This window comes from Aeromonas sp. QDB68 (assembly GCF_027707405.1).
GTDB lineage: Bacteria > Pseudomonadota > Gammaproteobacteria > Enterobacterales > Aeromonadaceae > Aeromonas > Aeromonas caviae.
Genome location: NZ_JAPCIQ010000021.1, coordinates 1 through 54,509 on the forward strand (window position 1 = coordinate 1; position 54,509 = coordinate 54,509).

Annotated in this window: 55 protein-coding genes, 3 pseudogenes and 1 riboswitch (1 of these 59 running past the window's edge); of the genes and pseudogenes, 29 read left to right on the plus strand and 29 right to left on the minus strand. The window is 62.0% G+C overall.

Going from position 1 to position 54,509, the window contains the following annotated elements:
• Nucleotides 1-176 precede the first annotated feature (176 nt).
• Nucleotides 177-449: a late competence development ComFB family protein gene (locus PG892_RS08905; RefSeq protein WP_029314828.1), complete on the plus strand. Its 273-nt coding sequence runs from the start codon at nt 177-179 to the stop codon at nt 447-449.
• Here PG892_RS08905 and PG892_RS08910 read toward each other — a convergent pair.
• Nucleotides 446-655: a hypothetical protein gene (locus PG892_RS08910; protein WP_052814427.1), complete on the minus strand. Its 210-nt coding sequence runs from the start codon at nt 653-655 to the stop codon at nt 446-448. The two genes, PG892_RS08905 and PG892_RS08910, sit on opposite strands and share 4 nt — an antisense overlap.
• Nucleotides 656-954: 299 nt before the next feature.
• On the opposite strand from PG892_RS08910, the gene nhaC reads away from it, so the two are divergent.
• The 7 genes and pseudogenes from nhaC to PG892_RS08945 all read left to right on the plus strand — a co-directional run bounded on the left by nhaC (nt 955) and on the right by PG892_RS08945 (nt 9,066).
• Complete coding sequence (gene nhaC / locus PG892_RS08915) at nt 955-2,364, plus strand: Na+/H+ antiporter NhaC (RefSeq protein WP_210556888.1); 1,410 nt, start codon at nt 955-957, stop codon at nt 2,362-2,364.
• Nucleotides 2,365-2,468: 104 nt separating this feature from the next.
• Nucleotides 2,469-3,391: pseudogene (locus PG892_RS08920) on the plus strand (LysR family transcriptional regulator).
• 196 nt (nt 3,392-3,587) lie between these two features.
• Nucleotides 3,588-4,732 (plus strand): annotated as a pseudogene (locus PG892_RS08925) (ABC transporter substrate-binding protein).
• Between the two features lie 72 nt (nt 4,733-4,804).
• The gene (locus PG892_RS08930; protein WP_103858226.1) at nt 4,805-5,818 is read left to right on the plus strand and encodes an ABC transporter ATP-binding protein; all 1,014 of its coding nucleotides are present in this window, start codon (nt 4,805-4,807) and stop codon (nt 5,816-5,818) included.
• On the plus strand, nt 5,815-6,783 hold the full coding sequence (locus tag PG892_RS08935) for an ABC transporter permease (RefSeq protein ID WP_210556889.1): 969 nt from the start codon (nt 5,815-5,817) through the stop codon (nt 6,781-6,783). The genes PG892_RS08930 and PG892_RS08935 overlap by 4 nt, the downstream gene beginning before the upstream one ends.
• Before the next feature lie 7 nt (nt 6,784-6,790).
• Nucleotides 6,791-7,606, plus strand: coding sequence for an ABC transporter permease (locus PG892_RS08940; protein ID WP_113978209.1), 816 nt, complete (start codon nt 6,791-6,793; stop codon nt 7,604-7,606).
• A gap of 29 nt (nt 7,607-7,635) precedes the next feature.
• Nucleotides 7,636-9,066, plus strand: a complete 1,431-nt coding sequence (locus PG892_RS08945; protein WP_069784282.1) for a gamma-aminobutyraldehyde dehydrogenase — start codon at nt 7,636-7,638, stop codon at nt 9,064-9,066.
• Nucleotides 9,067-9,192: 126 nt separating this feature from the next.
• Here the strand turns inward: PG892_RS08945 and cyoE are convergent, their stop codons facing one another.
• From cyoE to PG892_RS08965, 4 genes are read right to left on the minus strand one after another with little or no spacing between them, the layout of a single operon-like run.
• Nucleotides 9,193-10,098: a heme o synthase gene (cyoE, locus tag PG892_RS08950; protein WP_270825330.1), complete on the minus strand. Its 906-nt coding sequence runs from the start codon at nt 10,096-10,098 to the stop codon at nt 9,193-9,195.
• Nucleotides 10,095-11,105, minus strand: coding sequence for a COX15/CtaA family protein (locus PG892_RS08955; protein ID WP_223933342.1), 1,011 nt, complete (start codon nt 11,103-11,105; stop codon nt 10,095-10,097). Before PG892_RS08955 ends, cyoE begins: the two co-directional genes overlap by 4 nt.
• Nucleotides 11,106-11,164: 59 nt before the next feature.
• Nucleotides 11,165-11,647: a hypothetical protein gene (locus PG892_RS08960; protein WP_201932974.1), complete on the minus strand. Its 483-nt coding sequence runs from the start codon at nt 11,645-11,647 to the stop codon at nt 11,165-11,167.
• 16 nt (nt 11,648-11,663) lie between these two features.
• On the minus strand, nt 11,664-12,368 hold the full coding sequence (locus tag PG892_RS08965; RefSeq protein ID WP_270825331.1) for an SURF1 family protein: 705 nt from the start codon (nt 12,366-12,368) through the stop codon (nt 11,664-11,666).
• A gap of 18 nt (nt 12,369-12,386) precedes the next feature.
• On the opposite strand from PG892_RS08965, the gene PG892_RS08970 reads away from it, so the two are divergent.
• On the plus strand, nt 12,387-12,593 hold the full coding sequence (locus tag PG892_RS08970) for a DUF2909 family protein (RefSeq protein WP_113978217.1): 207 nt from the start codon (nt 12,387-12,389) through the stop codon (nt 12,591-12,593).
• Nucleotides 12,594-12,601: 8 nt separating this feature from the next.
• On the opposite strand, the gene PG892_RS08975 is transcribed toward PG892_RS08970, so the two are convergent.
• From PG892_RS08975 to PG892_RS09000, 6 genes are all read right to left on the minus strand, one after another.
• A complete protein-coding gene (locus PG892_RS08975; RefSeq protein WP_223933338.1) occupies nt 12,602-13,483 on the minus strand; it encodes a cytochrome c oxidase subunit 3 in 882 nt (293 codons plus the stop codon).
• A gap of 2 nt (nt 13,484-13,485) precedes the next feature.
• On the minus strand, nt 13,486-14,040 hold the full coding sequence (locus PG892_RS08980; RefSeq protein ID WP_113978221.1) for a cytochrome c oxidase assembly protein: 555 nt from the start codon (nt 14,038-14,040) through the stop codon (nt 13,486-13,488).
• Nucleotides 14,041-14,049: 9 nt separating this feature from the next.
• Nucleotides 14,050-15,648 carry a cytochrome c oxidase subunit I gene (ctaD, locus tag PG892_RS08985; RefSeq protein WP_069784288.1) on the minus strand — a complete coding sequence of 533 codons (1,599 nt, stop codon included), beginning with the start codon at nt 15,646-15,648 and terminating at the stop codon, nt 14,050-14,052.
• A gap of 9 nt (nt 15,649-15,657) precedes the next feature.
• Nucleotides 15,658-16,788, minus strand: coding sequence for a cytochrome c oxidase subunit II (gene coxB, locus PG892_RS08990; protein WP_223933336.1), 1,131 nt, complete (start codon nt 16,786-16,788; stop codon nt 15,658-15,660).
• Between the two features lie 367 nt (nt 16,789-17,155).
• The gene (locus PG892_RS08995; RefSeq protein WP_113978222.1) at nt 17,156-19,228 is read right to left on the minus strand and encodes a tRNA(Met) cytidine acetyltransferase TmcA; all 2,073 of its coding nucleotides are present in this window, start codon (nt 19,226-19,228) and stop codon (nt 17,156-17,158) included.
• Nucleotides 19,225-19,539 (minus strand): HlyU family transcriptional regulator, encoded by a 315-nt coding sequence (locus PG892_RS09000; protein ID WP_041211748.1) that lies wholly within the window; start codon nt 19,537-19,539, stop codon nt 19,225-19,227. Before PG892_RS09000 ends, PG892_RS08995 begins: the two co-directional genes overlap by 4 nt.
• A gap of 138 nt (nt 19,540-19,677) precedes the next feature.
• Here PG892_RS09000 and PG892_RS09005 point away from each other — a divergent pair, with 138 nt between their 5' ends.
• The 3 genes from PG892_RS09005 to PG892_RS09015 all read left to right on the plus strand — a co-directional run bounded on the left by PG892_RS09005 (nt 19,678) and on the right by PG892_RS09015 (nt 21,204).
• The gene (locus tag PG892_RS09005) at nt 19,678-19,884 is read left to right on the plus strand and encodes a bacterioferritin-associated ferredoxin (RefSeq protein WP_039039715.1); all 207 of its coding nucleotides are present in this window, start codon (nt 19,678-19,680) and stop codon (nt 19,882-19,884) included.
• Between the two features lie 131 nt (nt 19,885-20,015).
• Nucleotides 20,016-20,495: a bacterioferritin gene (gene bfr / locus PG892_RS09010; RefSeq protein WP_010675778.1), complete on the plus strand. Its 480-nt coding sequence runs from the start codon at nt 20,016-20,018 to the stop codon at nt 20,493-20,495.
• Nucleotides 20,496-20,745: 250 nt separating this feature from the next.
• On the plus strand, nt 20,746-21,204 hold the full coding sequence (locus PG892_RS09015; protein WP_041211864.1) for a methylglyoxal synthase: 459 nt from the start codon (nt 20,746-20,748) through the stop codon (nt 21,202-21,204).
• A gap of 64 nt (nt 21,205-21,268) precedes the next feature.
• Here the strand turns inward: PG892_RS09015 and PG892_RS09020 are convergent, their stop codons facing one another.
• The gene (locus tag PG892_RS09020) at nt 21,269-21,856 is read right to left on the minus strand and encodes a superinfection exclusion B family protein (RefSeq protein WP_041213974.1); all 588 of its coding nucleotides are present in this window, start codon (nt 21,854-21,856) and stop codon (nt 21,269-21,271) included.
• Nucleotides 21,857-22,045: 189 nt separating this feature from the next.
• Nucleotides 22,046-22,153: riboswitch (yybP-ykoY riboswitch) on the plus strand.
• 88 nt (nt 22,154-22,241) lie between these two features.
• Here PG892_RS09020 and PG892_RS09025 point away from each other — a divergent pair.
• A complete protein-coding gene (locus tag PG892_RS09025; protein WP_246878069.1) occupies nt 22,242-23,228 on the plus strand; it encodes a sodium:calcium antiporter in 987 nt (328 codons plus the stop codon).
• 94 nt (nt 23,229-23,322) lie between these two features.
• Here PG892_RS09025 and ansB read toward each other — a convergent pair whose 3' ends face one another.
• The 3 genes from ansB to PG892_RS09040 all read right to left on the minus strand — a co-directional run bounded on the left by ansB (nt 23,323) and on the right by PG892_RS09040 (nt 25,767).
• A complete protein-coding gene (ansB, locus tag PG892_RS09030) occupies nt 23,323-24,381 on the minus strand; it encodes an L-asparaginase 2 (protein WP_223933334.1) in 1,059 nt (352 codons plus the stop codon).
• 129 nt (nt 24,382-24,510) lie between these two features.
• A complete protein-coding gene (locus PG892_RS09035; protein ID WP_042864882.1) occupies nt 24,511-24,705 on the minus strand; it encodes a heavy-metal-associated domain-containing protein in 195 nt (64 codons plus the stop codon).
• A gap of 111 nt (nt 24,706-24,816) precedes the next feature.
• Nucleotides 24,817-25,767: an AEC family transporter gene (locus PG892_RS09040; protein ID WP_113978225.1), complete on the minus strand. Its 951-nt coding sequence runs from the start codon at nt 25,765-25,767 to the stop codon at nt 24,817-24,819.
• Nucleotides 25,768-25,901: 134 nt separating this feature from the next.
• Between PG892_RS09040 and treR the strand changes: the two genes are divergently transcribed.
• The 4 genes from treR (at nt 25,902) to PG892_RS09060 (ending at nt 30,839) form a co-directional block, all read left to right on the plus strand.
• Nucleotides 25,902-26,849 (plus strand): trehalose operon repressor TreR, encoded by a 948-nt coding sequence (gene treR / locus PG892_RS09045; protein ID WP_041211765.1) that lies wholly within the window; start codon nt 25,902-25,904, stop codon nt 26,847-26,849.
• A gap of 186 nt (nt 26,850-27,035) precedes the next feature.
• Nucleotides 27,036-28,466, plus strand: a complete 1,431-nt coding sequence (gene treB, locus PG892_RS09050; RefSeq protein WP_113978228.1) for a PTS trehalose transporter subunit IIBC — start codon at nt 27,036-27,038, stop codon at nt 28,464-28,466.
• 88 nt (nt 28,467-28,554) lie between these two features.
• Nucleotides 28,555-30,219 carry an alpha,alpha-phosphotrehalase gene (gene treC, locus PG892_RS09055; RefSeq protein ID WP_103858513.1) on the plus strand — a complete coding sequence of 555 codons (1,665 nt, stop codon included), beginning with the start codon at nt 28,555-28,557 and terminating at the stop codon, nt 30,217-30,219.
• Entirely contained in the window at nt 30,219-30,839 is a 621-nt protein-coding gene (locus PG892_RS09060; RefSeq protein WP_043152895.1) for a sugar O-acetyltransferase, read from the plus strand. The genes treC and PG892_RS09060 overlap by 1 nt, the downstream gene beginning before the upstream one ends.
• A gap of 81 nt (nt 30,840-30,920) precedes the next feature.
• On the opposite strand, the gene PG892_RS09065 is transcribed toward PG892_RS09060, so the two are convergent.
• Nucleotides 30,921-31,379 (minus strand): Lrp/AsnC family transcriptional regulator, encoded by a 459-nt coding sequence (locus PG892_RS09065; RefSeq protein ID WP_103858512.1) that lies wholly within the window; start codon nt 31,377-31,379, stop codon nt 30,921-30,923.
• A gap of 96 nt (nt 31,380-31,475) precedes the next feature.
• On the opposite strand from PG892_RS09065, the gene PG892_RS09070 reads away from it, so the two are divergent.
• A complete protein-coding gene (locus PG892_RS09070) occupies nt 31,476-32,351 on the plus strand; it encodes an EamA family transporter (protein WP_103858511.1) in 876 nt (291 codons plus the stop codon).
• A gap of 52 nt (nt 32,352-32,403) precedes the next feature.
• Here the strand turns inward: PG892_RS09070 and PG892_RS09075 are convergent, their stop codons facing one another.
• Nucleotides 32,404-33,897, minus strand: coding sequence for a histidine-type phosphatase (locus tag PG892_RS09075; RefSeq protein ID WP_103858510.1), 1,494 nt, complete (start codon nt 33,895-33,897; stop codon nt 32,404-32,406).
• 383 nt (nt 33,898-34,280) lie between these two features.
• Between PG892_RS09075 and PG892_RS09080 the strand changes: the two genes are divergently transcribed.
• Entirely contained in the window at nt 34,281-34,613 is a 333-nt protein-coding gene (locus tag PG892_RS09080; protein WP_039039727.1) for a hypothetical protein, read from the plus strand.
• A gap of 114 nt (nt 34,614-34,727) precedes the next feature.
• Here PG892_RS09080 and PG892_RS09085 read toward each other — a convergent pair whose 3' ends face one another.
• The 3 genes and pseudogenes from PG892_RS09085 to PG892_RS09095 all read right to left on the minus strand — a co-directional run bounded on the left by PG892_RS09085 (nt 34,728) and on the right by PG892_RS09095 (nt 37,715).
• Entirely contained in the window at nt 34,728-35,327 is a 600-nt protein-coding gene (locus PG892_RS09085; protein WP_029314835.1) for a Yip1 family protein, read from the minus strand.
• A 237-nt stretch (nt 35,328-35,564) separates the two neighbouring features.
• Nucleotides 35,565-36,908: pseudogene (locus PG892_RS09090) on the minus strand (potassium channel family protein).
• A 225-nt stretch (nt 36,909-37,133) separates the two neighbouring features.
• Nucleotides 37,134-37,715, minus strand: a complete 582-nt coding sequence (locus PG892_RS09095) for a YjaG family protein (RefSeq protein WP_042864483.1) — start codon at nt 37,713-37,715, stop codon at nt 37,134-37,136.
• A gap of 161 nt (nt 37,716-37,876) precedes the next feature.
• On the opposite strand from PG892_RS09095, the gene PG892_RS09100 reads away from it, so the two are divergent.
• Complete coding sequence (locus PG892_RS09100; RefSeq protein WP_043152907.1) at nt 37,877-38,821, plus strand: D-2-hydroxyacid dehydrogenase; 945 nt, start codon at nt 37,877-37,879, stop codon at nt 38,819-38,821.
• A gap of 63 nt (nt 38,822-38,884) precedes the next feature.
• On the opposite strand, the gene mepM is transcribed toward PG892_RS09100, so the two are convergent.
• Nucleotides 38,885-40,222 (minus strand): murein DD-endopeptidase MepM, encoded by a 1,338-nt coding sequence (gene mepM, locus PG892_RS09105; protein ID WP_041212320.1) that lies wholly within the window; start codon nt 40,220-40,222, stop codon nt 38,885-38,887.
• A gap of 270 nt (nt 40,223-40,492) precedes the next feature.
• On the opposite strand from mepM, the gene PG892_RS09110 reads away from it, so the two are divergent.
• Both PG892_RS09110 and PG892_RS09115 read left to right on the plus strand, forming a co-directional pair.
• Nucleotides 40,493-41,794, plus strand: coding sequence for a LapD/MoxY N-terminal periplasmic domain-containing protein (locus tag PG892_RS09110; protein WP_223933330.1), 1,302 nt, complete (start codon nt 40,493-40,495; stop codon nt 41,792-41,794).
• The gene (locus tag PG892_RS09115) at nt 41,791-42,732 is read left to right on the plus strand and encodes a TAXI family TRAP transporter solute-binding subunit (protein WP_042014953.1); all 942 of its coding nucleotides are present in this window, start codon (nt 41,791-41,793) and stop codon (nt 42,730-42,732) included. The genes PG892_RS09110 and PG892_RS09115 overlap by 4 nt, the downstream gene beginning before the upstream one ends.
• Here the strand turns inward: PG892_RS09115 and PG892_RS09120 are convergent.
• The gene (locus PG892_RS09120) at nt 42,727-43,401 is read right to left on the minus strand and encodes a transglutaminase-like cysteine peptidase (RefSeq protein ID WP_041212317.1); all 675 of its coding nucleotides are present in this window, start codon (nt 43,399-43,401) and stop codon (nt 42,727-42,729) included. The genes PG892_RS09115 and PG892_RS09120 overlap by 6 nt on opposite strands.
• Nucleotides 43,402-43,477: 76 nt before the next feature.
• Entirely contained in the window at nt 43,478-44,416 is a 939-nt protein-coding gene (znuA, locus tag PG892_RS09125) for a zinc ABC transporter substrate-binding protein ZnuA (protein WP_103858507.1), read from the minus strand.
• A gap of 94 nt (nt 44,417-44,510) precedes the next feature.
• On the opposite strand from znuA, the gene znuC reads away from it, so the two are divergent.
• Nucleotides 44,511-45,275: a zinc ABC transporter ATP-binding protein ZnuC gene (gene znuC / locus PG892_RS09130; protein WP_201984846.1), complete on the plus strand. Its 765-nt coding sequence runs from the start codon at nt 44,511-44,513 to the stop codon at nt 45,273-45,275.
• Between the two features lie 9 nt (nt 45,276-45,284).
• Entirely contained in the window at nt 45,285-46,064 is a 780-nt protein-coding gene (gene znuB, locus PG892_RS09135; RefSeq protein ID WP_182935189.1) for a zinc ABC transporter permease subunit ZnuB, read from the plus strand.
• A gap of 104 nt (nt 46,065-46,168) precedes the next feature.
• Here the strand turns inward: znuB and PG892_RS09140 are convergent, their stop codons facing one another.
• The gene (locus PG892_RS09140) at nt 46,169-47,086 is read right to left on the minus strand and encodes a LysR substrate-binding domain-containing protein (protein WP_201984847.1); all 918 of its coding nucleotides are present in this window, start codon (nt 47,084-47,086) and stop codon (nt 46,169-46,171) included.
• Between the two features lie 91 nt (nt 47,087-47,177).
• Between PG892_RS09140 and PG892_RS09145 the strand changes: the two genes are divergently transcribed.
• A complete protein-coding gene (locus PG892_RS09145) occupies nt 47,178-48,029 on the plus strand; it encodes a DMT family transporter (RefSeq protein ID WP_104455200.1) in 852 nt (283 codons plus the stop codon).
• Here PG892_RS09145 and PG892_RS09150 read toward each other — a convergent pair.
• Nucleotides 48,026-48,616 (minus strand): uracil-DNA glycosylase family protein, encoded by a 591-nt coding sequence (locus tag PG892_RS09150; protein WP_223933328.1) that lies wholly within the window; start codon nt 48,614-48,616, stop codon nt 48,026-48,028. The genes PG892_RS09145 and PG892_RS09150 overlap by 4 nt on opposite strands.
• A gap of 102 nt (nt 48,617-48,718) precedes the next feature.
• On the opposite strand from PG892_RS09150, the gene rarD reads away from it, so the two are divergent.
• Nucleotides 48,719-49,612 (plus strand): EamA family transporter RarD, encoded by an 894-nt coding sequence (gene rarD, locus PG892_RS09155; protein WP_201984854.1) that lies wholly within the window; start codon nt 48,719-48,721, stop codon nt 49,610-49,612.
• On the plus strand, nt 49,609-49,944 hold the full coding sequence (locus PG892_RS09160) for a GIY-YIG nuclease family protein (protein ID WP_223933326.1): 336 nt from the start codon (nt 49,609-49,611) through the stop codon (nt 49,942-49,944). The genes rarD and PG892_RS09160 overlap by 4 nt, the downstream gene beginning before the upstream one ends.
• 50 nt (nt 49,945-49,994) lie before the next feature.
• Here PG892_RS09160 and pspG read toward each other — a convergent pair whose 3' ends face one another.
• From pspG to PG892_RS09180, 4 genes are all read right to left on the minus strand, one after another.
• Nucleotides 49,995-50,213, minus strand: a complete 219-nt coding sequence (pspG, locus tag PG892_RS09165) for an envelope stress response protein PspG (RefSeq protein ID WP_010672797.1) — start codon at nt 50,211-50,213, stop codon at nt 49,995-49,997.
• Nucleotides 50,214-50,260: 47 nt separating this feature from the next.
• The gene (locus PG892_RS09170; RefSeq protein WP_010672796.1) at nt 50,261-50,467 is read right to left on the minus strand and encodes a PspC domain-containing protein; all 207 of its coding nucleotides are present in this window, start codon (nt 50,465-50,467) and stop codon (nt 50,261-50,263) included.
• A 2-nt stretch (nt 50,468-50,469) separates the two neighbouring features.
• Nucleotides 50,470-51,132, minus strand: coding sequence for a phage shock protein PspA (gene pspA / locus PG892_RS09175; RefSeq protein WP_223933324.1), 663 nt, complete (start codon nt 51,130-51,132; stop codon nt 50,470-50,472).
• 207 nt (nt 51,133-51,339) lie between these two features.
• The gene (locus tag PG892_RS09180; RefSeq protein ID WP_039039739.1) at nt 51,340-52,068 is read right to left on the minus strand and encodes a 1-acylglycerol-3-phosphate O-acyltransferase; all 729 of its coding nucleotides are present in this window, start codon (nt 52,066-52,068) and stop codon (nt 51,340-51,342) included.
• A gap of 163 nt (nt 52,069-52,231) precedes the next feature.
• On the opposite strand from PG892_RS09180, the gene PG892_RS09185 reads away from it, so the two are divergent.
• Both PG892_RS09185 and PG892_RS09190 read left to right on the plus strand, forming a co-directional pair.
• The gene (locus tag PG892_RS09185; RefSeq protein WP_039039817.1) at nt 52,232-52,612 is read left to right on the plus strand and encodes a hypothetical protein; all 381 of its coding nucleotides are present in this window, start codon (nt 52,232-52,234) and stop codon (nt 52,610-52,612) included.
• A 54-nt stretch (nt 52,613-52,666) separates the two neighbouring features.
• Nucleotides 52,667-54,509, plus strand: partial view of a protein-disulfide reductase DsbD family protein gene (locus PG892_RS09190; RefSeq protein WP_270825334.1) — the 5' portion only. The gene runs 200 nt beyond the window's last position; 1,843 of the gene's 2,043 nt are visible here — the first part of the coding sequence; the start codon lies at nt 52,667-52,669; the stop codon falls past the right edge of the window.

Genomic DNA, 54,509 nt, shown 5'->3' on the forward strand with positions numbered 1-54,509 from the left:
CGGAATTGGTAGACGCGCTAGCTTCAGGTGTTAGTGTCCCACGGATGTGAGGGTTCGAGTCCCTCTCTTCGCACCATTATTCTGCAAAGGCCCGTTACGAGAGTAACGGGCCTTTTGTGTTTTCATGCCCCATGGCTATGCTGTTGAAGATGCTGCGCCACCACGGGGGTTTTCCCATGATCCTGGATACCGATATTCACAACTTCTATGAGCATCTGGTGCTCAAGGAGATAGAAAAACAGGGGTTGGCTCGAACATTGACCCCCTATCAGCTGGCAGACCTCTGCTGCCTGACACTCAACCAGCTTCCTTCCCACTATATCCGCCACGATGTCGACATGATCTACTTCACGACAGACGCCGAACGCAGCGAGATGGAGAAGAAGGTCATCGCCTCCCTGCGCCAGGCCTACGACAAGATCCAGGCCGTCCCCACTCGCCAGGCTTAATGCCAACCCTGCTGCCAGAGCAGAGTGACGACCCCTGTTATTCCCGCAACCGGCAGCAGGATCAACACCGGTCTCAGCCTGGGTTCCAGCATGACCCAGGCAGCCAGCAAGAACCCCAGGCTCCAGAACCCGTATTCCTTCTCCTGACCCCAGACCAGCACCGCCAGAAGGGCGGCCAAGAGCAGAGCGCGTGCTATCCAGTTCATTGGCATTGGTCCGAAAAAGATTAATGATAACTATTATCATCTTTGGTGTTGCCATCTGCAATCGAACTTGCCTATGGATCTCCGGCTATCAAACGGTGTCGATTGAACAGTGAAAAATGCCGATTAGATCAACTATTTTGTGGGATTTTAAAATTTTAAAGCTGTTTTGCCGAATGAGCAGGGATTTTACACCTCCGCTTTATGGTAGATTGCGCCCTCTTTTGGTAAGCCTCTCGGGATCGACGCATCCGCAGGACGAGAGGGGCTGACCTTGGCGAGCAAGAGTTTAGGGAGCGTCTATGCAAAACCAACAACACCACATCCGATTGCCGGGCATGTCGCAAGTATTTGCCTGCCTGGCCATTTTCCTGGCCCTGGCCTTCTCCTTCACCAGCGTGCTGGATCTGCCAATCCAGCTGGCACTGTTCATCGCCTGGTTCGTCATCATGGGACTCGGCATCAAGCTCGGCCATGATTACAAATCCCTGGAACAGGCGGCAGTCGACGGCGTCGCCAAGGGGATGGGGGCCATCCTGATACTGATCTCCGTCGGTGCCCTGGTGGGCACCTGGATTGCCGGCGGCATCGTCCCCAGCATCATCTACTTCGGCCTCAAGGTTATACACCCCTCCATCTTCCTGCTGGCGACCCTGATCATCTGCTCTCTCACCTCGCTGGCCACCGGCACCTCCTGGGGCTCGGCGGCCACCGCCGGCATCGCCATGATGGGTATAGGCCACAGCCTGGGGGTACCCGCGCCGCTGGTAGCCGGTGCCGTGCTCTCCGGCGTCTACTTCGGTGACAAGCTCTCCCCGCTCTCCGACTCCGTGGTGCTGGCCTCGACCATGTCCAACGTCGACGTGATGGAACACATCAAGGGGATGCTGCCCATCAGCCTGTTCTCCTACGTCATCACCGCCGCCCTGTTCACCGTGGTCGGCATGCAGTATTCCGGCAACGTCAGCCTGGAGCAGGTCAATCTGGTGATGGACGCCCTCGACAAGCAGTTCAACATCACCCCCATGGCCATAGTGCCCGTGGTGCTGGTGCTGGGCCTGTTGGCCAACCGCAAGCCCGCCTTCCCGGTGATCAGCTTCGGCGCCTTGCTGGGTCTTGTCTGGGCCATCGTCTTCCAGGACATGGATCCGGTGAAGGCAATGCACTCCGCCTACAGCCCGTTTGCCATTACCTTCGGCGTCGACTTCATCGACAACATCCTCGGCCGCGGCGGCATGGAGTCCATGCTGGGTTCCGTGGCCGTCATCATCTTCGGCTTGGGCTTCGGCGGTCTGCTGGAGAAGGTCGGCATCCTCTCCGTCATCGCCAGTGCCTTCGAGAAGCGCATCAACAGCGCCGGCAGCCTGACCAGCCACACCATCGGCACCGCCTTCTTGGCCAACGTGTTCGGTTCCGCTATGTATGTATCGCTGATCCTGACCCCCAAGATCATGGCCAAGAACTACGACAGACTGGGGCTGGCGCGCAAGAACCTCTCCCGCAACGCCGAGTTTGGCGGCACCCTCACCTGCGGCATGGTGCCCTGGAGCGACAACGGCATCTTCATGGCCGGGGTCCTCGGGGTAGCGACCCTCGACTACCTACCCTACATGTGGCTCAGCTTCACCTGCATCATTGTGACCATCACCCTCGCCTATCTGGGCAAGGGAGTGAACCGTGTACCGGTCACAGAGGCGGTGACAGCCCGCTAATTTCCGTAAAAACAACGACAAAGGCGCCATCACGGCGCCTTTGTCTGGGCGCGATTCGAGGTTAAGCTGGCACTCACCTTGATCGCACGTGGCAGGACGCCCAGATGAACTTCACCTTTCGCCAGATCCGCTATTTCGTGGCGGTGGCCGACAGCTTCTCGGTGAGCCGGGCAGCCGCCGAGCTGCACATCTCCCAGTCGGCGGTCACCAGCGCCATCCGCGAGCTGGAGACCGAGCTCGGCGCCGCCCTGTTCGAGCGCAACCCGCGCGGCGTCAGCCTCACCACCCAGGGCCACCAGTTTCTGCTGCACGCCCGTCGCATCCTAAGCGCCATGACCGAAGCCAGCCACTCCCTCAAGGCGGTGGCCCAGCAGGATCAGGGGCGGCTTACCATAGGCGTAACCACCCTGGTTGCTGGCTACTACCTGTCGGAAGCGCTCGGCCGCTTTCGCCGCGCCTTCCCGGCGGTACAGATCGAGGTGAAGGAGGATGAGCAGCCCTATCTCGAACACCAGATCGTCAACGGCGAGGTGGATGTGGGGATCCTGATGACCAACCGCACCATCCGCCAGGAGGCGTTCGATACCGAGCTGCTGACCCGCTCGCCGCTGCGGGTCTGGCTCGCCGCCAACCCCCCCTCTGCGCCGAGTCGACCCTCTCCCTCAAGGCGCTCGGCGAGGAGCCCATGATCTCGCTGACCGCCGACCAGCTGGACCAGATCATCGGCGGCGGCCTGCGCCGCTACGGCATCTCGCCGCGCATCGTGCTGCGTACCGCCTCGGTGGAAGCGGTGCGCAGCCTGGTGGCGAGCCAGCTCGGGCTCGCCCTGCTGCCGGACTTTGCCTACCGCCCCTGGTCGCTGGAGCAGGAGCGGGTCGAGGCCCGCGCCATCAAGGAGCCCATCCCCGCCATCGACATCGGTCTGGTGTGGCGGCGCGGCTCGCGCCTTGACTGGGCCGCACGCGAGTTCATCGACATCGCCAGAGATCAGAGCCGGCTGCGGGCCCGCCAGCACCTCCCCCGCTAGGACTGAGCCTGAACAGCCGTGACTCCGGCAAAAAAATCAGATTCATCTGCACTCGATATCGATTTTACAGATACCAAAGCCGCTAAAAATTGAAATTCTCATTGCTCACGGCTTCTCCTACGCTCATGACTGGTTAACAGGATGTTAATTGTCAGCGTGGCATCACAACCGTGCCCGCCCCAGCAAGGAGAGCAAGATGAAACTGACCCCCCTCACCCTGGCCCTGATCCCCGCCCTGCTGGCAGGCCAGGTCCAGGCTGCCCCCACCACCCTCGGCAAGGGTGAAGGCCAGCTCAACATCGTGGCCTGGGCCGGCTACGTGGAGCGCGGCGAGACCGACAAGAACTACGACTGGGTGACCGGCTTCGAGAAAGAGACCGGCTGCAAGGTCAACGTCAAGACGGCCGCCACCTCGGACGAGATGGTGGCGCTGATGAACGAGGGGGGCTTCGATCTGGTGACCGCCTCCGGTGACGCCAGCCTGCGCCTCATCGCCGGCGGCAAGGTGCAGGCGCTCAACCTGGCGCTCATCCCGAGCTACAGCAAAATTGATCCCCGCCTGCAGAATGCCCCCTGGCACACGGTGGACGGCAAGCACTACGGCGTGCCCTACCAGTGGGGCGGCAACATCTTGATGTACAACACCAAAGTGTTCCCCAAGGCGCCCGACTCCTGGAGCGTGGTGTTCGAGGAGCAGACCCTGCCGGACGGCAAGTCCAACAAGGGGCGGGTACAGGCGTTCGACGGCCCCATCCACATCGCCGATGCCGCCCTCTATCTGATGAGCCACCAGCCGGCGCTCGGCATCAAGGATCCTTACGAGCTCAACGAAGATCAGTACAAGGCCGCCCTCGACCTCCTGCGCCAGCAGCGCAAGCTGGTGGGACGCTACTGGCACGATGCCTTCGTCCAGATCGACGACTTCAAGAACGAGGGGTGGTGGCCTCCGGCTCCTGGCCGTTCCAGGCCAATACCCTGATCGCCGACAAGCAGCCTATCGCCACGACGGTGCCCAAGGAGGGCGTCACCGGCTGGGCCGATACCAGCATGGTGCACAGCGAGGCGAAGAACCTCACCTGTGCCTATCAGTGGCTGGAGCACTCCCTCAACAACAAGCTGCAGGGGGATCTCGCCTCCTGGTTCGGCTCCGTGCCCGTGGTACCGGCCGCCTGCGAGGGCAATGCCCTGCTCGGGAAAGAGGGGTGCAAGACCAACGGCATCGACAACTTCGATCGGGTTCACTTCTGGCGTACCCCTGACTCCCAGTGCAAGAGCCAGGGAACCTGCGTGCCCTACTACCGCTGGGTCTCGGACTATATCGCCATCCTGGGTGGCCGCTGAGGTGCCTCAGTAAATGCCGATATGGGGCCGGACAGGAGTCCGGCCCGCTTCCCACACAGACAAGGACGTCCCATGAATGCCGTACAATTTGACCGGGTCAGCCGCCACTATGGCGAGGTGAAGGCGGTCGACGACATCTCCTTCCAGATCCCGGCCGGCGAGTTTTTCACCCTGCTGGGGCCGAGCGGTTCCGGCAAGACTACCTGCCTGCGGATGATCGCGGGCTTCGAATACCCGAGCGAGGGGGAGATCCAGCTGTTTGGCGAGCCCTGCTCCACCGTGCCCCCCTACGATCGCAACCTTAATACCGTGTTTCAGGACTACGCCCTGTTTCCCAACATGGATGTGCGCGACAACATCGGCTACGGCCTGATGCTCAAGGGCGTCGCCAAGGCGGAGCGTTACCGCAAGGTGGACGAGATGCTGGAACTGGTGCGCCTGCCCGGCGTCGGCAACCGCAAGCCGGGCCAGCTCTCCGGCGGCCAGCGCCAGCGCATCGCCATCGCCCGAGCGCTGATCAACCAGCCGCGCATCCTGCTGCTGGACGAACCGCTCGGGGCCCTCGACCTCAAGCTGCGCGAGCAGATGCAGCTCGAGCTGAAAGCCTTGCAGCGCCAGCTCGGCATCACCTTCATCTTCGTCACCCACGATCAGCAGGAGGCGCTCTCCATGAGCGACCGGATCTGCATCTTCAATCAGGGCAAGATCGAGCAGATCGCCGCGCCGGATACCATCTACGACGCCCCCGCCACCCCCTTCGTCGCCCGCTTCGTCGGCACAGTCAACCTGTTCGAGGGGGAGCAGGCCCGCCGTCTGTGCGGCGATGCTCAGCAGATGATGGTGCGCCCGGAGCGGATCCGCCTCGCCGAGGCCGGCACACCGGGCTGGTCCGGGGTGGTGCGCGAAGTGGAGTATCTCGGCCCCTTCGTGCGCTACCGGGTCGATCTCGGCGAGCAGCTCGAGCTTATCGTCAACCACCCCAACGAGGGCCAGGCCCGTCTGCCCCGTGGCGCCCGGGTCAGCCTCAGCTGGCCGGAGCAGGCGATCCATCGCCTGCACACCGCCCCTCAGGGAGCTCAACCATGAGCGCCCCCCACAGTGCGAGCCTTGCCATGAGCCAACCCACTGCCCCCCTCTCCTATCGGCCGCTGCGGCGCCTCTCCACCCTGCTCTACGGGCGGCCGGGTCTGTTGCTGGCCATCCTGCTGGGGCCCCCCCTGCTCTGGCTTGGCATCATCTATGTCGGCTCCCTGCTGATGCTGCTCTCCAACGCCTTCTTCGGACTGGACGAGTTCAGCGGCCAGATCCGCCACGAGCTGGGGCTGCAGAACTTCGTTGCCCTGCTGCGGGCTGAGAACCTGGACGTGATCCTGCGCACCGTCGGCATGTCGCTGCTGGTGACCCTGGCCTGCGCCCTGCTCGGCTTTCCGGTGGCCTACTACATGGCGCGCTACACCAGCGGCAAGACCCGGGCTCTGTTCTACGTCGGCATCATGCTGCCGCTCTGGTCCAGCTATCTGGTACGGGTCTACGCCTGGAAGCTGATCCTGGCCAAGGAGGGGGTCATCAGCTGGCTGGCAGATACTCTGGGACTGGACTGGCTGCTGGACGCCATCCTCTCGCTGCCGGTGATAGGGGGGCCGTCGCTCTCGTTCTCGCGCATCGGCACCTTCATCGTGTTCGTCTACGTCTGGCTGCCTTTCATGATCCTGCCCATCCAGGCGGCGGTGGAGCAGATCCCGCGCTCCTTGCTGGAGGCGAGCGGCGATCTCGGCGCCACCCCTACCCAGACCTTTCGCACCCTGATCCTGCCGCTGGCCCTGCCCGGCGTGGTGGCGGGCTCCATCTTCACCTTCTCCCTGACGCTGGGGGACTACATCATCCCCAGCATCATAGGCAACTCCACCATGTACATAGGTCAGGTGGTCTACATGCAGCAGGGCACGGCGGGCAACCTGCCCTTCGCCGCCGCCTTCTCGCTGGTGCCGATCCTCATCATCGCCATCTACCTGACCATCGCGAAACGCCTGGGGGCCTTCGATGCGCTCTAATACTTCCATGAAGCGGGACCATGGCAGCCAGCCCTCCGGCCTGCTCAAGTACGCGGCCATCGGCGGTCTCCTGTTCCTGCACTTTCCGATCCTGTTCATCTTCCTCTACGCCTTCACCAGCGAGAGCAAGAGCTACCAGTTCCCGCCCCCCGGCATCACCCTCAAGTGGTTCGAGGTGACCCTCAACCGCCCCGACGTGTGGCGCGCGATCCAGCTGTCGCTGGAGGTAGCGGGACTGGCGACGCTGGCCGCCATGGTGCTCGGCACCCTGGCGGCGGGGGCCATCGCCCGCAGCCGCTTCTTCGGCCAGGAGGTGGTATCGCTGTTGCTGGTGCTGCCCATCGCCCTGCCCGGCATCGTCACCGGCATCGCGCTGCGCTCCGCCTACGGGGTGATGGAGATCCCTTTCAGCTTCTGGACCATCGTCATCGGTCACGCCACCTTCTGCGTGGTGGTGGTCTACAACAATGCCCTGGCGCGCTTTCGCCGCACCAACCAGAGCCTCATAGAGGCGTCGATGGATCTTGGTGCCGACAGCTTCCAGACCCTGCGCTACGTGATCCTGCCCAATCTGGCCACGGCACTGCTGGCGGGGGGCATGCTGGCGTTTGCCCTGAGCTTTGACGAGGTGATCGTCACCACCTTCACCGCGGGCCAGCAGACCACGCTGCCGATCTGGATGTATCAGGAGCTGATCCGGCCACGGGACAGGCCGGTCACTAACGTGGTGGCGCTCATCATAGTGGCCTTCACCACCATTCCCATTCTGCTTGCCTACTACCTCACCCGCGACGGCCAGGACGTTTCCGGCAGCGGCAAATAACGACTCAACGCGTGCGCAAGGATGCAACCATGAAACTCTCTACCCAACTTTTGATCGACGGTCAGTTCGTCACCGGTGACGGCCAGGCCGAGCCCATCCTCAACCCGGCCACCGGGGAGCTCATAGCCTCCGTGCCTGAAGCCTCGTTCGAGCAGGTGAACCGGGCGGTGAACGGCGCCCAGCGCGCCTTCGCCCAGTGGAGCCGCACCACCCCGGCGAGCCGCAGTACCCTGCTGCTGCGCCTGGCCGATGCCATCGAGCGCCACGCCGAGGAGTTCGCGGCCCTCGAATCCCTCAACTGCGGCAAACCCTATCTGGCGGTGCTCAATGACGAGCTGCCGGCGGTAGTGGACTGCTTCCGCTTCTTCGCCGGCGCTGCCCGCTGCCTGCAGGGGCCGCTGGCGGGGGAGTACATCGAGGGGCACACCAGCATGATCCGCCGCGACCCCATCGGTGTGGTGGGCAGTATCGCCCCCTGGAACTATCCGCTGATGATGGCGGCTTGGAAGATGGCCCCGGTGCTCGCCGCCGGCAATACGGTGGTGCTCAAGCCCTCCGAGCAGACCCCGCTCACCGCCCTGCGCCTGGCGGAGCTCGCCAGCGAGCTGTTCCCCCGCGGCGTCATCAACATCGTCTGCGGCCGGGGCGAGAGCGTGGGGGCGCCGCTGGTGGAGCACCCGCTGGTGCGCATGGTGTCCCTCACCGGTGACATCGCCACTGGCCAGAAGATCCTGCAGAGCGCCGCCCGCACCATGAAGCGCACCCATCTGGAGCTTGGCGGCAAGGCGCCGGTCATCATCTTTGACGATGCAGACTTGGAGGCCGTGGTGGCCGGCATTCGCACCTTCGGCTTCTACAACGCCGGCCAGGATTGCACAGCCGCTTGCCGCATCTATGCCCAGGGCAAGATCTACGACAAGTTCGTCGCCGCCATGACCGAGGCGGTTGCCTCCATCAAGGTGGGCGGTCCGCGCGAGGAGGGGGTGGAGATGGGGCCGCTCATCTCGGACCGGCAGCGCAACCGGGTGGCCAGCTTCGTGGAGCGGGCCCAGAGCAGCGGTCACGTCGAGGTGACGGCGGGAGGCAAGATCCGCCCCGGCAACGGCTTCTTCTTCGAACCGACCCTGATCGCCCATGCCCGTCAGGAGGATGAAATTGTGCGCCGGGAGGTATTTGGCCCGGTGGTGTCGGTGACCCGCTTTGGCGACGCCGAGCAGGTGGTGCAGTGGGCCAACGACTCGGACTACGGCCTCGCCAGCTCGGTCTGGACCCGGGATCTCGGCCTTGCCAGCAAGGTAGCCAGCCACCTGCAGTACGGCTGCACCTGGATCAACACCCACTTCATGCTCACCTCCGAGATGCCCCACGGCGGCATGAAGATGTCCGGCTACGGCAAGGATCTCTCCCTCTACGCGCTGGAGGACTACACGGTGCCGCGCCACATCATGGTCAAGCTCTAGGCTCCACTCCGTCCCCCTGAAAACAAGATGGCCCCTTGGGGCCATCTTGTTTTGCATCAGGTCTGTGCATCCCTGCAGTGCACCGACGCAGCGTCACCATTCACCCGACCGCGACCCGCATCAACGTCATGACAACCGCCACAACCAGTGGTGATCCAGAATCAGCAGACCAAACAGCAGCATCAGGTGATAGATGGAGAAACGGAAGGTGCGCATCGCCTGGCCGGGCCGATCCCCGTACTTCAACAGCCAACCATGCCAGCAGAATCCGAGGTTCAACCCAAGGCTGCCGACCAGGTAGACAAGCCCCGACATGCCGATCAGATAGGGCAGCAGACAGACGAGCGTCAGGATCAGCAGATAGAGCAGGATGGCTGTCTTGGTGAAATCGGTGCCGTGGGTGACCGGCAGCATGGGAATGTCGGCACCGGCATAGTCATCGCGCCGGTGGATGGCCAAACACCAGAAATGGGGCGGCGTCCAGGTAAAGATGATCATCACCCGCAGCCAGGGCTCGGCCGAAAGCTGCCCCGTGATGCTGGTCCAGCCCAAGAGCGGCGGCATGGCTCCCGCCAATCCGCCGATGACGATATTCTGCGGCGTGGCCCGCTTCAGCAGCAGGGTATAGACGACCGCATAGCCGAACAGGCTGGCCAGGGTTAGCCAGGCAGTCAGGGGATTTACGCCCCAATGGAGCAGAACAAACCCCGACAGTGCCAGACAGATCGCGAAACTCATCGCCTGCCCCGGCGTGATCCGTCCCATGGCGACCGGGCGCCAGCGCGTTCTGCGCATCCGGGCATCGATGCCGCTATCCAGAGAATGGTTCATGGCCGCCGCCCCGGCAGCGAGCAGTCCAATCCCCGCCAGGCCCAGTATCATCTCGTCCAGAGAGGCGCGTGTCGGCTCGGCCAGCAGCATGCCCACCCAGGCGGTCAGGAGCAGCAGGGCGACCACCTTTGGTTTGGTCAACTGACAATAATCGCGCACCCGGCGGAGGGCAAAGCGCTGTGCCCGCCCTCTCCCATTCATGTCCGGCTCCTGACCATCCCAGGGGATGGCAAGGGGTCGTGATGATGCAAAGAGAGGCTCCCGCGCGCCAGCACACAACAGGCCAGCAGGTGGGCGGCCACCAGATTGTGTGCAAGGGCGTTGGCCAGCGGCAGGGCCAGATGGACGTTCGCCAATCCCAAGGCAATCTGCACGGTCAGCAGACCCAGCAACAGCCAGCCAAACCCTCTCAGGGGGGTCCGCTGGCAGAGCAGCGCGAGGGCGAAAGCACCCACCAGCAAGGCCGTGGTCAGCGCTCCCAGGCGATGGGCGATGTGAATGGTCTGGCGCGCCTCCTTGCCCAGCACGCCGAACTCATAGCTGGCGTGCCCCAGAGGGAGATGAAAGGCTTGCGCCCAATTCAGCTCTGCCTGCCAGTTGCCCTGGCACAAGGGAAACTCCACACACGCCATGGCCGCATAGTTCGCCGACGTCCAGCCCCCCAGCGCGATATGCAGCAGCAACACGCCACAGGCCATGCTGCCAAGCCAGGAAACGCCCTGGTGTACGGGCGGGGGTGAAGGGAAACCTGCCAATTCGGCCCGATAGAGCCATAGCAAGGTCAGGATGGCGAAGCCGCCCAGCAGATGAGTGGTCACCACCAGGGGATGCAGGGCCAGGGTCACCGTCCACATACCCAGTGCCGCCTGACCCGCAACCAGCACCAGCAAGATGAGCGAGAGGTGACGCAGTCGGCCGCCTGTACGCCAGCCCAAGCCGGACAGGAGCACAATCACGCCTCCCAGCACCCCGGCGCAGTAGCGATGCACCATCTCGCTGCGCGCTTTGTGAGGAACAAGCGGGCTGGCCGGATAGCGCTGTGCCGCCAGTTCCGCATGCTCAGCGCGGGGAATGGCCAGGGAACCATAGCAACCTGGCCAATCGGGGCAAGCCAGCCCGGCATCCGTCAACCGGGTATAAGCACCGAGCGCGATGACAAGAACTGCCAGCGCAATGGCCACGGAGGCCAGCCTCTTGTGCATCTTCATATGACGCCTCGTTGACCGTGCAGTCACCAGAAGATGCGAGTCCCATGTCGGCTGCATCGTCACTGCACCCCACGCTGATATTTGAGCAGTTGCTGCAGATCCGACAGTACCGCCTTGCCAAGCAACGGCCAGGTCGTCGTGCTGCCGGGCACCTCGTAACGCAAGATGGCCAAGCCGCGGGCGTCCACCAGCAGTATATCCCCCTCCCTCATTTCACTGTTTGCCTCGTGAGGTGGCGTCAACTGGACCAGCTCCAGCTTGTCCAGGTTGCGGCCAAGTGCCGCCTGGATGCGCGCCATCAGCACAGGGACCTGCCGGCATTGCCCCTCGCAGCGAGGGGCCACCAGATAGACCAGTCGCCATTGGTGCTGATGGGCAGGAAGCGGTTGCAACAGATAGATATCCTGGTGCAGCCAGTGCCCCTTGCTGCGCGTGCCGGGTTCATACCAGCCCTGGTGAAGAGTCAGAGCCGCCAGCACCACAGGCAGCAGGATCACCGCAGCAAAGAGCGCTGGCACCCGCCAGCGTCGCCATCCGCTCATGGGGAGCACCTCCTTGTCAGCATGACCCCCCTGACAGAACCACCAGCGCCAAGCCGAGCCATTGCACCGCATAGGCCCGGTGTTTTTCGGGCGGCATGACATTGTGCTGGTAGTGATAGAGGAATGGGGTTCGTCTTTGATACAACACGGCGTCTGCAAGCGGGACTCCGATTGCCTGTCGCAGGGTCTCGACCCTGATGGATTGCAGCCGGTTCGGGTAGGGGCCTGGTTCTATGTTCTGTCCCAGCAGGAAGCCGCCGGGAGCCATGCGCAGAACACCTTCAAGGGTCATTGCGGCGGGAATGGCGGGATTGGGCAATTGCGACCTGTCGGATGGCGCAGGCACCCATCCCAGGTTGACCAGCAACTGTGAGGATCCCCCCTCTGTGCGTACCGGGATGAGCACGTCATAGCCAACCTCCCCGTTGACGATCTGGTTGTCCAGCAACCAGACATAAGGGCTGATCCACTCGGCTTTCCCTTGCAGAGGCTGGCCATCCAGTGACTCCGGGTGTTGCCAGTCGATCTGGGCCAATGTCCTTGGCCCGGCCTGCTGCATCTTTGCCATCTGCGCCAGCCAGGCCGTTTTTTCCATTCCGCGCTGCCACTGCCAGAACGCCAGCTTGCACAAACCGGCCGTCACCACCAGAGTGAACAACAAGACGAACCAGCGTCTGTGATGCCATGGTCGTCGCTTGTCTCGTGCAGCCGAATCGCGCATATCGAGGAGGATCCCAAGATGTTGATCAAGGTCGTTCTGATACTCATGCTGCTGCTCATCATCGGCCAGCTGTTTCACGCCCTCTGGCTGATGCTCAGTGAAGGCAATACGCAAAAGATGTCGGTACCTCTGGGCCGGCGCGTCTTCTTCTCCCTGCTGGTGGTCATCATACTGCTGCTCTCTCTCGCGATGGGCTGGCTGGAGCCCAACCCTCGCCCCTACTGAGCACGGCATCAAAGCAGGTAGACAAAGACGAACAGACAGAGCCAGATCACATCGACGAAGTGCCAGTACCAGGCCGCAGCCTGGAAAGTGAAATGACGCTGTGGGGTGAAATGATCCCTCAACATGATTCGCAGCCAGATGATGGTCAGGAAAAGGGTGCCCAGCAGCACGTGCAGTCCATGGAACCCGGTCAGAATGAAGAAGGTATTGCCATAGATGCCGGAATCCAGCCGCAACCCGAGATCCCGATAGGCATGCAGATACTCATAGCCTTGAAACCACAGGAATGTCAGCCCGAGCACCACAGTTGCCAGCAACATCCCCTTGAGCCGCATGCGTCTGCCGTTTTCCAGACTCATGTGTGCAAACAGCAGGGTCACGGAGGAGCCGAGCAGGATCAAGGTATTGATGAGGGGGATCCCCTGCCAGGGCATGGCCTGGGTCGTGGCCCCGCCGGGCGTCTTGAGCAGGGGCCAGTGAGCGGTGAAATCCGGCCACAGCAGCTGGCCCGTCATCACCCTGTGGCCCGCACCATCCAGCCAGGGCACCGCAAGCTGGCGTGCATAGAACAGCACTCCGAAAAAAGCCAGAAAGAACATCACTTCAGAGAAGATGAACCAGACCATGCCCTGCCTGAAGGATCTGTCCATCTGGGCGCTGTAGAGCCCGGTCATGGACTCCCGGATGATGTGACGGAACCAGCCAAACAACATGAATGCCAGCAGGGCGACACCGGCCATCATCAGATACCGGCCGAAACCGGTCTGCCCACTCGTCACTTCATTGACCAGATGTCCCGCCCCCAACGCCAGGAAAAACAGTGCAATGGCACCAATGATGGGCCAGCGACTCTGGTCCGGGACATAATAGGTCTGGTTCACCTTGGCCATGGTCATTTCCTCTGTGCGAGTGCCGGTGCAGGTACGGACTCCGTGATGTCATAGAGCGAGTAGGAAAGCGTGATGGTATTGATGCTGTCCGGTAGTGCCGGATCGATATAGAACTTGAGCGGCATCAGCTTGCTCTGCCCTGCCCTCAGCTCCTGGTGATCGAAGCAGAAACACTCCACTTTCTTCAGATAGGCTGCGGCGGGACCGGGAGAGACCGACGGGACCGCCTGACCCACCATGGTCCGCTCCGTGGGATTGAACACCCGAAAGTTGACCATCTTCACCTCCCCCGGCCGCACCGACAGCCGAGTCGTCTCACCGCTGAACTCCCACGGCATCCGGGTATCCGCATGAGCAAGAAACTCGATCTGGATGCTCCGCTTGCTGTCGATCACCGCCCGCTCCGTACTGGCCGCTTGATCAGACGTCTTGCCATTGAGGCCGGTGATCCGGCAGAAGACGTCATAAAGCGGCACCAGCGCAAAGGCAAAACCAAACATGACGAGCACGACCAGAGCCAGTTTTCTGAGCAAGGGGGCATGACTGACCTTGGTCATATGACCCCCCTAACGCTCTTCCGACCGGATATCCGGTGGAGTCTGGAAACTGTGATAGGGAGGGGGAGAAGAGAGCGTCCATTCCAGCCCCTCGGCCCCCTCCCATACCCGATCGCTCGCCTTGGCTCCGCCTCTGATGCATTTGATCACCCCCCAGACAAACAGCAGCTGGGACAGGCCGAAGGCAAAGCCCCCCAGGCTGATCAGCATGTTGAAGTCGGCAAATTGCAGGGCGTAATCGGGAATGCGGCGAGGCATGCCCGCCAGCCCGACAAAATGCATGGGGAAAAACAGCACATTGACCGAGACGAGCGAACACCAGAAGTGCCATTGGCCGAGCCGCTCGTCATACATGTGCCCCGTCCATTTCGGCAACCAGTAGTAGGCCGCAGCCAGGATCGAGAAGACGGCACCGGTCACCAGCACATAATGGAAATGGGCCACTACGAAATAGGTGTCGTGATACTGAAAATCAGCTGGCGTCATGGCCAGCATCAGCCCGGAGAAACCGCCAATGGTGAACAGGGTGATGAAGGCGATGGCAAACAGCATGGGGGTCTCGAATGTCAGAGAACCACGCCACATGGTAGCAAGCCAGTTGAATACCTTTACCCCTGTCGGCACCGCGATCAACATGGTGGTGTACATGAAGAACAGCTCCGCCACCACGGGCAATCCGGTAGTGAACATGTGGTGAGCCCAGACCATGAAGGAGAGCAAGGCGATGCTGCTGGTGGCATAAACCATGGAGCGATAACCGAACAGCTTCTTGCGGGAGAAGGTCGGAATGATGCTGGAGACGATGCCGAAAGCCGGCAATATCATGATGTAGACTTCCGGGTGCCCGAAGAACCAGAAAATGTGCTGAAACAGGACAGGATCCCCCCCACCGGCCGCATCGAAGAAACTGGTCCCGAAATACTTGTCCGTCAGCACCATGGTCACCGCAGCCGCCAGCACCGGCATGACAGCGATGAGCAGAAACGCCGTGATGAGCCAGGTCCAGACAAACAGCGGCATCTGCATCCAACCCATGCCCGGCGCCCGCAGGTTGAAGATGGTCACGATGACGTTGATGGCCCCCATGATGGAGGAGATCCCCATGATGTGAATGGCAAAGACGAACAGGGCCGTGCTGTTGCCGCTGTACTGGGTGGACAGGGGGGCATAGAAGGTCCAGCCAGAACTGGGGCCGCCTCCCTCCATAAACAGGCTCGACAGGAGGATGAGGAAAGCAAACGGCAGGATCCAGAAGCTCCAGTTGTTCATGCGGGGCAACGCCATGTCAGGGGCCCCAATCATGATGGGGATCAGCCAGTTGGCGAGGCCGGTGAAGGCGGGCATAACGGCACCAAAGACCATGATAAGGCCGTGTACCGTGGTCATCTGGTTGAAAAACAGGGGTTCCACCAGTTGCAGTCCGGGCTGGAACAGTTCTGCCCGGATCACCATGGCCATGGCGCCACCGGTAAAGAACATGGTGAGAGCAAAGCACAGATACAGGGTACCGATGTCCTTGTGATTGGTGGTGTAGAGCCAGCGCCTCAGACCGGCCGCTGGCTGGTGGACATGTTCGCTGTGCGGGGTATCCGTGATTCCATCACTCATGCCGACGCCTCACTTGTCCTTGTCCGGATTGGCCGGGTTGAGAAGGGACTGCACCTCGGCTGGCTGCACAAGGTCGCCGGTCTTGTTATCCCAGGCATTGCGTTCATAGGTGATGACGGCGGCCAGTTCCTGCGCCGTCAACTGTTTGCCAAAAGGCTGCATCGCCGTGCCGCTCTTGCCATGCAGGACGATGTCCAGATGCTGGGCCCGATGTTCCGCCTGTGTGGTCACCTTGCTGCCATTGAGCGCCGGGAAGATGCCGGGCAATCCGGTACCCGCGGGCTGATGACAGGCAGCGCAGTGCCCCAGATAGACTTTCTCCCCCTGTGCCATGGCTTGTGGCAACGTCATGGTCTCCGCTGCCTGCGCCTGTTGCTGTGCCTTGGCAGTTGCCTGCTCGTCTCCCTTTCTGGCAATCCACTTCTCGAACTCCTCTGCGGATTTGGCCACCACAACCACAGGCATGAAACCGTGATCCTTGCCGCACAGCTCGGCGCACTGCCCACGATAGGTGCCCGGCTTGTCGATCCGGGTCCAGGACTCGTTGATGTAGCCAGGATTGGCGTCTTTTTTCACGGCGAAGGCGGGAACCCACCAGGAGTGAATGACATCGTCCGAGGTCATCAGGAAACGGATCTTCTTGCCGACCGGCAATACCAGAGGGTTATCCACCTCCAGCAGATAATTGCCGCCCTTGGGGACATCACCGGAGATCTGCTGTTTGCTGGTCGCCAGCAGGGAATAAAACGCCACTGGATACTCTAGGTATTTGTAATGCCATTTCCATTGCGAGCCCGTGACGAGGACGGTGAGATCGGCCTTGGAGGTATCCTCCATCTTCAACAGGGTCGAGGTTGCCGGTGCCGCCATCGCGATCAGTATCAACACGGGGATGACCGTCCACAGCAACTCGATGCGGGTGCTTTCGTGAAACTGGGCGGCTTTGGCACCGCGCGATTTTCGATGGTGCACGATGGACCAGAACATGATGCCGAAGACGAGCAGACCGATGACGCAACAGATATAGAAAATCGTCATGTGCAGGTCATAGACCTGCTGGCTGATGGCGGTCGCCCCGCGCGTCATGTTGAACCGGATCTCATTGGCAAAGGCGCTGCTGCTGATGAACCACATCATCATTCCGGCACCTGCCTGAGCTGCATCGTTTCTCACATTGCACTCCCTGTGCACGTTGGAGAAGATGGCCTGCATTCCATACACCCAACGCTAACCATCTGAAAATAATGCATTTATTAAAATTCATTTCACATTCAAGTATTAGTCCATATTCAGAAAAAACCAAAATGCAGACAGCCCTGACCAGGCTCATCAGAGCAGTGGCAATGGGCAAAACGCGAGCAGGGAAGAGGGAGAAACGGGTCCCGGGGTGGCCGCGCCTTGAACGGAGAGAGCTTCAGCCATGGTGAGTCGAATCGATGTGCAGAACCCGGGAGGGGCCATTGGTTCCTCCCGGGCTCCGTGGTTTTCTGCCGTGCCAGAGGCGGGGTCAGCCCGCTGGGGCTTGCTGAGCCAGTAGTCTGGCCAGCAGGGAGCGCAATGCTTTTATCAGGGCGGGTTTGCCCGCGACACCCTGTCGGGCAGCCAGCTCGGACCAGGACGCATATTGCCAGATGGTGGCGATCAGCAACCGTCGTTCATCCTGACTCAACCCGTCCAGCATCATCACTCGCCGGAGCAGCCAGCGTTGCAGTGTCGCCTGGCACAATTCGAATGGCTTGTGATGGTGGGCAAAACAATCGAGTTCCCGATGCTCGAATTCATCCAGATCCGGCACATGAGTGACAGGTCCGCCTCTGAGGGATAGCCAGACCAGTTCGGTATCCAGCCTCTTGAGTTCACCCGCCAGCAGGGCCGGCAACTGGCTCATGAAACGCTGTCGCCATTGCGCCAGCTCGGCGTGATATTCCGATTGCAACGGCATCAGCAGCAAAGCTGCATGACTGCCGCTGGCCGCATCGCGCTGCAGACCAAGACGCAGCACCTTCAATCCCGCCTTGAGCCAGAATGGCAGCAGATCTGGACTGGCGGAGAAGGCAGATCCCAGATAATCGACCCCTAATACCCGATAATGTGATACCAGCTTGTCCAGCAACCAAGACCCCAGCCCGAGACGATGAAGGGCAGGATGGATGGCGATGCGCATCACCCTGGCATAAGAGCGCTCCCCCGCCGTCACGAAACCGGCGTGGGCCAGCAGCGACTGGGGCAGCAGATGTCCACGAGGGCGCCTTCGTCCGGCCCAGATTGCGTGCGCCAGATCAGGGGGGATATTGCCCTCCCGCGCGACCAGCGCCACCCCGAGCAACTCCTGTCCCTGCTCCATCAGATGAATGTCGAGATCCGGCCCCTCCAGTAAATACCGCAGATCACTGGGGCTGGTCTGGTAGTGAGCCAGCACGAGCAGGCCGAACACCCGATTGAGCAGCGCGTCATCACGGGCCAGCTCATCTTGTCCGACCAGGCGCCAGGTCGGTGATGTCGGGGGATGAGGTGCCGATATGTCGGCATTCAGACCAAGGAGCCGGAAGATCAGAGGCTCCAGCGGATCGCTCAGGCTCCAGCGAATGGGCTCCACCAGGTGCAGCTCCTGCCAATCCGGGGTTTGCTCATCGAGTACCCTCTTGAAGCGCAGATGAAAGCCGCGCCCCGTCCCCTCATAGCCGTGCTCCGTTGTAGCGAAGACAATGCGACTGTGACGGGCCAGCATGGCTTCCAGCAGTGGGGTCGGGATGGCGGCGGCTTCATCTACCAGCAGCAGATCCGCCAGCACGTCTCCTTGAGCCACCCGATCAGGGGACACATAGCTCAGACCGGCCAGCCGCTCAGGCATCTCTGCCAGCGCGCGCTCTGCATGGGCAAAAAGTGTCGCCACTGTAGCGTGGGAAGGGGCAGTCACCGCTATCGTCAAGGCCGGATCCCGACTCAGCAAGTCGGCGCTCGCCAGCCCCAGCACGGCGCTCTTGCCACGACCGCGATCGGCGCTCAGCACCAGGGGGCGACGGCGATGGCCGTGCAACACGTTGTGGATGGCGGGCAGCGCACGGGCCTGATCCGCGCTTAGCGGCCGGTCCCCGTCGAGAGGCTGCCAGGTAATATCACAAGAGGCAGGCGTCAGATCTCGCGCCGGATCTTCTTCCAGCAACCGTACCAGACGGGAGATGAACCCCTGCCCGGCACGATCGACCTCCTCTGGCTGGGCGACCAGCCTCTGACGATCAGGGTCTGGGTAGGTCGGCCATGCCTCCCGCGGCGGGGTCAGCAGAAGCAAGAGCCCCCCAGCCCTCAATGTCCCCGCCAAGGCACCGAATGCATCGGGGTGAAAACCACTGAAGGCATTGAATACCAGGGTGTCGCACTCCTGACCGAGCCGTTGAAGCGCCTTGGCGGCAGGCTGCGGAACATGACGCTCAGGACCCTGCCCCAGCCAGAACACCGCCCCCCACAGCAAGGATTCGGCACGAACGATGCAGTCATCCTGCTCCCCTTCCAGCCAGATCAGACGTCGCTCGCCGGCATGAGCGATAGCGTGGCGCAAGGCGAGCAGCTCGGCTGACATCATGGAGCTGGGCTGGCGTCTGGCTTCACACGGGGTTCAAACATGCGCTCCCCCATCTGGTCGATGAAGGTATGGGCCTTTTGCACCATGAAGCGCTCGGCATCCGCCGGGTTGGCAAAGAGATCGGAGCGGATGAAGCGATGGGTCTGTAATTGCCCGTCTATCTCCCTGGTGATGCGACCTGCCAGCCTGTATTGCCCCCCTTCCGCCATGGGCTCGGGATAGATGAGATAGCCCATGTATTCGATGGGCTCAACCTCGGGGCTCTGGGCGATCTCTCCCTTGAACAGGGCATTGAATAGTTTTTTGAACATGTTCGCATCCTCTCTGATGAAGGCATTCTCCCCAAGGGTGGAATCACTGGCAAGCACGGGATCTTATTACCATTCGTTCTTTGCACTACGAACCATTCTCATTTAGATTTCATCTCATTCCAGCATGAGGTCCAGATTATGTACGTGTGTTTGTGCCGCGGCATCACAGATAACCAGATCCGCAAGGCGGTACAGGCAGGCAAGACTGAATTCCGACAGTTGAAACAGTCGCTGGAAGTCGGTACTCAATGTGGTAAATGTGTGCGCATGGCGATGGAGATCATCGCTACCGAAATCGACAAGATGGAGTCAGAGCAGGCACCGCTCTATTACGAAGTGGCGTAAAACCGCCGACTTCTCGTCTTCATCTCTCCTTCTGCCCTCCAGGGGACGACTTTCCCCATCACGTTATGGTCATGTTTCTGGACTAAGCTCTAGTGATCGTTGCCTAGGCTCGAACACGAGGAGTAATGTCGATGAAAGGAGATCCCAAAATCATTGCCCACCTCAACAAGGTGCTGGCCAATGAGCTGGTTGCCATCAACCAATACTTCCTGCATGCCCGCATCTATGATGACTGGGGCCTCAAGGGGCTGGGGCACAAGGAGTATCACGAATCCATCGATGAGATGAAACATGCCGACGAGCTGGTCAAGCGGGTGCTGTTTCTGGAAGGGCTGCCCAACTTGCAGGATCTGGGCAAGCTGCGCATCGGTGAGACGGTGGAAGAGATGCTGCGCTGTGACTTGTCTCTGGAGATGGACGCCATCCCCGACCTGAAAGTCGCCATCACCTATGCCGAGTCCGTGCAGGACTACGTCAGCCGTGACCTGTTCCAGGAGATCCTGGAGGATGAAGAGGAGCATGTGGACTGGCTGGAAACCCAGCTCGATCTCATCGCCCGCATCGGTCTGGAAAACTACCAGCAATCCCAGCTCCATGCCGAGTCATCCTGAATCTAGATGACATCAAGAGACAATCCCAACCCGCCCTGGCGGGTTTTTTCATGGCACCAGCGGCAGAGATCTTGCCCAACGATACGGTAGCCAACCTGGTTGCTGACAAGGCAGGCCAGAGGCTGTCAGGATGGCAGGCGCCGGATTGAACCGCCTCCGGGATCACAGTTACGATGCATGGGGCAGCGGCAGGCGCCGCTTTCGATTAGGATACGACCCCATTCCCATCATTTTGCTACGGATGACCTCCATGGAACTGATTGCACGCGAGATGGCGCCCCACAAACGGGTTGCCCTGGTGGCTCACGACAACATGAAAGCCCCTCTGCTGAACTGGGTGCTGCGCCGCAAGGAGGAGCTCAAGCTCCACCATCTCTATGCGACCGGCACCACGGGCACCCTGCTCGGCAAGAAGGCGCAGCTGCCCATTACCTGCCTCTTCTCCGGCCCCATGGGAGGGGATCAGCAGCTCGGCGCCCTCATCGCCGAAGGGAAGATAGACGTGATGATCTTCTTCTGGGATCCCCTCAATCCCGCCGCCCACGATCCTGACGTCAAGGCCCTGCTGCGCCTCGCGGCCGTCTGGAACATCCCGGTCGCCACCAACGAGGCGACGGCGGACTTCATCATGGACAGCCCGCACATGCAGCAGGCATTCAGCGTCCAGGTGCCCGACTACGCCGGCTACCTCAAGGCCAGAACCGAATAAGCAACGCCAGACAGCAAAGAGCCGGAACAGATGTCCGGCTCTTTTCTTTCATGGGGGGAGAAGGTCAGCGCTGGAGGCTTTTCTGCGCGAATTTGGGCCTGGCATTCATGATCTGCTCCACCTGCTCGTCGCTCATCTTGCCCCGCGACAGTCCCAGAACCTTGTAGGTCAGCAGAGGGCGAGCCGGCAGGGCGATCATCAGGGCGCGGATCTGGTTCTCGTCCTCCTTCTCTCGCGCCGGCTTGCCGTAGGCGTAGGTGAGCACGCCGGCATCCATCAGGTTTTTGACGGCGGGTTCGGTGATCGGCAGGTTTATGACGCTTTTCCGTTGCAGTACGAACTCCCGCAGCACCGCCTTCTCGTTGAAGTCGAGGAAGCCAATCATCTGGGCCAGCTGATCCTGCTGGCGGCGGGACTGCCACTCGTCACAGGCCCACTCCCAGGCGATCAGGAAGCCCTGACTGCAGAAATAGGAGATGGCGATCAACATGCCGACTCCAAGCCAGGCCGCATGAGCCGTGGCCCACTGGCTCACGGCACCTTTCATCAATCCGGCCGGAAACAGCAGGATGATGCTGCAGCAGAGCAGCAGCCAGACCATCAGCCAGTTGAGGCGATTAAGCTGGTAAAAATGTTGGATCCACCGTTTCATCGTTCACCCTTCCCAAGTCAATGTGGACAGTAGCCAACTCATAGCAATCGCTGTGCCAGCACAAGGATCCCCGTAAAAAGATCAGGATCCCGGACGGGAGAGTCGAGGGTTGTCACATCCTTTTACAACTTGTCGCGCGGATCATCCCCTGTTGGTCTTGCGCCTCACCGAGCCACTTGGTAAAAAGCCCGCACTGTCACTGGGGAGTAGCAACCCGCCCGAAATCCGGGCAGGGCCCATGTCAACACTCTTGGATCCGCAGATCCATGGCATGGGCGGCGATAGCACCTATCGTCCTGCAAGACCTTTGGCCCCGATATGCACGCCAGCCGGGCGAGCCGTATCGGGTCCATCGGTTGTTCTGCTCGCCTGGCGGTTACTCATCATGCTGATCACCCTGCTGTTATTTCTGATCTCTGCCGTCACCATCTATCTGGCCTGCGAATACTTCGTCAACGGCATCGAATGGACCGGCCATCATTTCAAACTGTCCCAAAGTGCCACCGGTTCTCTGCTGGCGGCCCTCGGCACGGCCCTGCCCGAATGTATCGTCACCCTGACCGCCCTGCTGATGGGGGATGCCCCCGCCCAGCAGCAGATAGGCATAGGTGCGGCCCTCGGCGGTCCCCTGGTGCTCTCCACCCTTGGCTATGCAGCCGTTGGCGTGACCCTGCTGCTGTGCCTGGACCATGGGCACAGGGTCATTCATGGTGAGGTGCAGCGCGAGATAGGCCGCGATCAGGCCTGGTTTGCCGGTATCTTCCTGCTGGCCGTGCTGCTTGGCATGATGGCCTTCACCGATAAAACCTGGCTGGCCCCCCTGTTCGTGCTGATGTACCTCCTCTATGTGCGACGTGAGCTGAAACAGACCGACAGCCACGATGCCGAATTGCCCTCCCCCCTCAAGCTGGATCCGCACACCAGGATCCCGGCGCTCGGCAAGGTGCTGCTGCAAACCCTGGTGGCGCTCGGTGTGGTGGCGCTGGCGGCCCAGCTGTTCGTTCACCAGCTGGAGAACATGGGCGAGCTGTTCGGTCTCTCTCCGGTAGTGGCCGCCCTGCTGCTGAGCCCGGTGGCCACCGAAATGCCCGAGCTGATGAACGTGCTCATCTGGGTGCGGCAGGGCAAGCACCGGCTGGCACTGGCGAATATCTCCGGCGCCATGATGATCCAGGGCACCATTCCCAAGGCGTTCTGCCTGCTGTTCACCCCCTGGCTGCTGGACAGCACCATGATGGCCTCCTCCCTGGTGACGCTGCTGGCGGTCGCGCTGCTGTGGAGGGGGTTCAGTCGGGAGCGGATGACGGCGGGCAGGCTCGCCCTGGTGGGGCTGGTTTACCTGGGTTTCTGCGGCTGGCTGATGATGAGCTGAGGGCCGGCCTCTGCCTCTGGCGCAACAAGAAAGGGCAGGATCCCATCCTGCCCTTCATCTCACGGGGTAGTGTCAATCAGACCGATCCGAGGTCTCAGAACTGCTGGAACCAGCGCTGGATCTGGGCCGGATCCTTGCTCTGGGTCAGGGCGAGCATCAGCAGCACCCGCGCTTTCTGCGGGTTGAGGGTCTCGGCGGCGACGAAGCCGTACTTGGCATCATCGATCTCCGCATCCAGGGTGGTAGAGCCGGTCGGCACGCGGGCGGAACGCACCACGCGAATGCCGTCCTTGCTCGCCTTGGCCAGGGTGTCGAACAGGGTGTGGTAGAGGTTGCCGTTGCCCACCCCGGCGCTGACGATGCCGTCGAACTTGGCATCCACCAGGGCCTTGGCCGGCAGATCCGAGGCGTTGGCGTAGCTGTAGACGATGCCGACCTGGGGCAACTTGTCGAGCTTGCTCACATCGAACGGGGTCTTGCTGGTGTGCTGGCGGGCCGGGCTGCGCTGGTAGTCGATCTTGCCGTTGTGGAGGTAGCCGAGCGGGCCGAAGTTGGGGGAAGCAAAGGTCTGCACTCCTGTGGTGTTTGTCTTGGTGACGTCCCGGGCATCCAGCACGGTGTCGTTCATCGCCACCATGACGCCACGTCCCTTTGAGGCGGGGTCGGAGGCAGTCACCACGGCGTTGTAGAGGTTCATGGGGCCGTCGGCGCTCATGGCGGTGGAGGGGCGCATGGCGCCCACCAGCACCACCGGCTTGTCGCTCTTGACGGTCAGATTGAGGAAGTAGGCGGTCTCCTCCATGGTGTCGGTGCCGTGGGTGATGACGATGCCGTCCACGTCATCCCTGGCCAGCAGCGCGTTGACGCGCTTGGCGAGCGTGAGCCACACCTCGTCGTTCATGTCCTGGGAGCCGATCTTGACCACCTGCTCACCCTGCACGTCGGCCACGTTTTTCATCTCGGGCACGGCGGCGATCAGCGTCTCGATGGCCACCTTGCCTGCCTCGTAGTTGGACTGGGTGGCGGACTGGCCCGCCCCGGCGATGGTGCCGCCGGTGGCCAGAATGTGCACGCTGGGCAGCGCCATGGCCATGGGGGAGAGGGTCAGGCCGAGTACGGCGGCGATCAGGGTCTTGCGAATGGGAAGGGTCATGCTGCAATCCTTTTGGATGAGGGAATTGCAGCATTTTTATTCTTTTCAAACGGGATTTAAGTGATCACTCTCACCAATAAAAAGAAGTAAACAGAATATTAGTCTGATTTATACCAATTAAGTGATAATTCACTCTACCTGAAAGCCTCTCGCCTCGATCAGGGCGATCAACTCGGCTTTGCTCAGCTCACTCTCGATGACGGCCTGGCGGCTGGCAAAGTCGACCGTGGCGGTGCGGACTGACGGCTGAGCCAGCAAGGCCTTTTGCAGGCTGGCAGCGCAGCCGCCGCAGGACATGCCGGTAACGGTGAGTTCGATGGTCATGGGCTCTCTCCTCTGTCGATGTGACCTCAACCTAAAGCTGCCGCCTCCGGCAAGGTCAAGGGCGAATGCCGATCCCGTCAACCCCGGGTCGTGCATCATGGCGGCGCCCCATCACCCCATCAGTCCCAGGTAGTTCATCAGGGTGGCCCCCAGGCTGGTGGTGACGAGCGAGCCCAGGGTGGTGGTGGCGATGATGTTGGCCGCGAGGGCACTGTCACCCCCCATGGCACGGGTCATCACATAGCTGGCGGCGGCGGTGGGGGTAGAGCTGATGAGGAACAGGATGCCGAGGGCCTGAGGGCTGAAGCCGAGCGCCCAGGCCCCCAGCACCAGCAGCACGGGGATGCAGCACAACCGGTTGACCGTGGCCCAGCCAGTCAGCATGGCGCCGCCGCGCAGGGCCTTGAGGTTGAGGCTGGCGCCGGTGCAAAGCAGGGCCAGCGGCAGGGTCATGTTGGCGAAATAGTTGCCCGTGCTGATGACCAGCTGGGGCAGTTCGATGCCGAGCAGACCGAAGGGCAGGGCCGCCAGAATGGCGATGATGAGGGGGTTTTTGACGATCCCCTTGAGTATGGGGGCGAGCCCCTTTCCGCCCCCCAGGCTGCGGGTCAGGGTGATCACCGCGAGGATGTTGTAGAGCACTGTGATGGAGCCCACCAGCAGGGCGGCGGCCCCTATCCCCTCCGGGCCGTAGGCGTTTTGCACATAGGCCAGCCCCATGATCCCCATGTTGCCGCGAAAACTGCCCTGCACGAAGATGCCCCGCAGTTTCTGCTCGCTGATGAAACGGGCCGCCAGCACCTCCAGCACCAGGAAACCGGCGAGGGTGCCGAGCAGGCCGTAGAGGATGAGCCAGGGGCTCGGCATGGTGGAAAAATCGGTGCGCACCATGCTCAGAAACAACAGAGCTGGCAGGGTGACCTGGAACACCAGACGGGAGGCGGACTCGACGAAGCTGTCGGGCAAGAGACCCAGCCGCTTGAGCCAGATGCCGAGTACCAGCACCAGACAGATGGGGCCCGTGATGGAGAGAGAGAAGTGCAGACTTGCCAACAGATCCATGATGCGCGTCCTGTGCAACGGCGAAGAAAGTCGCCTGGGAAAGGGCATTCTAACGCCATGGGCTTGTATTCACAGGAGTTAATCACAACAATGTCTGCATCCCGGTTGTCGCCCTCCCCTGTCACGGATCCCCCATGGAAAAGAAACTGACCATCCTCGATATCGCTCGCCTCAGCGGGGTCGGCAAGTCGACCGTCTCCCGGGTGCTCAATCAGGATCCCAAGGTCAATGCCCAGACCAGGGCCAGGGTCGAATCGGTGATCGCCCAGCACGGTTTCGTGCCGAGCAAATCGGCGCGGGCCATGCGCAGCCAGAGCCAGCAGGTGGTCGGCATCGTGGTGTCGCGCCTCGACTCCAGCTCCGAGAACCAGGCGGTGCGAGGCATGCTGGAGACCCTCTACCAGCGTGGCTACGACGCCGTGCTGATGGAGAGCAAGTTCTCCCCCGCCAAGGTGAGCGAGCACCTGGCGGTGCTGGAACGGCGCGGGGTGGACGGCATCATCCTGTTTGCCTTCAACGATCTGGACTATGCCGCCATGGCGCCGCTCAGGGAGAAACTGGTGCTGATGGCCCGCGAGCGCCCCGGCTTCTCGTCGGTCTGCTTCGACGATGACGGGGCGGTGCGCGCCGTGCTTGCCCACCTCGGGGAGCGTGGCCTGACCGAGGTCGCCTATCTCGGGGTGGAACGCAGCGATCTCACCACCGGGTTGCGTCGGCATCAGGCTTACCTCGACTACTGTCGGGAACAGGGGCGCACGCCCCGCAGCGCCCTCGGGGATCTCGGTCTGCAAAGCGGCTATCGGCTCGCGGCCGAGCTGCTCACCCCCACCACTCAGGCCATGGTCTGTGCCAGCGACACCCTGGCCATCGGCGCCGCCAAATACCTGCAGGAGCAGGGTCGCACCGACATCCTGGTGAGCGGCCTTGGCAGCAATCCCATGCTGACTTTCCTCTTTGCCAACACCCTCAGCCTGGATTTCGGCTACAAGGATGCCGGTATACTGGCCGCCAGACAGCTGCTCGATCAGATTGAAGAGGGGCAGCCCCCCAGAGCGACCATCGCCCCCTGTCAGCCCCTGTAGTCTATCTTTTCCTCCATTCCCGGCGTTTTGCGCTTTTTGTGACCAGCGCCACGAATTGGGAACGTTCCCATTGCCGATGCCAGCCACTGGCTTCATGCTGATTCGGAACGATACCAATAAACGGGCGGTCCTTGGCCAGCCGGTAAAGACACGACCATTATTCATGGAGTCACAGAGGGAAGGCTCATGTCAAAAGTCAACACACAGCATCTGGCGCAGCTGATCGAGCGGATCGGCGGCAAAGAGAACATCACCACTGTCAGCCACTGCCTGACCCGGCTCAGGTTCGTGCTGGCCGATCCGGCCAAGGCCGACCCCAAGGCCATCGAGACCATCCCTTCGGTGAAGGGGAGCTTCACCCAGGGCGGCCAGTTCCAGGTGGTGATCGGCAACGAGGTGGATCAGTGGTACAAGGCGCTCACCCAGGAGATCGGCGTGAGCGGTGGCAGCAAGGAGGCCGCCAAGCAGGCCGCCCGCCACAACATGAACCCGTTGGAGCGCGGCATCTCCCACCTGGCGGAGATCTTCGTCCCCCTGCTGCCCGCCATCATCACCGGTGGTCTGATCCTGGGCTTTCGCAACGTCATCGGCGACATCAAGATGTTCGACGACGGCACCCACACCCTCACCGAGATCAGCCAGTTCTGGGCCCAGGTGCACGCCTTCCTCTGGCTGCTGGGTGAAGCCATCTTCCACTTCCTGCCGGTGGGTGTCTGCTGGTCTGCGGTGAAGAAGATGGGCGGCTCCGAGATCCTCGGCATCGTGCTGGGTATCACGCTGGTGTCGCCGCAACTGATGAACGCCTATGGCATCGGCCAGCAGACCCCGGAAGTGTGGGACTTCGGCCTCTTCGTCATCCAGAAGGTAGGGTATCAGGCCCAGGTCATTCCGGCCCTGCTGGCGGGTGTCTTCCTCGCCTGGGTGGAGACCAGCCTCAAGCGCATCATCCCGGCCTATCTCTACCTGGTGATTGTGCCCTTCATCTCCCTGCTGCTGGCGGTGATCGTGGCCCACGCCCTGATCGGTCCGTTCGGCCGCTGGATTGGTGACGGCGTCGGCTTTGCCGCCAAGGCGGCCATGACGGGTTCGTTTGCCCCCATCGGCGCCGCCCTGTTCGGCTTCCTCTATGCGCCCCTGGTCATCACCGGCATCCACCACACCACCAACGCGGTGGACCTGCAACTGATGCAGAGCATGGGCGGCACCCCCATCTGGCCGCTGATCGCCCTCTCCAACATCGCCCAGGCGTCTGCGGTCGTCGGCATCATCCTGATCAGCCGCAAGGAGAACGAGCGGGAGATCTCGGTCCCGGCCGCCATCTCCGCCTATCTCGGGGTGACCGAGCCGGCCATGTACGGCATCAACCTCAAGTACAAGTTCCCCATGCTGTGCGCCATGGTGGGCTCAAGCTGTGCGGCTCTCATCTGCGGCTTCACCGGTGTGATGGCCAACGGCATCGGGGTGGGCGGCCTGCCGGGCATCCTCTCCATCCAGCCGCAATACTGGGGCATCTACGCCGTCGCCATGCTGGTGGCCATCGTGGTCCCCGCCCTGCTGACCCTGCTGGTCTACAAGCGCCAGCAGGCTGCCGGCAAGCTGGATCTGGCCACGGCCTGATCCACACAACCTCGGCGGAGCCCTGGCTCCGCCCTTTATCGTTGCCCTGTTCCAACTAATCCGGTTTCAACCAATGAGCGAACCAACCATGACACAGACACCCTGGTGGCAAAGCGCCGTGATTTACCAGATCTACCCCAAAAGCTTTCAGGATTCCGGCGCCCGTGGCACCGGTGATCTCAAGGGGATCATGGCCCGCCTCGACTATCTCAAGACGCTGGGGGTCGATGCCCTCTGGCTGACCCCGGTCTACGTCTCCCCCCAGGTGGACAACGGCTACGACATCGCCGATTACCTCAACATAGATCCCGCCTACGGCACCATGAGCGATTTCGAGGCCCTGCTGGGCGCCGCCCATGCGCGCGGCATCCGCATCGTGATGGATATCGTGGTGAATCACACCTCCACCGAGCACGCCTGGTTCAAGTCGGCGCTGGGGGACAAGCACAGCCCCTATCGCGACTACTACATCTGGAAAGATCCGGTGGACGGCGGCGTGCCCAACAACTGGCAATCCAAGTTTGGCGGCAGCGCCTGGGAGCTGGATCCGGCCACCGGCCAGTACTACCTGCACCTCTTTGCCCGCGAGCAGGCGGATCTCAACTGGGAGAACCCGGCCGTGCGCGCCGAGGTGAAGAAGATCATCCATTTCTGGGCGAAGAAAGGGGTCGACGGTTTCCGCCTCGACGTCATCAACCTCATCTCCAAGGATCAGGCATTCCCTGACGACGAGGTGGGGGATGGCCGCCGCTTCTACACCGACGGGCCGCGCATCCACGAATTTTTGCAGGATGTGAGCCGCGACGTCTTCGCCCCCGTGGGGGCCATGACGGTGGGCGAGATGTCTTCCACCAGCCTGGAACACTGCCAGCGCTATGGCGCGCTGGATGGTTCCGAGCTCTCCATGGTGTTCAACTTCCATCACCTCAAGGTGGATTACCCGGGCGGCGACAAGTGGACCAAGGCCCCGTTCGATTTCCTCGAACTCAAGCGCATCTTCAACCACTGGCAGAGCGGTATGCATGGCAAGGGGTGGTCGGCGCTGTTCTGGTGCAACCACGATCAGCCGCGCATCGCCTCCCGTTTCGGCGATGAGGGCGAGCATAGGGTGGTCGCCGCCAAAATGCTGGCCAGCACGCTGCACGGCCTGCAAGGCACCCCCTACATCTATCAGGGGGAGGAGATCGGCATGACCAACCCCGGCTATCAGCACATCGACGACTATCAGGATGTGGAGAGCCGCAACATCTTCGCCATCAAGCAGGCGGAAGGGATGAGCGAGGCCGAGATCCTCGCCATTCTCGGCGCCAAGTCCCGGGACAACTCGCGCACCCCGATGCAGTGGAGTGCCGCCCCCAACGCCGGTTTCACCAGCGGGACGCCCTGGCTCAAGCCAGCCGCCAACTACCCCGAGATCAACGCCGAGGCGGCGCTCGCCGACCAGCACTCGGTGTTCTGGCACTATCGGGATCTCATCGCCCTTCGCAAGGCGCACCCCATCTTCACTCAGGGGGATTATCAGGAGCTGCTGACCGGGCACCCGCAGATCTGGGCCTATGCCCGCCGCGCCCACGGTCAGACCCTGCTGGTGGTGAGCAACTTCTACGGCGAGCCGGTGGAGTTTGCCTTGCCTGCCGAGCTGCAAAGCGGGGAGGCGCGGCTGCTGCTTGGCAACTACCCGGATAGCCCGGCCCGCCCGCAATCCTGCAAGCTGCGCCCTTACGAATCCCTGATCTGGCTGATGGAGCAATGATGACTGACGCAACAACAGTGCAGCGGCCCGCCGTGCGTGGCCCCGAGTGGCAGAAGATGGTGGCGGGAGCGCCCTATGATGCAGGGGACCCCGAACTGCGGGCTGCGCGGGAGCAGTGCCGCGCCCTGCTGGGAGAACTGAACCGGGAGCGAACCGATGCCCCTGACTGGGATGAGCGCCTCACCCGCCTGCTGGGTGGCCGCGCAGAACGCTGTTTCATCACGCCCCCCTTCTTCTGCGACTATGGCGCCAACATCTTTGTCGGCGAGAATTTCTACGCCAATTTCAACTGCACCATCCTGGATGTGTGCGAGGTACACATAGGCGACAACGTGCTGCTGGCCCCTGGAGTGCAGATCTACACCGCTACCCACCCGGTGGCGGTAGCGCCGCGCATCAAGGGGGTGGAGTTCGGCAAACCGGTGCGTATCGGCAACAACGTCTGGATTGGGGGCAGCGTCGTCATCTGCCCGGGCGTCACCATAGGGGACAACAGCGTCATCGGGGCGGGGTCCGTTGTCACCAGAGACATTCCGGCAGGCGTAGTGGCGGTCGGCAATCCCTGCCGGGTCTTGCGCCCCATGACGGCAGAGGAGCTGGCGCCCGGGGAACCAGGCTGACACAGAGGGGGCAGGCCGTACCTGCCCCTGTTCCTTTCCCTGACGGCGCTCTGCCGGCAAGGCTTCGGCGCAACCCCCTCTTTACCCGGGCAGCAAGGCGCCGCAACGCTTGTGCTGTCCCATGGCCACCAGAGTCTTGAAACTGCGTACCTGATCCCTGGCATGGAGCACCCGACGGGTGAACTGCTCGTAACTTTGCATGTCCCTGGCGGCCACTTGCAGCACGAAGTCCTGCTCCCCCGTCACATACCAGAGATCCATCACCTCGGGTTCCCGCTGCAGGCTGGCGATCATCTCATCGACGATGCGGCCATGATCCCGCTCCAGGGTCACCAGCACCAGCATGGTGATGGGCCAGCCCATGGTGGACGGTGCCACCAGCGCCACTTCCCGCTCGATGAGACCGGACTCCCGCAAGGCGCGGACGCGGCGGTAGCAAGCTGGGGCGGAAAGACCGACCCTGTGGGCCAGCTCCGTCGTGGGCAGACGGGCATCCTGTTGCAGCTCGGCGAGGATGAGCAGATCAAATTTGTCGGTCATGGGGTTCATTAGATAAAAATTATCGCACAAGGCCAGTATTAGACCGGTTTTACCCAAGTCTCCAGATATATTTTACTGCCCATCGTCCTGCTCGGTATGAACACCATGCAACCCAATCCCAATGCCCTCTCCTCTCTTCTGGCCGTCCTGCTCGCCATGTTGTCGATCACCCTCGGCGCCTCCCTAGCCAAATCCCTGTTTCCCCTGCTCGGAGCCGCAGGCACGACCCTGTTCCGGCTGGGGTGCGCCGCCCTCCTTCTCTCCCTGGTGTTTCGCATCTGGCGTGCCCCCCTCGACCGACGCACCCTGCTGGGCGCCATCCCCTACGGCCTGTCGCTTGGGGCCATGAACCTGCTCTTCTATCTCGCCATCGCACGCATTCCCCTCGGCGTTGCCCTGGCCATCGAGTTCATCGGCCCCCTGACGGTGGCCCTGCTCTCCTCACGCCACCGGGCAGACTTCATCTGGCTGATACTGGCCATCGCCGGGCTGCTGCTGCTCTTGCCCCTGCGGGCAACACAGCAGGCCATCGATCCCCTGGGTGCAGCACTGGCTCTCGGGGCTGGCCTCTTCTGGGGGCTCTATATGCTCACCGGAAAGCGGGCAGGAGCCTTGCTGGGCTCACAGGCTCCGGCGCTGGGCATGTGGGTGGGCACCCTGCTGGTATTGCCCTTCGGGCTGGAGGGTGCGATCGAGGCGTCATTCACCGTCCCCGTGATCCTCACCATCATCGGGGTGGGGCTGCTCTCGAGCGCCATCCCCTACTCTCTCGAGATGTTTGCCCTGCGCCGCCTTCCCCTCAAGAGCTACGGCATTCTCACCAGCGGTGAACCGGCCATGGGAGCCTTGATGGGACTGGTATGGCTGGGCGAACAATTGCCCCCGTCCCAATGGCTCGGGATAACCGCCATCATCGCCGCCTCCATGGGCACCACCTGGCAGGCGGGTCGTCGACAAGCCGGCTCCGCCTGAACCAAAAAAATCGGGGCCGGCGATGACCGGCCCCGGGGATGGTACGAGCGCGTCAGGACGAGTAGTCGTAACAGCGTTTGAGCTCGCCGAAGTCATAGAAGAAGCTGCCCACAGCAATGGGGGCGCAACCTGCCTTGAAGGCGAGCTCCTTCTCGTTGTAAAGCATCTTCACCAGCACCCGGCCGGCCTCGTTGCGGTAGACATCCCACTGGATGTTGGCCGCATAGGGAGAGACCCAGCCGCCACGCCATTCGTTGTTTTCCTGGCTCATCAGCACGCCGGGCTGGGCGCTCTGGCGGCTCCCTTCCAGCTTCATCAGGGCCGCCAGCGGGATCAGGGTCTCCGCATGGGCGAAGCGCAGCTTGGCGACATGCTCACCCGCCTCTTCCACCACCTGGGTCTGAACCTCGTTGAAGAGGCCGTCAAGCAGGGGCTGGGCCACGGCGTAGGTGGCGCTCTGGCTGGCAAGACTCGGCCCCTTCTCATAGAAGTCCTCGGCATCGGAAAGGTAGGAGAACCAGGCAGACTCCTCTGGCGTGATGAACTGCTCGAGATCCCAGGACCCGCCTTGTGCCTGCGCCTCCCGGATCATCCCCGGGCCGATGATGAAGAGGTTGTAGAGCATGAGGGCGGCGTCCACCTCGTCGCGCACATGGGTCTTGCCGCCGTCTTCCGGATTCACCGCCACGTAATCCACCCCGGCGGCCAGCTCGTCGACGAAGGCCTTGCTGTAGAGACGCTCGAGCATCTCGCGGGCCATCACCCGGGTCCTGGGCAGGGCCTTGAGCGCATCGAGGGCCTCGGTCAGCTCGGGAGCGGGAGCCACCCCGTTGTCTTCGTCCCCGACAAAGGCCTGATAGGCCTGGAAGGTGGGCAGATACCGGGTGTACTCCCCCTGCGGCTCGGTCTTGTGGAAGTAGAGCTCGAACTTGTTGCGCAGCCCCTTGTCGATCTCGGAAGGGTTCTCCTGGCTTACGTAACAGTCGGGGCTGTCTGTCACCAGAGAGACCCGTTTGGCCAGGCTCTGCATGAAGAAGTAGGCGCTTTCGTTGGCGCGATCCTTGCCCGATGTCTCGACCTTGAGGCAGAGGGGAGTCGATTCAGCGGTCAGCAGGATGGGCAGCCGTTCGGCGAGCCGGGTCGCCAGGTTGGCGTGCTCCTCCTTGCCGAGCGCACTCAGCAGGCCATAGCCGAGGGTCTGGTTGGCGGCCGTGACGGCGTCCACCTTGGCGCCGAGCCGTTGGCCCAGCTCGGTCAAGGCCCCCTGTCTCGCGGCCTCCTCCCACACCAGCTTGGTCAGCACGTCGTATTTGGGGCTGGACAGCGAGCGGGAGCCGTGGCGTGCCACCAGTTCGGTGAAGACGGGACTAAAGCCTTCAGGGGCAACCTCATAGCTGTTCATTGCCTGACGGGCGGCATAGACCGCCTTGGTGCTGTATTGATAGTCGCCGACGGCGGGCGAGGAGGAGTCATTGCCCGAATGGCAGCCGCTCAGCAGGGTGGCCGCCACGCAGGCGGCAAGGGAGGAAACGCGAAACATAGTCATCCTTGAACAAGTGTGAAAATGAAGCCGCACAGTACGCACCGGATGTGACAATCCGGTGTCAGGTCTGGGACATGCACCTCTCTCCGGAAGGGTGACCCCCCTCCAACCTGCCTGCTTCCTCCCCACAAAACATCATTCACATTTTTTGAACGTGTAGGCCAGTTTATCTCGCTAACAATGACCGGGTGAGGCGCTTAATATTCACACATCGCTTAGGCAGGAGCGCCAAGCCGCAAAACAACTGGTCGTTCATGGCAGTCCCCCATACACATGGGTGACAAACATCCGTGACAAAACAACACACCATTTGAATGACCTCTTGCAAGGATGCATTGATGCAGGCCTGTCAGGCCTTGCCAATGACATAAAAACCAAGAGAGTGAATGAACATGAAAAACGTGATCAAGATGCTGGCCGTTGCAGGCCTGATGAGCGCCGGTGTTGCCCAGGCTTCCGTCCCCGCCGACTTCAACGCCACCCCGGGTGTGCTGTTCGTGAACTGGCATGCCAGCGCCGCCATGGCCGGCAAGGCCAACCCCATGCTGGAGGTGCGCGATGAATCCGGTGATCTGGTGGCCTCCGTCCACGCCAACCTGATGGGTACCCAACAGGTACAGATCCCGAGCCGCGCCCAGGGCAACCTGACCGTCAGCCTCGGCGATCAGAGCAGCGATTACCGCATCCCGTTCGGCATCGGCAGCGGCAATCCCCGCTGATCAACGCAGACGACGTCCCTCCCGGGTCTGGCAAAGACACGCCGACCAGGTGAGAGATCAACGACAAGGGCGCCATCAAGGCGCCCTTGTCGTCGTTGCCGTCGGCATACACGGCTACTGGGTGAAGACGGGACCGAAGCCGGATCCCCACAGGATGGCCGTGGCAGCCAGCACGCAGACCAGCAGCACCAAACCGACCGTCACCACTGAGCTGGCGTAGATGAATCCCTGCTCCTTGGTGATGTGCATCAGGATGGGCACGCCGATATAGAGCAGGTAGACGGAATAGGTCAGCCCGACCAAACCGATGAGCATCACGAACCAGAGATGCGGGAAGAAAGCGGAGAAGCCCACCATGAAGAGTGGCGTGGAGGTGTAGGCCGCCAGCTCCAGCGAGGTCGTGTAGCTGGGATCCGAGCCGAAGGTATGCCCCATCCAGTGCACCAGATAGGAGAGTGCCAGCACGCCGATGATGAGGGTCACGTACATGGCGACCGACAGCTTGAATGCACTGTTGGCGGTCAGGGTGATGGGATCGCCGACCCCGATGCTCCAGCCGATGTGAACGGCGGAATAGTAGGCGCAGATGGGAGGGATAAGGGCCACGAGCAGGATGTGGGTCAGACTGTTTCTGAAGCTGTCGTGCCGCTCGTCTATGGTATGCCATTCGGTGTGGGGATGGGCATACAATCCCCATAAGTGATTCAATATCATAGCGTTATTCCTTCTCTACATCGGTGGTTGGCGGATCGATACCGGGCTTTCTCCTCTGATTGCGTCATGTCCGGGCGCTGGTGGCGCCATCGCTTGTCATGGCATGCGATGACTTTAAATAAAGTCGCTCCACCGCCGCTGCGTCAAGCAAGGTCGCCGGGACAGCCGGGAGGGATGGGAAGACAGCAGGAGGGCACCGGAGGCGGGCACTGATGGCACCCGCCGTCGGCGCTCCCGTCAATACTGCTTGGTTTTAGAGGCAAAACCCGCGAGGAAGAGACCGGTCAGGAACATGCCGCAGAAGGCTTCGATGGCCGACAGCAGTTGCAGCGGCGAGGAGGTCTGGGAGATGTCCCCATAACCCAGGGTCACGAAGGTGACGATGCTGAAATAGAGGGAGCGCCCCAGATGGCCGTGGGTTGCAGACTCCGGTGCCAGGAAATAGGTCAGGGTCGCCAGCAGGATCACCCCCATCGACATCAGCAGGCTTCTGATGGGACGCTCCCCAAACCCCCAGGTGATGAAGCTGATGAACTTGCCCGCGTACTTGAGATAGCACAACAGGGAGAGCCAGCACTTCGTCATCGGACCGCTGCGCAACCAGCGCTCCCGGAACAGCTCCCGCGGGCTCGCCAGGGACTTCATCTCGTGCAGCTTCTCCTTGTAGTAGCACTCGCCGGCGTCGACGGTGTCACCCACGCTGGAGAAGAGACGCTTGGCATTGCGATAGAGTTTGCTCGCCTCGTTGTGGTCGATCCGCCCATTGTCGTTGTAGACCACCTCCACCTTGTCCAGGTTGGTGTGCTCCATGGTGGCATCGAAGTTCTTGGCGCTGACGCTGAAGTTTTTCAGCACCGCCCGGGAGGAGTGGAAGCGGATCTCCTCGCACTCTATGGTGAAGTCCTGAAAGACCCCGTCCTCCAGCGCCAGCTCCCGCTTCTTGGCCCAGGCCCTGTGGTCCCACAGCAGGGAGTCGAACAGATCGAGCCCGATCACCCCGCCATTGACCCTGACCCCCTTGGCCGAGCAGTGCCACAGATAAACCTTGGAGTTGTTGACGGCCCCATCGAGAGAGAGCTCGTCGAGACAGGTAAAATCGAGCAACCGGCCGGAGATGATGGGGCTTTTGAGGGTAACACCGCCGATGTTGAGCAAACGATGCTTGCCCAGCACCTGGGCCTCCCCCTTGTTGTTCTCCGAGACCGAAAGCAGGCTTTGCACCCGTTTCACCTCGTCATTGCCATGTTTTCCCGCCAGCCACATGCTGTAAGGCTCGAAACGGGTCTCCGAGCGGATGAGGCCGCTCTTGCGCAGGGATTCCAGTGCACTCGAGGCGCTCTCATACAGGCGGACCTTGTCGTCGCTCATGTAGACACAAAGGCTCAGCACGCAGCGGGAGCTGATGAAGCGGGCGATGCCGATCTGGAAGATCACGCTTTTTTCTATCTTCTGCTCCGCCATCCAGTCGTCGAAATGGGGCAGCGACGCCACCAGCAGCGCCCAGATACGGGGATAATCGTTCTCACGCCGTCACTCGTTGAATTGCTCGGGGGAAAGCAGCCAAAGCTCTGTTGCATTCATAGATGACCTCAGTAATGGAGTTGTTCTCGTCGGTGATTCTCTGTCAAGTGCAACCAATAGAAGCGAGCTTACAACAGCAACGAATGGCCCCTAAGAATCAGGAGAAAAAAAGTTAACCATTTGAAAAAAATGCATAAATGCTTTCTCACACACCAAAAAATGAACGCTCAGAGATAAAAAAAACTCCCGACCGGGAGCTTTTTCTATGGGCAGTACGCGATGGCGTTACGCCTCCAGGCTGATGCCGATGTTGGAGACGCCGTCCTGGGCCGCGAAGGCGCGGATGGCAAGGATGCGATCGCTGTCCCGTTCATGGGCCACCCGTTTGAGCAGTTCGACCTGGAACTCCAGCTCGGCCTCCATGTACTCGTGCTCATAGAGCTCCTCATCGCTGAGATCCCGCTCTTCCAGCATCTCTATGAAGCCGGCGACCGTGCCGACAGACGCATGGCTGGCGTCGTTGGCCTCTTCCCCCACCCGGCAGATCACCGAGTTGTAGGCACAACCCAGCGCCACGCAGGCGTCCAGTGCCGGATAGGCGCCGTAGGATTCAAACTTGCGGGGATCGGGAATGTAGACTTCAAACGCTTCCAGAATGGCACCAAGATTGACGCGGGATCCCTTGACCGTCAGGTAGTTCCACATCTGATCCAGCGCGTGACGGAATGCCCTCGCATCCCCGAAACCGGAGGCCTGGGTAAAGAGCACATAGTTGGGGTACATGCGCTCTGCCAGCGCCAGGGTATAGACGGTTTGCTGCCAGGGCTGCAGCTCGGCCAGTCGCTTATAAAACTTGTCACCAAACACTGGAGTCGGATCCTTTGCAAAATGTGGGGCAGATTGTAGCCCACGAGGGCCCCGTCTAAAAATGAAAAAGCGCCCTGCTCGACTATCTTGCCCGATCAACTGGGGTAAGATGGAGACAGCATCCCTCTCGCCTTGCCATAAACACGATAAGGAACAAGAGTATGAGCCAACGTACCCTGCTGCTGTTGAGTCAGGACAACAGCCACTATGAACGCCTGCTCAAGGCGGCCCATCTTCCCCATCTGCACATTCTTCGGGCCGACAATCAGGCCGAGGCCGAACAGCTTATCGGTGACGCTCATATCCTGATGGCCGAGCCTGCCCGGGCCAAGCCGCTGCTGGCCAAGGCCGGCAAGCTCAGCTGGCTCCAGTCCACTTATGCCGGGGTCGACGTGCTGCTGGACGCCAGTTGCCGCCGCGACTACCTGCTCACCAATGTCCGCGGCATCTTCGGCCCCTTGATGAGCGAGTATGTGTTCGGCCATCTGCTCAGCCTGACCCGCCAGTTGCCACTCTATCGCGAGCAGCAGCAACAGGGCGTCTGGCAGAGCCATCCCTATCAGGGCTTGAAGGGAAAGACGCTGCTGCTGCTCGGCACCGGCAGCATAGGGCAGCATATCGCCCACACCGGCAAACATTTTGGCATGAGGGTGCTCGGCATCAGCCACAGTGGCCGTGAGCGTGCCGGGTTCGATCAGGTGTACCAATTGCCGGCACTCAACAAGATGCTGGCCCAGGCCGATGTCATCGTCAGCGTGCTGCCCGCCACCCGCGAGACACGCCATCTCTTCACCGCCGAACGCTTCGGCCACTGCAAACCGGGCGCCATCTTCTTCAACGTCGGCAGGGGCAATGCCGTCCATGAGGGGGATCTGCTGGCGGCACTGCAAGCCGGCAAGCCCGCCATGGCGGTGCTCGATGTGTTCGAGCAGGAACCCCTGCCCGCTGACAGCCCGCTCTGGCACCAGCCCAATCTCATCGTGACGCCCCACAACAGCGCCTACAGCTTCCCGGAAGATGTGGCCCAGATCTTCATCCGCAACTACATCCGCTTCATCGATGGTCAGCAGCTGGACGGCAGGATCGACTTTGACAAGGGTTATTGAAGCCGTTCTGCAATGAAAAGGCCCCGCCAGTTTGCGGGGCCTTTTTCGTCAGGAGGGAGCCGTTCAGCCCGCCTCCATCTCTTTGCGGTAGCTCTTCACCTTGGCGAGGAACTGACGCTTGTCCTTACCGGAGAGCGGCTCCGCCATCGGCAGCTTGATCTTCATGGGATCCACCGGGCGGTTGTTGATGCGCACCTCGTAGTGCAGGTGAGCACCGGTGGAGCGGCCCGTGTTGCCGGAGAGGGCAATTTTGTCACCCATCTTCACCTTCTGACCCGGCTTGACCAGCAGCTTGCTCAGGTGCAGATAACGGGTCATCAGGGTACGGCCGTGCTTGATCACAACATAGGTGCCTGCCAGCGGGTGGCTGGTTGCCTTGAGGACCACACCATCACCGGTCGCCATGATGGGCGTGCCTACCGGCAGGGCAAAGTCGGTCCCCTCATGGGGCCGGACCTGCCCGGTAATGGGATGACGGCGATTCGGGTTGAAACTGGAGCTGACCCGGTAACGGCTGTGAGTCGGATAACGGCGGAAGCCGCGCTCCAGGCTGTTTGCCTGACCGTCATAATAGTTGCCATCTTCCGACAACCAGGCTGACACGGCCTTGCCCTGGCTGAACACCTCGACCCCCAGCAACTGGGTATTGCCCGTACTCTTACCGTCGACCGTCTCCTGACGGACCAGCACCTTGAACTTGTCACCTTTTTTCAAATCCTTGGCGAAGTTGAGGCGCCACTGGAACAGGTTGGCAATCTTCTGGATGTGGTTGGCCGGGATACCGGCATTGCGGGCGCTGACGTAGAAGCTGCCGTTGATGACACCGTCATAGCTCTTCTGCTGCCACTCTACCTCTTCATTGAGCATGTTGGCGCTATAGGTGTCGTCGGTACGCTCCAGCACCAGGGTCTGCTTGATGTTCAGGCGGATCTTCAACTGCTGCAGAATGTTGTCCTGATCGATCAGCAACTCGATGGTCTGACCGGGTTTGAGACGCGCCAGGTTGTTCTTGGCATCCGCATCCAGCACCTTGTAGAGGGTGGTGGTGGACAGCCCCAGGTTGTTGAAGATGGTGGTCAGGTTCTCGCCATTGCGAACCCGGTAATCTTGCCATTGAGGCGTGGCATCCGCCGGGATGTCGTCTTCGGGAGCGGCTGACTCGACCAGCTCGTGATCCGGAATGTCGTTGAAGTCGGTGTTGTCTTCGTTGGTTGCGGTGCCCGTGGTGGCGATCGGCAACTCCAGACGCAGTGGCCGCTCCAGGATGTCACCGGGAGCTGGCAATACGGCTACCGCTGACAGCGTCATGGCCGTGAGCAATAGCATGGCATAGAAATGCTTGCGGGGAACCGGGGGTTCCCAATTGGCAGCCTGGGCTACCAAGGGACGGAGACGTTTCATCCGCTATCCTGTTATTAGATCTAAGGGTGGTGGTTGTGGGTCTGTTTTTATGAGTTTTTATTATGAAAACCGAATATCTGACTTTTAGACCTAAATACTTACAAAAAGTTCATAGCTCCATGCACGAAACTCACATTTTATGCATAACCTTCCAGCATGGGCAGAAATGATCGTCATTTTCAGCCATTTTTTTCTATTTTTAAGAACCAAGTCCGGTTGTGGTGCTCTCCGGCCCAGAAAATGTTGCAAAAACATCTCCATGGAGTGGGTATGTCATTGGCAAAATTGTTAAATGTAATCATCCTAATCCTCTTCACCATCGGCGCCGCGCTGCTGCTCGTGCTGGAGATCACGACGGTACGACAGTCTATTCTCGACCAGATGTCGGCCAACCTTGAAACCGCCATCACCGCACTGGGGCTGGTGCTGCAGGGCACTCTGCTCAAAGATGACAAGGTCCTTGCCGAGACCATAGTGAACGCCATGTTCGACGGAGGCTTCGTCAACTCCGTCGTTCTGCTGGATCCGGATGGCCAGGTGCTGTTCCAGAAGGTGTTCCACACCGCACAGCAAAATGTTCCAGGCTGGCTCCCCTCAGTTATCGACATGCCACCGGTCAAGATTGAGCAGGAGTTGACCGACGGCTGGCGCATTCTCGGTACCCTCACGCTCGAGGGACACAAGGGTTACGCCTACCAGCATCTGTGGAACGCCATCAGTCGTACCGGACTTGCGCTGCTCGCCGGCCTGCTGGTGTTCAGCCTGGTGATCACCTCGGTGTGCCGCCGCCTGCTGCGCCCCCTCGAACAGATCAGTCTGCAACTGGCCCGGATCCGCAAACGCCAGTTCAGCGGCAACCTGCCAACCCCGTGGCTTCGCGAATTGCAGGAAGTCGTTGTCTCCATCAACCAGCTGGTCTCTGAACGCAAGCGGGACCTGCTGCAACAGCGGCTCAAGATCACCCAGCTTGGCAAGCACGACGCTCTCCCGACCCACCAGAAGCTCGTTGGGCTGGTCGACACCGATGGCAACACCTATCAGCAGCATTTCTTCTCCACTCAGGGGAGTATCAGGCTCTACAGCCGCCTGCTACCCAAGCACCCCCCCACCACGGACAGTTCGCCGGATGAAATTCGGGGGCTGCTCAACAACTGGCTGACCCAGAAGGCGGAAGGGCTCCAGCTGCCTCTCAGCCTGCTCGGCCACCCAGACTGGGCGCAGTTTGCCCCCGTGCTGACCAGCGCTCGTGGCAAGACGCTGGACTGGCGCTGGGATCTGGCGATCTTCCCCCCCCTGGCCGAGGAACGACTGACCGCACTCCAGTCCCAGGGGATTGAGCTGGCATTCAGCAACATCCCGATGAACAACGACAATCTGGCCAGGCTCGACCCCATCAGACCCGTCTTCATCAGTTGCCAGCTCACCCAGTCCCCCCTTTATTGGAACCTGCTCTCCCAATGCCTCCATGCTTCCGGCTACACCTTGCTGGCGGAAGCCGGCGACGTAAGCGATGTGGACATGCTGCGCAGTTGGGGCATCGATGGTTATGCCACTCAGGAGAATGCATCATGAGGATCCCGCTGCTGCTGCTCGCCCTGCTGTGGCAACCGACCCTGCACGCGACCACCATGACCATAGGCACAGGGGGGGAGCAAGGCATCTATTACCAGGTCATCAAGGAGTTCTGCAGACTGGCCAAAAAAAGTGACCCCACGATGCCCTGCAAACTACAGGCCAGCTCCGGGTCCATCGAAAATCTCCGCCAGCTGAAAACGGGAGAGGTACCCTATGCGCTCGTCCAGTCCGACTGGCTCTATCAGGCCAGCCAGGGCACCGGGCCTTTCGCTGCCCAGCCACAACCCGAGCTGAGGGCGCTCTTTGCCACCCACGCCGAACCTTTCACCATAGTGGTGCGAGCCGATGGGGATATCACCACCCTGGAGCAGCTCAAGCTGGCCCCCATCGACATGGGCCTGAAGAGTTCAGGGACTCGTCAAACGGCATTGGCCCTGTTCAATGTTCTGGGCGCAAAGGAGCAGGATCTCGATTTGAAGAGCGTCGCCAATCTCTCCGAAGCGTTGTGCAATAAACAGATCGATGCCTATGGCCTTGTCATGGGTCATCCCAACCGCATCGTGCTGGACACCGCCAAGCGCTGCGCCGTGCGCTTCCTGGCGATCGAGGGGCCCGTAAGGGACCAGCTGCTCAAAGGGGTCAGGTATTACCAGCGCAGCCAGGTGCCGGCACGCATCTACCCGGGCAACCTCAAGGCAACCCCCACCTTCGCCATCGCCGCCACCCTGGTGACCAATGCCGCCACTCCCGATGACGAGGTCTATCGGCTGACCCGGGCCATGCTGAGCCAGCAAACCAGTTTCAACGAACAGACCTATGGCTATGCGAACCTGTTTCACAAGGCGCGCAACAAAATAGGCCCGGTGCTGAGTGTCGAACAGCATCCGGGCGCGGGAAAATATTTCGAGGAGTTGAAGGCGGCGGGCAAGTTATAGCTGGCGACGGGGGGAGCGCAGATGCTCGCTGGAGAACCGGCTCTGCATCGAGGTCCACTGGGCCAGGCGATCGGCACTCCCCGCCAGGGTTCCCTCGCGGCGGGATTTCATGATCCAGATGCTTTTGGCATCGAAACTGTAAACCGGCTGCAGATCATTGCGCTTGCTCCCCGGCAGGATGCGGCCATTGATGTTGTCCAGCACCAGGGGATCTGACTTGATGGTCGGGAAGTACAACGTCACCATGTGGAACTGGTTGTAACGAATTGCCTTCACATAGGCCAGCCGCAGCTTCTTCTCGTCGACCCCCAGCTCCATCAGGGTGTAGTACTTGGCGATGCTGTAGTCCTCGCAATCCCCACCTCTCGCCCCGATGAACTCCAGCGGATTGGCCCAATAATCATCATCCCCCCACAGTCTGGGATCCTCGCTGTAGGTCAGGTTGTTGAAGTAGTTGTTCACCAGCTCCAGCTTCTGCTGGTCCGTCGTTCCGGCCCTTGGCGTCAGCAGACGAGAGAAGGCCTCGGACCGCTGGATCGCTCTCGCGCCATAGACCGCCTGCATTTTTGCCCTGAGTTCCGGGCTGGCGATGTGTTCGGAAAGACCGGATGCCTGTATGCCGGATCCCAGCAGGGTCAGCGTGCAGGCAGAGACGAGCAACCATTTCATGACTGACACTCCATATCAGATGCTGGAGGTCAGTATAGTTGGCCGCGTCGCCTCTATCGTCAATGTTGGGCAAGGCTTAGCGGCACTGGGCGAAGGCGTCCGCCAACTGCTGCATGAATTGCGGATAACCGTCCGGACCGAGCGGCACCTGCTCGCCGACTTCGTCCAGCAGCAGCACCTTGGCCCCGGTATTGCGGGCGACCGACTCGATCACTGCCGGGGAGAACTGCGGCTCGGCGTAGATGCAGCTCGCCTTTTTCTCTTCCAGCGCCTTGCGGATGTCAATCAGCGTCTTGGCTCCCGGGCGACGCTCCGGGCTCACGGTGAAGTGTCCCTTGGAGCTCATGCCGTAGTGGCGCTCCCAGTATCCATAGGCTTCGTGGAACACGAAGTAGCCCTTCTGATCCACCGCCTTCATCTGCACGGCGATCACCTTGTCCAGGGCGTCAACCTTGCCCTCGAAGGCCGCGAGATTGGCGGCATAGCGCGCCTGGTTGGCAGGATCCAGCTTGCCCAGTTCGGTCGCGATCGCCTTGGCAATCACCTTGGCCTGGGTTGGACCCAGCCAGATGTGGGGATCCACCCCTTCGTGGTGGTGCCCTTCATGGCTCTCGTCGTGCGCGCCGTGGTCGTGGGCGGCATGGTCATGATCCTTGTCATCATGGTGATGCTCGTCATGCTCGCCCTGGGTCGCATAGTTGTACAGCGGCATGCCGGGAACCTGGGTCAGGGTCAATACATGAGGATGCCGGGCAAGGGGTTTGGCCATGAAGCCTTCCAGCTCGGGACCGACCCACACAACCAGATCGGCCTCGTTGATGCTGCGAATATCGGAAGGGCGCAGGGAAAAATCGTGGGGCGACGCGCCGGTGGGCAGCAGCACCCCGGGCTCGCTCACGCCATCGGTGATCGCCGCCGCGATGAAGCCCAGGGGTTTGATGGTGGTCAGCACCTCGAGGGCACGGACAGGCAGACTCACCGCCATCAGGGCAGTGATCAGAGCAAGAATTCGCATAGAGGTCTCGTCAGGGTGTGTGTGTGTGATAATATAACAAACCAACGTCGCTGTTATATTATAACTCTCACAGGCTGTAAACCCCGGAGCTGTCATGACCCAACTGGTGGAGCTGAAAGAGGTCTGTCTCTCATTTGACGGACGACTCGTGCTCGACAAGGTCTCCTTTACCCTGAACAAAGGCAAAATCACCACCCTCGTCGGCCCCAACGGGGCGGGCAAGAGCACCCTGAGCAAGCTGGTGCTGGGCTTGCTCCGCCCAGATTCGGGGGACATCGTCCGCCGCCGCGATCTGCGAGTCGGCTATGTACCCCAGCGCCTCTATCTGGACCCCACCCTCCCCCTGACGGTGCGCCGCTTCCTGCAACTTGGCAAGAACAGCCGCCTCTCCATCGAGGAGGCCCTCAATCGGGTCGGTGCCCAGGATCAGCTGGACAACCGGATGCAGAAGCTCTCCGGTGGCGAGATGCAGCGGGTACTGCTGGCCCGCGCCCTGCTGGTCAAGCCCGAGCTGCTGGTGCTGGACGAACCGGTGCAAGGGGTAGATATCACGGGACAGATCGAGCTCTATGCCCTCATCAGCCAGCTGGCCGCCGAGTTCCACTGCGCCGTGCTGATGGTCTCCCACGATCTGCACCTGGTGATGGCCAGCACTCACGAGGTGATCTGCCTCAATCGCCACGTCTGCTGCCACGGCGAGCCACAGAGCGTGGCCCGCCACCCGGAATTTGCCCGCCTGTTCGGGCGACCGGAGCGGGAGGTGCTGGCGGTCTATACCCACCATCACCACTGCGATGGCGAACACCATCATCATGAACCGCAGGCTCCCGTCATCCGCCTGCCCTCTCGCAACAACTAGGATCTTCACGTGGACAGCTTTCTGTTATACGCCCTCGCGGCCGGACTCGGCATCGCCCTGCTGGCCGGGCCCCTGGGCAGCTTCGTGGTGTGGCGCAAGATGGCCTATTTTGGCGACACCCTCTCCCATGCCTGCCTCTTCGGCATCGCCCTCGGCATCCTGCTGCAGGTGGACCTCACCCTGGCGGTCGTGGTCTGCTGCCTCGCCATGGCCATGCTGCTGGTCATCATGAGCCGCAACCAGCAGGTGGCCACCGACACCCTGCTCGGCATTCTGGCCCACAGCGCCCTGTCGCTGGGTCTGGTCACCCTGAGCTTCATGGACAACGTGCGGGTGGATCTGATGGCCTACCTGTTTGGCGACCTGCTCTCGGTGCAGCCCATGGACCTGCTCTGGATCTACGGCGGCGGCGCCCTGGTGCTGCTCACCCTGTGGCGGCTCTGGGATCCCCTGCTCTCCATGACCATCTCGGAAGAGCTGGCCCGGGTGGAAGGGGTGCGGGTGGATGTGCTGCGCTGCGTGCTGATGCTGCTGATAGGCCTGGTCATCGCCGTGGCCATGAAGTTCGTTGGGGCGCTCATCATCACCTCCTTGCTGATCATTCCCGCCGCCACCGCCCGCCGCTTCAGTCAGACCCCGGAGCAGATGGCCGGCTTTGCCGCCCTGGCAGGCTGTCTCGCCGTGCTGGGGGGCCTTGCCCTCTCCTGGTATCAGGACACCCCGGCCGGTCCCTCGGTCGTAGTCTGCGCCACCACCCTCTTTGTACTGAGCCAGTTCAAGCGCACCTGACCCGCTCCTGATGGCCCTGGTCTCGCCAGTGCCATCAGGCCTCCCGAATCAGACTCCTGCGTCGTGGGCTGTGCCGTCCATTCTGCATAGGGCCCCCAGCACGTTCAGACGCGCCTGAGAGGCTCGTTTTCCCCGGGTCTCAGGCTCACCTGCGACTCCTGCCACAGCCACTGACGCAACCGGCTGATGGCGGGTTCATGGGCGCGCGAGCGCTTGAAGACGAAATAGAAGTTGTCGCCGGTCTCGAGGGCGTGCAGGGGCAGTCGCACCAGACGCGGATCCTCCGGCTGCAACATGTAGTCATTGATGAGCGCCATTCCCTGGTCCCAGTTCGCCGCCTCCAGCGCCAGCAGGATATGGCTGAAATGGTGCACCCTCGCCTCGGGGGGAATGGTCAGCCCCCCCATTTCGGCCCAGCGCCGCCAATCTTCCCCCTTCTCGCGGTAGATAGCCTGGATGGAGAGCAGCGGCAACTGCCACAGGGTGGCGGGCCACTCCCCTTCCACCTGCTGCCACATCCGGCGACTGCACACCGGCATCAGCCGCTCCCGATAGAGCAGATCGTGCATGTAGCCCGGCCCTTCGGGGGAGACGGTGATGAAACCGTCCGCCACCCTGTCGGAGAGCTCGGGATCTTCCGCCACCATCTCCAGGCTGAGATCCAGCTCGGGATAGAGCTGACGCAGCCCGGCCAGGCGAGGGATCAGCCACTTCACCGCAAAGGAGCTATAGACCGCGAGCCGCACCCGCATCTCGCCTCCACCGCGCAACTGCTCGCTACTCTGGGCAATCTGGACCAGCCCGGCGGCGATCCCCTCGAAATAGATCTCCCCCTGGGGCGTCAGGGAGAGCAGCCGCCCCTGGCGCAGCAGCAGCCGCTCCCCCAGAAAATCCTCCAGCAGACGGATCTGGTGACTGACCGCACTCTGGCTGACATTGAGCTCCAGGGCGGCGCGGGAAAAACTCAGCAGGCGGGCAACCACCTCGAAATATTGAACGGCGCGCAGGGGGGGCAGCTTCATTATCCAAATTTCTCATGCGTGATGATTTTTTATCATTTTACTGGATAACAGGCCGCGGGCTACCCTCCCCTCATCTGAATCTGGAGGTGGTATGAATGCAGTCGGAATAGGCATCCTCTATCTGGTGCTCGGCAACATGGTGGCGGTCTTCTCCGATGCCCTGGTCAAGGTGCTGGAGCCGGACCAGCCCATCTTCCAATTTGTCTTTTTCCGCCAGCTCTCCGCGGCCCTGCTGCTCGCCCCCTGGCTGCTCTGGTCCTGGCGGCGCAACCCGCCGGTAGCCCTCAAGTGGCACCTGCTGCGGGCCCATATCTGGGCCGTCGGTGTCTGCCTGATGGTGGTCGCCCTCACCCGGCTGCCGCTCGCCACCGCCAACGCCCTCTTCTATGCCGCCCCGCTGCTGATGGTGCCGCTCGCGGTCTGGCTGGCGGGGGAGGCACTCTCGCGCCAGAAGGTGCTGACGGCGCTGCTCGGCTTCGTCGGAGTGCTCATCGTGCTGCGCCCGACCGAGGTAAACTGGGCCGCCCTGGCGGCGCTCGGGGTGGCGCTCTCCCTGGCGGTCAACAACCTGCTGATCAAGCGCATCCCGCTCCAGCAGCCCATCGCCCAGACCCTGTTTTTCACCAATGTGCTGAGCATGCCCTTCATCCTGGCGCTGGCCTGGTGGGAAGGGGGCGAGTGGCAATGGCAGATGTGGTGGCCCGCCTTCGGCTCCTCGGCGCTCATCATGGTCTATGCGGGGCTGTGCGTGATGGCCTATCGCAAGGCGGAGGCGAGCAAGATCGCCTCGGCGGAGTACACCGGGCTGCTGATGGCAGTCGCCATCGGGGTCTGGCTGTTTGACGAGCAGCCAGGGCTGCCGCTGCTGCTGGGGTGCCTGTGCATCATACTGCCGCTGGTCGCCATGGCCCGCAGCAAGCCCCAGGCCGAGCCGGCGCTCTAGCCGGCAGGGGCAAGCAGGGGGGCGACCCTCTGCTGCAGATGGGGGATCACGGCCTGCTCGAACCAGGGGTTCTTCCTGAGCCAGAGGGTGTTGCGCGGTGACGGGTGCGGCAGCGGCAACCAGGCCGGGCCAAAGTCCGCCCAGTGTCGCACCGTCTCGGTGAGGGATCCTTTCGCCGCCTCCCTCAGGTAGTAAGCCTGCGCATACTGGCCGATGAGCAGGGTCAGCTCGATGTTGGGCAGCAGCATCAGTACCTTGTCGTGCCAGGTGGGGGCACATTCCGGGCGCGGGGGCAGATCCCCCGACTTGCCCCTGCCGGGGTAACAGAGCCCCATGGGCATGATGGCGATGCGGGATTCATCGTAAAAGGTGGCCTTGTCCACCCCGAGCCACAAGCGCAGCCGATCGCCGGAGGGGTCGTCCCAGGGGATGCCGCTGGCGTGTACCCGGGTGCCGGGGGCCTGGCCGATGATGAGCAGACGGGCGCGCTCGTTGCCGCGGATCACCGGCCTTGGGCCGAGCGGCAGGTGGGCCTCGCACAGGCGGCAGGCCCGGATCTGTTCAAACAGGGGATCGAGTCGGTTCATGGGCCCGATAGTACCAGAGTTTTCTCCCCGCTCCCGCTTGTGAAAGGGGCGGCGGATACTTATCATGCAGCCGCCATTGTTTAGTTTAATAAACGGAGAGAGATGAAGAACTGGATGGGCACCGGCAGCGCGGCCCTCTCATTCGTGCTGTGGGGCATGCTGCCCCTCTATTACCAGTTCATGCCCGAGATCAACATGTGGGAACTGCTCTCCCACCGGGTGCTCTGGTCCGTGGTGCTGCTGGGAGGCCTGCTTCTGCTCCTCGGCCAGCGGGTACCCTGGGGGGCCCTGCGCGGCGATCCCCGGCAGCTCGGCCTCGTGCTGCTGGCAGGCCCCGTGATGTCCATCAGCTGGTGCATGTTCACCTGGTGCCTGACCACGGGCCAGGTGCTGGCCACCAGCCTCGCCTTCTTCATGACCCCGCTGTTCAACATCGCCTTTGCGGTGCTCTTCCTCAAAGAGAAGCTCACCCCGCAAAAACACCTGGCGGTGGCGCTCGCCCTGGCGGGGCTCGCCTACATGCTCTTCTCCTACGGCGAGCTGCCCTGGTTCTCCCTCGTGATGGGGGCCAACTTTGCCCTCTACGGCCTCATCAAGAAGAAGGTGAGACTGGACGCCGGCACCAGCCTCTATCTGGAGTCCCTGGTGCAGTTGCCCGTCGCCCTGCTCGTCATCGGCTGGCTGACCTTGCAGGGCACCAGCCAGTTTATGGCAGGAGACTGGGCCGACAAGCTGCTGCTGATGGGCAGTGCGCCCGCCACCCTGCTGCCGGTGGGGCTGTTCTGCTACGCGGTGGCGCGCACCCCCATGAGCACCGTGGGCCTGTTGCAATACATAGAGCCCAGCCTCGCCTTCCTGCTCGCCCTCTTCTGGTTTGGCGAGATACCGGATCCGGTGAAATCCGTTGGCTTCGCCTTCGTCTGGGCCGGCCTGCTGGTGAGCCTGCTGCCCCTGCACCGGCTCGGGGGTCGGCGGGCAAGGTGGCGCACCTCGTGACCCTCGCCACCGGCACGCCCTCCCCCTGGTTTGTCTATCTGGTGCGCACCGGCGCCGGGGCACTCTATGCGGGGATCAGCACGGATCCCGAGCGGCGCCTGCGTCAGCACCAGAGCGGCAAGGGGGCCAGAGCCCTGCGCGGCAAGGGGCCCCTGACGCTGGCGTGGCAGCAGGAGGTTCCCGGCAAACGCGAGGCGCTGCGCCTCGAGTACCGCCTCAAGCAGCAGAGCAAGGCGTTCAAGGAGCGCCTGGTGCAAGAGCCGGCGCTGTGGCACGACTGGAGCCTTTCCTGGCTTGCCACCCCGCACACCGACCCTGTGTCGCCCCCATAAAAAGGGCCACTGCAAGCAGTGGCCAAGGAAGGATACGAAATCAGGGAGGCTTAACGGTAGGTGTTCGACTGCTTGCGCCTGTTGCTGAGGAGCCAGCACACCACCAGCACCACCAGCAACCAGGGCGCCAGCTTGATGATGAGGGCAAACATGCCGGCCAGGGCGCCAAACAGCACAAAGACCCCGCTCACCAGCAGCATGGCCAGCACGGTGAATCCGGTCAGCGCCATGCCGATCAGCACCAGGATCAAGACGATAAATTCCAGCATGTTGTGCTCCTCACGGGCTTGCACTTGCCGACGGGACGATCCGGAGATCACCCCAGCCAGCGTTGAAGTTCACGGCGGGGAGGCATGACGAGCACCCCCACCAGATAGAGCGCCAGGGCCAGCGGCGGCATCAGGATCAGGGCGAGCAGGGCCACCACCCGCACCGTCACTCTGGACACCCCCAGCCCTCTGGCAAGACCGGCGCAGACCCCGGTCAGCTTGCGATGGGCGAGATCCTTGGGCCAGGGTGTCATGGTTATGCCTCCACCTTCTGACCCTTGAGCCGGGCCAGCTCCCGCTCAATCTCGTCGTTCAGCTCCAGCTCGCGGAACTGGGCCTCGAGGGACGGGTTCTGCCCCAGGGTCGCCGCCTCCAGCTGGGCCTCCAGCTGATCGACCCGGTTCTGGAAGCCGTCGAAGCGGGCCACCAGCTCGTACATGCGCTGGTTGTCCACCTGGGCACGGGCGCGGATGCGGCTGTGGGCGGTCTGCTCGCGCAGGGTCAGCATCTTCTGCTTCTCTCGCGCCTCGGTCAGCTTGGCCGCCAGCCGCTCGCTGTCGGCGGTGAGCTGGGCCAGCACTTCGGCCACCCGCGCCTTGTCCTCTTCCAGCCGCTCGCACTGCTTCATCTCCGCCAGCTTCTCGGTGAGGGCGGCACGGGCCAGATCTTCGCGGCCCTTCTGGATGGCGAGTTCGGCCTTGGCTGCCCACTCCTGGATCTGGTTGCGCAGCGCCTGCTGATGGCGCTCCAGCTGTTTCTGTTCGGCGATGACGCGGGCGGCCTGGGTTCTCATCTCGACCTGGACCTGCTCCATCTCCTCGATCATCAGCCGCAGCATCTTCTCCGGCTCTTCGCTCTTGTCGAGCAGGCTGTGCAGGTTGGCATTGATCACGTCGGTCAGGCGGCTGAATACGTTCATGGTCTGGCTCCTTGTTGATAGGGTGTCACTCTCTTCCCATGACATTACAAGAGCCGTGCCAGAATGTTTTTTTCCTTTATTTACAATTAGATGAAAGTTAACGATGGATGTTTATTGGATACGGCGTGGTGAAAAAAACCAACAAGATGGTGATTTTCACCAATAAAAAAGGGAGCCAGCGGCTCCCTCTCTTCTCTGCAACCGGGCTCAGGCCGCCGGCCGATGGCCAAGCTTGCCATCCAGCTCCGCCAGCTTGGCTTCCATCTTCTCCCGGCAGGTGTCGGAGAGCTCGCGAATGCCGGCGGCGCCGTGCTCCTTGCTGCACACCGGGGCCATCACTTCCAGCAGCACCTCGCCGTTGTCCCAGCGGTTGAGATCGACCTGACCGAAGTAGCTGGAGCAGACGATGGGCACCACGGGCACCTCGGCCTGGACGGCAGTGTGGAAGGCCCCCGCTTTGAACGGCAGCAGACCACGCCCCTGGGAGCGGGTCCCCTCCGGGAACATCCAGATGGAGGTGCCACGATGCTTGATGCGATCCACCACCTGGCCGATGGTGCCGATGGCGCGGGAGCGGTTGGAGCGGTCGATCAGCACGTTGCCGGAGAGCCAGAAGATGAGGCCGAAGAAGGGGAGCCACAGCAGGCTCTTCTTGCCCACCGCCACCACGCCGGGCTGCACGGCGCCGGTCACGGTGAAGATGTCGTAGTTGCTCTGGTGATTGCAGACATAGACCGCCGGCCCCACCGATTTGACCTCGTCGGCCACCGTCACCCGGACCTTGAGGCCGATCAGCGGGCAGACCGCATGATACATGCGGGCGAAGACATAGACGTTGTTCGGGTGGCGCGGGCGCACCAGACAAAGCAACAGGCCGAACAGGAACCAGAAGACGAGCAGCAGTGCCAGCAGCAGCACACGGGCAAGTTTGAGCATCGAACACCTCGGAATTTGACTCGGCGCAGTATACTGGTCCCCCTTTTAGCGAACAAGCGTTCGCCAGACAGAACCGACCAGCCCCGGACGCCACCGGTCACCCCGGCTTGCCCCACCCGCCATTGCCCGCTAGGATGTGGCCATCTTGATGAACGGGGCGAGCATGATTTTGCAACAACGCGCGGCGACACGACTCCTGCTGCTGGTCTGCCTGCTGGTGCTCAATTGCGCGGCCCAGCCGCTGGCCCGCCTCGCCCTGCTCGATCACGCCGTGAGTTGCCAGACCCTGCCCCAGTTCGCCTCAGCCGACGACCAGGCTGACAAGGGCACGCCCGCCAGTGTGCAGCCCAACAGCTGCCAGCTCAACGGCAAGTGGCTGAGCGCCGCCAGTCTGCTGTGCGTGGAGCAACTCTTCTTCGCCATCGCCTTCGTGATTGCCCTGCTGGTGCCCCTGTCACGGCGCGCGCCGGCACTGCCTCCCCCCATCAATGTCTCGCCGCCGGAGCGGCGACTGCACCTCACCCTCTGCGTCTGGCGGGAATGAGTTCAGCCGCGCTTTTTCAGCCTGCTGTCACTCATTTTTTGCGAGACCCAATACATGTCGAATCTCTTCAAGGCGGCCCTGCTACTGGGCAGCCTGCTGTGGCAATCCAGCGGATTGGCCAGCGATACGGGGTGGCTCACCCGCCCCCAGAACAGTCACGCCAAGGTCAGGCTGCAAGCCGACCGCAGCGTCCCGGATCAGACCCGCATCCTGCTCGATGTCCAGCTGGCGTCAGGCTGGAAGACCTACTGGCACAGCCCGGGTGAAGGGGGCATTGCGCCCCAGATCCTGTGGGATGAGCCGGTCGGCGACTTCCAGTGGCACTGGCCCACGCCGCGCCCCTTCGAGGTGGCCGGGCTCAGCACCCAGGGCTATCAGGAGCAGGTACGCTTCCCCCTGAGCCTGGACTACCCGGCCGGGCAGCCGCTCAAGGGCACCTTGCGCCTCTCCACCTGCAGCAATGTCTGCATCCTGACCGACTACCCCTTCACCCTGGCGGCGGATGGGCAGGCGTCGGCCGGTTTCGACTTCGCCTGGGCCCGGGCCATGAGCACCCTGCCACAGACGCTGCCCGCCGACACCCGGGTCGAGCTCGGCTACCAGCACAACCTGCTGCAACTGCGGGCCGAGCGGGTCGAGGGGTGGCAGGCGCCTGCGCTCTTCCTCGATGCGCTGGAGGGGGCCGAGTTCGGCAAGCCCGCGCTCGAGGTAAGCGGCACCACCCTGATCGCCCGGGTGCCGGTCAGCGACGGCTGGCAGGGGGATGCCCCAGACTTGCGCGGTCAATCCCTCGGCCTGCTGCTCGGTAGCGGCGAGCAGGCCTGGCAGACCCGCGCCACCATCGCCGATCCCCTCGCCCTGCCGGCCCCCGAGCAGCCACTTCTCTGGCTGCTCGGGGCGGCGCTGCTCGGCGGTCTCATCCTCAACCTGATGCCCTGCGTGCTGCCGGTGCTGGCCCTGAAACTCGGCACCGTGTTGCAGCAGCAAGAGAGCGAACAAGGAGGCGTGCGCAAACAGTTCCTCGCCGCCAGCGCCGGGATAATTGCCTCCTTCTGGGTGCTGGCGGCCATGAGCAGCCTGCTGCGCGCCACACAAGGGGCGGTCGGCTGGGGGATCCAGTTCCAGAGCGCCGGTTTCATCGGCTTCATGGTGGCGGTGACCCTGCTGTTTTGCGCCAACCTGCTGGGGCTGTTCGAGATAAGGTTGCCCAGCGATCTCAACACTCGCCTCGCCACCCGCGGCGGCGAGGGGCTCGGTGGCCACTTCCTGCAAGGGAGTTTCGCCACCCTGCTCGCGACCCCCTGCTCCGCCCCCTTCCTCGGCACCGCGGTGGCCTTTGCCCTGGCGGCGCCGCTCGGCCAGCTCTGGCTCATCTTCACCGCCCTCGGCCTTGGCATGAGCCTGCCCTGGCTGCTGGTGGCGGCCCTGCCGCGCCTTGCCCTCTGGCTGCCCAAACCGGGGCGCTGGATGGGGCGACTGCGCATCCTGCTCGGGCTGATGATGCTGGGCTCCAGCCTCTGGCTGGCGAGCCTGCTTGGCAACCATCTGGGCACCACGGCCACCGGCTGGCTGATGGCCGCCATGGTGCTGGCGCTGCTGATGGGCATCCTCTGGCGTTATGGCCTGCGCGGTTTCACCCTGGCCCTCTCCCTCTCGGCACTCATCGGCGGCGCCCTGCTGCTGGGGGGCACCCTCACGGTGAAAGGGAGTGGCAGCGTCGATCGCATCGCCTGGCAGCCGCTCTCCGAGCAGGCCATCGCCGACGCCCTGGCCCAGAACAAGCGGGTCTTCGTGGATGTGACCGCCGACTGGTGCGTCACCTGCAAGGCCAACAAGTACAACGTGCTGCTGCGTGACGAGGTGCAGCGCGCCCTGTCGACCCCGGACGTGGTGGCCC

Excerpts from the sequence above, each read along its gene's own strand:
- pspG (WP_010672797.1), bottom strand. The coding sequence starts at position 50,213 with ATGCTGGAATTTATCGTCTTGATCCTGGTGCTGATCGGCATGGCGCTG.
- ctaD (WP_069784288.1), bottom strand. The coding sequence starts at position 15,648 with ATGAGTGATGGAATCACGGATACCCCGCACAGCGAACATGTCCACCAG.
- PG892_RS09180 (WP_039039739.1), bottom strand. The coding sequence starts at position 52,068 with ATGCTCAAACTTGCCCGTGTGCTGCTGCTGGCACTGCTGCTCGTCTTC.
- PG892_RS09100 (WP_043152907.1), top strand. The coding sequence starts at position 37,877 with ATGAGCCAACGTACCCTGCTGCTGTTGAGTCAGGACAACAGCCACTAT.
- ansB (WP_223933334.1), bottom strand. The coding sequence starts at position 24,381 with ATGACCCTTCCCATTCGCAAGACCCTGATCGCCGCCGTACTCGGCCTG.
- PG892_RS09120 (WP_041212317.1), bottom strand. The coding sequence starts at position 43,401 with ATGAAATGGTTGCTCGTCTCTGCCTGCACGCTGACCCTGCTGGGATCC.
- PG892_RS09115 (WP_042014953.1), top strand. The coding sequence starts at position 41,791 with ATGAGGATCCCGCTGCTGCTGCTCGCCCTGCTGTGGCAACCGACCCTG.
- PG892_RS08980 (WP_113978221.1), bottom strand. The coding sequence starts at position 14,040 with ATGACCAAGGTCAGTCATGCCCCCTTGCTCAGAAAACTGGCTCTGGTC.
- PG892_RS08995 (WP_113978222.1), bottom strand. The coding sequence starts at position 19,228 with ATGATGTCAGCCGAGCTGCTCGCCTTGCGCCACGCTATCGCTCATGCC.
- PG892_RS09015 (WP_041211864.1), top strand. The coding sequence starts at position 20,746 with ATGGAACTGATTGCACGCGAGATGGCGCCCCACAAACGGGTTGCCCTG.
- PG892_RS08910 (WP_052814427.1), bottom strand. The coding sequence starts at position 655 with ATGAACTGGATAGCACGCGCTCTGCTCTTGGCCGCCCTTCTGGCGGTG.
- znuC (WP_201984846.1), top strand. The coding sequence starts at position 44,511 with ATGACCCAACTGGTGGAGCTGAAAGAGGTCTGTCTCTCATTTGACGGA.
- PG892_RS08905 (WP_029314828.1), top strand. The coding sequence starts at position 177 with ATGATCCTGGATACCGATATTCACAACTTCTATGAGCATCTGGTGCTC.
- PG892_RS09140 (WP_201984847.1), bottom strand. The coding sequence starts at position 47,086 with ATGAAGCTGCCCCCCCTGCGCGCCGTTCAATATTTCGAGGTGGTTGCC.
- PG892_RS09070 (WP_103858511.1), top strand. The coding sequence starts at position 31,476 with ATGAACACCATGCAACCCAATCCCAATGCCCTCTCCTCTCTTCTGGCC.
- PG892_RS09145 (WP_104455200.1), top strand. The coding sequence starts at position 47,178 with ATGAATGCAGTCGGAATAGGCATCCTCTATCTGGTGCTCGGCAACATG.
- PG892_RS09025 (WP_246878069.1), top strand. The coding sequence starts at position 22,242 with ATGCTGATCACCCTGCTGTTATTTCTGATCTCTGCCGTCACCATCTAT.
- mepM (WP_041212320.1), bottom strand. The coding sequence starts at position 40,222 with ATGAAACGTCTCCGTCCCTTGGTAGCCCAGGCTGCCAATTGGGAACCC.
- pspA (WP_223933324.1), bottom strand. The coding sequence starts at position 51,132 with ATGAACGTATTCAGCCGCCTGACCGACGTGATCAATGCCAACCTGCAC.
- znuA (WP_103858507.1), bottom strand. The coding sequence starts at position 44,416 with ATGCGAATTCTTGCTCTGATCACTGCCCTGATGGCGGTGAGTCTGCCT.
- bfr (WP_010675778.1), top strand. The coding sequence starts at position 20,016 with ATGAAAGGAGATCCCAAAATCATTGCCCACCTCAACAAGGTGCTGGCC.
- PG892_RS09075 (WP_103858510.1), bottom strand. The coding sequence starts at position 33,897 with ATGACTATGTTTCGCGTTTCCTCCCTTGCCGCCTGCGTGGCGGCCACC.
- PG892_RS09040 (WP_113978225.1), bottom strand. The coding sequence starts at position 25,767 with ATGGATCTGTTGGCAAGTCTGCACTTCTCTCTCTCCATCACGGGCCCC.
- PG892_RS09080 (WP_039039727.1), top strand. The coding sequence starts at position 34,281 with ATGAACATGAAAAACGTGATCAAGATGCTGGCCGTTGCAGGCCTGATG.
- rarD (WP_201984854.1), top strand. The coding sequence starts at position 48,719 with ATGAAGAACTGGATGGGCACCGGCAGCGCGGCCCTCTCATTCGTGCTG.
- nhaC (WP_210556888.1), top strand. The coding sequence starts at position 955 with ATGCAAAACCAACAACACCACATCCGATTGCCGGGCATGTCGCAAGTA.
- PG892_RS08975 (WP_223933338.1), bottom strand. The coding sequence starts at position 13,483 with ATGGCCAAGGTGAACCAGACCTATTATGTCCCGGACCAGAGTCGCTGG.
- PG892_RS08965 (WP_270825331.1), bottom strand. The coding sequence starts at position 12,368 with ATGCGCGATTCGGCTGCACGAGACAAGCGACGACCATGGCATCACAGA.
- cyoE (WP_270825330.1), bottom strand. The coding sequence starts at position 10,098 with ATGAATGGGAGAGGGCGGGCACAGCGCTTTGCCCTCCGCCGGGTGCGC.
- PG892_RS08960 (WP_201932974.1), bottom strand. The coding sequence starts at position 11,647 with ATGAGCGGATGGCGACGCTGGCGGGTGCCAGCGCTCTTTGCTGCGGTG.
- coxB (WP_223933336.1), bottom strand. The coding sequence starts at position 16,788 with ATGATGATGTGGTTCATCAGCAGCAGCGCCTTTGCCAATGAGATCCGG.
- treB (WP_113978228.1), top strand. The coding sequence starts at position 27,036 with ATGTCAAAAGTCAACACACAGCATCTGGCGCAGCTGATCGAGCGGATC.
- PG892_RS09000 (WP_041211748.1), bottom strand. The coding sequence starts at position 19,539 with ATGTTCAAAAAACTATTCAATGCCCTGTTCAAGGGAGAGATCGCCCAG.
- PG892_RS09150 (WP_223933328.1), bottom strand. The coding sequence starts at position 48,616 with ATGAACCGACTCGATCCCCTGTTTGAACAGATCCGGGCCTGCCGCCTG.
- PG892_RS08970 (WP_113978217.1), top strand. The coding sequence starts at position 12,387 with ATGTTGATCAAGGTCGTTCTGATACTCATGCTGCTGCTCATCATCGGC.
- PG892_RS09170 (WP_010672796.1), bottom strand. The coding sequence starts at position 50,467 with ATGACACCCTGGCCCAAGGATCTCGCCCATCGCAAGCTGACCGGGGTC.
- PG892_RS09035 (WP_042864882.1), bottom strand. The coding sequence starts at position 24,705 with ATGACCATCGAACTCACCGTTACCGGCATGTCCTGCGGCGGCTGCGCT.
- PG892_RS08935 (WP_210556889.1), top strand. The coding sequence starts at position 5,815 with ATGAGCGCCCCCCACAGTGCGAGCCTTGCCATGAGCCAACCCACTGCC.
- PG892_RS08955 (WP_223933342.1), bottom strand. The coding sequence starts at position 11,105 with ATGAAGATGCACAAGAGGCTGGCCTCCGTGGCCATTGCGCTGGCAGTT.
- PG892_RS08940 (WP_113978209.1), top strand. The coding sequence starts at position 6,791 with ATGAAGCGGGACCATGGCAGCCAGCCCTCCGGCCTGCTCAAGTACGCG.
- treR (WP_041211765.1), top strand. The coding sequence starts at position 25,902 with ATGGAAAAGAAACTGACCATCCTCGATATCGCTCGCCTCAGCGGGGTC.
- PG892_RS09185 (WP_039039817.1), top strand. The coding sequence starts at position 52,232 with ATGATTTTGCAACAACGCGCGGCGACACGACTCCTGCTGCTGGTCTGC.
- PG892_RS08945 (WP_069784282.1), top strand. The coding sequence starts at position 7,636 with ATGAAACTCTCTACCCAACTTTTGATCGACGGTCAGTTCGTCACCGGT.
- PG892_RS08930 (WP_103858226.1), top strand. The coding sequence starts at position 4,805 with ATGAATGCCGTACAATTTGACCGGGTCAGCCGCCACTATGGCGAGGTG.
- PG892_RS09060 (WP_043152895.1), top strand. The coding sequence starts at position 30,219 with ATGACTGACGCAACAACAGTGCAGCGGCCCGCCGTGCGTGGCCCCGAG.
- PG892_RS09110 (WP_223933330.1), top strand. The coding sequence starts at position 40,493 with ATGTCATTGGCAAAATTGTTAAATGTAATCATCCTAATCCTCTTCACC.
- PG892_RS09005 (WP_039039715.1), top strand. The coding sequence starts at position 19,678 with ATGTACGTGTGTTTGTGCCGCGGCATCACAGATAACCAGATCCGCAAG.
- PG892_RS09085 (WP_029314835.1), bottom strand. The coding sequence starts at position 35,327 with ATGATATTGAATCACTTATGGGGATTGTATGCCCATCCCCACACCGAA.
- PG892_RS09020 (WP_041213974.1), bottom strand. The coding sequence starts at position 21,856 with ATGAAACGGTGGATCCAACATTTTTACCAGCTTAATCGCCTCAACTGG.
- PG892_RS09065 (WP_103858512.1), bottom strand. The coding sequence starts at position 31,379 with ATGACCGACAAATTTGATCTGCTCATCCTCGCCGAGCTGCAACAGGAT.
- treC (WP_103858513.1), top strand. The coding sequence starts at position 28,555 with ATGACACAGACACCCTGGTGGCAAAGCGCCGTGATTTACCAGATCTAC.